The organism is Streptomyces griseicoloratus, assembly GCF_014534645.1.
Taxonomy (GTDB): Bacteria; Actinomycetota; Actinomycetes; order Streptomycetales; family Streptomycetaceae; genus Streptomyces; species Streptomyces griseicoloratus.
The window spans coordinates 57672-115342 of the sequence record NZ_JACVQF010000138.1; the positions used below are offsets into that span (position 1 = coordinate 57672).

Sequence of the window (57671 nt, forward strand, 5' to 3'; positions counted from 1 at the left end):
CGCGAGGTCGTGCACGATCCCGACCGGCATCCCCGCCTCTCGGGCGGTGCGCTGGGCGGCCGTGAGCTGGGTGTCGGTGAGCCAGGCCAGACGGGAGTGGAAGTCGACGCGGTCCGCCAGTTCGGCGCGGGCGCGGGCGGTGTCGGCGGAGCGGGGATCGCGCAGCCCGGCCGGCCACCGGTGCCAGTCGGAGCCGTGGACCTCGGCGAGCGCGCACCAGGTGGCGTGGTCCTCCAGCGCCCGGCCCTGTTCGGCGAGGTAGTCGCAGTAGGCGGCGCGCCGGCCCGGCCCGAGCGGCACCTCGCGCAGCAGTTCCAGCGCCTGGCGCTTGAGCTCCCACACCGCGTCCCGGTCGATCAGGGCGCCCTTCTCCAGCACGGCCTCCCGCAGCCGTCCGGCGCGCTCCAGGAGGGCCGGCAGGCGCGCGTCGCGGTGGGCGGCGTAGGCGAATTCGGGCACGTCCTCGATCCGGAGGTGGACGGGGTCGGGGAAGCGGCGCGAGGAGGGCCGGTACGGGGAGGGGTCGGTGGGGGCGCCGGGCACGGCCGCGTGCAGAGGGTTGACCTGGACGAACCCGGCGCCGAGGGTGCGTCCGGCCCAGGCGGCCAGCTCGCCGAGGTCACCGAGGTCGCCCATGCCCCAGGAGCGGCGGGACAGGAGGGAGTAGAGCTGGACGAGGAGTCCGTGGGTGCGTCCGGCGGGGACGGGCAGCCGGCCGGGGGCGACCACGAGGTGACTGCGGGCGGTGCGTCCGTCGGGGGCGGTGGCGGTGAGCCGGTGGACGCCGGGCGGGAGCCCGTCGGTGCCGGCGCGCGTCTCACCCTGTTCGGTCTCCACGCACAGCCGGGTGCCGTCGGGCAGCGCGGCCAGTGCGGCCGGCGGGCTCTCGCCGCTCCAGTGGACCAGCGTCGGCGGCAGCAGCCGTGCGCGCAGTTCCCGCTCGCGGGCGGTGAGCGCGGCGCGTACGGCGGGCGGGCTGCCGGCGTCGACGCCGAGGGCGGCCAGGGCCAGGGTGACGGCGGTGACCGAGGCCGGGACCGTGCGGTCCGGGGAGGGGCTGTAGGAGGTGGCGACGCCGTGCAGTGCGGCGAGCCGGGACAGGTCCTCGGGCAGGTCCTCGGCGGCGGGTCCGGCCGGCCTGGCTGCTGTCATCTAGGACCTCGTGGGTTCCGGGACGGCGAACGAGGGGGTGCCCTGCTCGGGCACGACGGCCGTGAGTTCGGGGGAGGACTCGCTGGTCAGCGGTACGGCGTCGGCGAACGGCGACTCGCTGGTCAGGGGCTCGGCGTCGGGCAGCGGCGGTTCGCTGGTCAGCGGGGCCTCGACGCAGGCGCCCTCCGCGCCGAAGACGCAGAAGTGGGGGCTGCCGGGTTCGGCGGACGGCTCCGCCACGGGTTTCGACGGGGTCGGAAGGGGATGGTGTGCCGGTGCGGCCACGGGGGTCTCCTTGTCGAGCACGGCATCGGGCGGGTTACCGCAGCCCTACCCAGTGGGCGCGAGGACAGACGCCCGGGGACGGACAACGTGGCCCTGGTCACATTCTTCCTTCGCGAACTCTCCCCAGATCCCAGCAAAAGGGACAGCCGACTCGGCCCTTGATCACACAAACCGGTCACACCGGCCACAGTCGTTGACACGTTCACCGCGCGGGTGGTGGGCTCGATCTTCCGTGACACGAACGTGATGCGGCGCGTGACGCGGAACGGACCCCGGAAACCGCCCGGAACGGGACCCGGACGGGACCGGGACGGGACGCGGAAACGTGACGCGGACACCGAGCGACCAGGAGGGGCGCGTGCAGCCACGGCGCAGGAGGAGGGCGGCCGCCCTCGCGATCGCCGCCCTCGCCGGCGGCCTGGGAACGCTGGGCCCGGCCCCCGCCGTGGCGGCCGAGCCGTCCCCGGGCACGGCGCCGGCCGCCACGCCGGTGCCGGCGTCTCCCGGCCGGTCGGGCGCCGGGTCCCCGGTGTGGCCGCGTCCGCAGTCCCTGCGGGAGAACGGCGACCCGGTCCCGGTCACCGAGGAGGTCGCCCTGGCCGTCGGCGCCGGCGCCGACCCGTACGCCGTGGAGGCCCTGCGCGCGCTGCTGCGGCAGGCGGGGACCCGCCGGATCACGGAACCTGCCGCCGGCGCGCGGCCGCCCGCGGGGGCGCTGGTGGTCCGCGTGGCGACGCAGGCACCCGGCGGCAGCTCCCGGGAGGGCCTGCCCTCCGGCGGCTACCGCCTGACGGTCGGGCGCGGCACCGTCACGCTCTCCGGGGCCGGCGGCGACGGCCTGTTCCACGCCGTGCAGACGCTGCGCCAGCTGCTCCGGCCGGACGGCACGATCCGGGCCGTGGTGGTGCGGGACTGGCCGGGCACCGCCGTGCGCGGTGTCGCGGAGGGCTTCTACGGCACCCCGTGGACGCACCGGGAGCGGCTCGCCCAGCTGGACTTCCTGGGGCGCACCAAGCAGAACCGTTACCTTTACGCCCCGGGCGACGACCTCTACCGGCAGGCCCGCTGGCGCGAACCGTATCCGGCGGCCGAGCGGGCGCAGTTCCGGGAGCTGGCCGAACGGGCCCGCCGCAACCACGTCACGCCGGCCTGGGCGGTGTCGCCGGGCCAGTCGATGTGCTTCTCCTCGGACGCGGACGTGCGGGCGCTGACACGGAAGCTGGACGGGATGCGGGCGCTGGGCTTCCGCGCGTTCCAGCTCCAGTTCCAGGACGTCAGCTACAGCGAGTGGCACTGCGACGCGGACGCGAAGACGTTCGGGTCCGGCCCCGGGGCGGCGGCACGCGCGCAGGCCCGGGTGGCGAACGCGGTGGCCCGGCACCTGGCCGCACGGCAGCCGGGCACCGCCCCGCTGACGGTCATGCCGACCGAGTACTACCAGGACGGGCCGACCGCCTACCGCCGGGCGCTGGCCGGCGCCCTGGACGGGAGCGTGCGGGTGGCGTGGACCGGCGTGGGTGTGGTGCCCCGGACCATCACGGGGCGTGAACTGGCCGAGGCACGGGAGGTGTTCGGGCACCCGCTGGTGACGCTGGACAACTACCCCGTCAACGACTACGCCCCGGGCCGTCTCTTCCTCGGCCCCTACCAGGGCCGCGAACCGGCGGTCGCCACCGGATCGGCCGAGCTGCTCGCCAACGCGATGGAGCAGCCCGAGGCGTCCCGGATCCCGCTGTTCACCGCCGCCGACTACGCCTGGAACCCGCGCGCCTACCGTCCCCAGGAGTCCTGGCGGGCCGCGATCGACGACCTCGCGGGCGGCGACGAGCGCCGGGAGGAGGCGCTGACGGCGCTGGCGGGCAACGCCGCTTCCTCCGTCCTCGACCCCGCGGAGTCGGCGTATCTGCGCCCGCTGATCGAGGCGTTCTGGCGTGAGCGCGCCACCGGCGGCGACCGTGCGGCGGGCCGGCTGCGCGAGGAGTTCGCGCTGCTGCGCGAGGTGCCCCGGCGCCTGGGGCGGGGCGGGCCGGCCGCCGAGGTGGCCCCCTGGTCCGAGCGGCTGGCGGGCTACGGCGAGGCCGGCACCAGGGCGGTCGACATGCTCGGCGCCCAGCGCGCCGGCGACCCGGCGGCGGCCTGGGCGGCGTACCGGGACCTCGGCAGGCTGCGCGGCCGGACGGCACCGTCCCGGGTGACGGTCGGCGAGGGCGTACTCGACCCGTTCCTGCGGCGGGCGCAGAAGGCGTACGAGGCGTGGGCGGGCCTGGACCGCGCGCCGGCCCTGGGCCCCGGGGACGTGGCGGACGGCCGCACGGTCACCTTCCCGGGCGTCCGCTCGCTGGACACGGTGACGGTGCTGGCGGATCCGGGCACCCGCGGGCAGGTCGAGGTCCGGGCGCCCGGCGGGGGCTGGCGGCGCGTCGGGGCGCTGGCGAAGAGCGGCGCGACCGAACTGGCGGTGCGCCGGGACGCCGGCGCCGTCCGGGTCACGGGCCCGGACTCCGCCCGGGTGCGGCACCTGGTCCCGTGGTTCGCCGGCCCGGCCGAGGCGTCGCTGGAGCTGACGCGCACCCGGACGGACGCCGAGACCGGCGGCACCGAGCGGCTGACGGCCCGGCTCGCCTCGCTGCGGCCCGGGGACGTCCGCGGCACGCTCACCGCCCGGGCCCCCGAAGGGGTCGAGGTGCGCCTTCCGAAGGGGCCGCTGACGGTGCCGCGCGGTCAGGAGGTGGACGTCCCGCTGGAGGTGTCCGTGGCACCGGGGACGCCGTCGCGGTCGTACGACATCGAGCTGGCGTTCGGGGGGACGGCGCGGACGCTGACGGTCCGCGCCTTCCCGCGCAGCGCGGGCCCCGATCTGGCCCGCACCGGCCGGGCCGGCTCCTCGGCCGACGAGACACCCGACTTCCCGGCGCCCGCGGCGAACGACGGCGACCCCGGAACGCGCTGGTCGTCCCCGGCCGACGACGGCGCCTGGTGGCAGGTGGAGCTGGAGCGGCCGGTGCGGCTCGGGCGGGTCGCGCTGCACTGGCAGGACGCGTACGCGTCGGCGTACCGCGTCCAGGTCTCGGCGGACGGCCGCCACTGGCGCACGGCGGCGGCGGTGCGGGACGGCCGGGGCGGGCGGGAGACGGTCCGCATGGACGAGCGGGACGTGCGGTACGTGCGCGTGCAGGGCGATGAGCGGGCCACGCGGTTCGGGTACTCGCTGTGGTCGGTGGAGGCGTACGCCGTGGCGGAGTGAGCGCCGGTCCGCGTCGCCGGCGGTCTTCACCTTTTTCGGTGATCGCTATTCACTCAGTACATATCCTGAGTACATAATGAGCTCCATGAGCACCCGTCACATCCTGCTGGGGCTGCTCGCCTCGGGGCCGAGCCATGGCTACGACCTCAAGCGACGCCACGACGAACGCTTCCCCCAGGCCCGTCCGCTGGCCTACGGGCAGGTCTACACGACCCTGCAACGCCTGGTCAGGGACGGACTGGCCGAGGTCGAGGGCACCGAATCCGACGGAGGCCCCGAGCGGACGGCCTACCGCACGACGGAGGAGGGCACGCGCGAACTGACGCGGTGGGCCGCGCAGATCGCGCCGCCCGCGCCCTTCGTGACGAACGAGATCTTCGCCAAGGTCGTCGTCTCGATCCTGTCCGGCGGCGACCCGGCCGCCTACCTGCGCGCCCAGCGCGCCGCCCACATGGCGCGGATGCGGGAGCTCACGGCGGTCAAGACGGCCCCCGGGGCCGACCTGGCGACCGTGCTCTCGGCCGACTACGCCCTCAACCACCTCGACGCCGACCTCCGCTGGATGACCACGACGGCGGCCCGGCTCACCACCCTGACCGCGGAGGTCGACGCAGCATGACGAACGGGGACACGACAGAGCCGCTGCTCGCGGCCCACCAGCTGGTCAAGGCGCACGGCAGGACACCCGCCCTGCGGGGCGCCTCGGTCGAGCTGCGGGCCGGCGAGATCCTCGCCGTCACCGGCGCCAGCGGCAGCGGGAAGTCGACGCTGCTGCACTGCCTGGCCGGGATCGTCCGGCCGGACGGCGGCTCGGTGACCTACGCCGGTCAGCGCCTCGACCGGCTGCCGGAGAAGCGGCTGAGCGAGCTGCGCCGCACCGACTTCGGCGTGGTCTTCCAGTTCGGCCAGCTGATCCCGGAGCTGACGGCCCTGGACAACGTGGCGCTGCCGCTGATGCTGGCCGGCGCCGGCCGGGCCGAGGCGCGGGCGCGGGCCGCCGAGTGGCTGGAGCGGTTCGGGGTGCTCGGCCAGGAGGACCTGCGACCGGGCGAGATGAGCGGGGGCCAGGCGCAGCGGGCGGCACTGGCCCGGGCCCTGGTCACCGGGCCGAAGGCGGTCTTCGCCGACGAACCGACCGGGGCTCTCGACTCACTGGCGGGCGAGCAGGTGATGACGGCGCTGGCCCACACGGCCCGCGAGGCGGGCACGGCGGTGCTGCTGGTCACGCACGACGCCCAGGTGGCGGCGTACGCGGACCGCGAGATCCAGCTCCGCGACGGGGTCGTGGCACCGGCGGAGGTGACCGCGTGAGCACGGTTTCCTCCCCGGCCGCACGGTCCTCGGTGCGGTCCGACGCGCGGCTGGCCCGGGAGCTGCTGCGCGGCTCCGACCGCCGGGAGTGGTGGCGGATCGGTCTCACGGCGGCGGGCGCGGCCCTCGCGACCGGGTTCGCGCTCGCGGCCGTCGTCCTCGCCTCCCTGCGCGGCGGTCACGACTTCTCCGTCGGCCACGGCCTGCTCGACGCGCCGGGCACCCGGGCCGGAGTGGTCTCCGGGCTGCTGCTGTTGCTGGTCCCGGTGCTGGGCTTCCTCGGCCAGTGCGCCCGCATCGGCGCCGTGCACCGCGACCGGCGGCTGGCCGGGCTGCGGCTGGCCGGGGCGACGCCCTGGCAGGTGCGGCGGATCGCGGCGCTGGAGACCGGGCTCGCCTGTCTGCTCGGCTCGGCGGTCACCACCGTCTTCTCGGTCCTGCTCCTGCTGCGTCTGTGGAGCCGGCCGTCGGGGGCGGCCTGGGCGGGCGTCGCGCTGGTCGCCGTCGGCGTGCCGGTGCTGGGCGCGCTCGCGGGCGTGCTGGCGCTGCGCCGGGTGGTGGCGTCTCCGCTGGGCCGGGTGCGCCGGGTGCGGCCGGAGAGCGGACGCGGGCCCCGGCTGCTGTTCCTCGGGGCGCTGCCGGTGGTGGCGGTGACGGGGACGCTCGCGGTGGCCGGCACCGGCACGGGTTCCGGCGGCCGGGACCACTGGCAGGGGCCGCTGGCCGTGTTCGGCCTGGTCATCGCGGTCGGCGCGGGCGCGGTGTGGCTGGCCGGGGCGACGGCCCGGTTCGTCGGCGGGCTGCTCGCCGTACGGGCCCGGTCGGCAGCCACGCTGATCGCGGCGGCACGGCTGTACGACGACCCGTGGGCGCCGGCCCGCACCCATGCCGCGGTGCTGCTGGTGACGGTCACCGGGACGGTGTTCCTGTGCGTGCGGCACGCGCTGCTGACCGAGCTGCGCGCCATGGAGCACCCGGCCGCCGACATGTCGTACTACACCACCGGCCTGGACCTGACCGGCGCCGCGATCCTCGTCGCCCTCGCGATCACCCTGTCCGGCCTCGCCGTGGGCACCGCCGAGTCCCTGGCCACGCGCCGCCGGACGCTGGCCGCCCAGGCCGCGGCGGGCGTGCCGCGCACCGTCCTGAACCGGGCCCTGCTGCTGGAGACCGCCCTGCCCCTCGCCCCGGCCCTGCTGCTGGCCGGCGCCGGGGGCCTGGCGGTCGGCACGTGGTACTCCGCGCTGACCGGCGACGCCTCGCTGCCGTGGGCCGCCCTGCTGGTCGCGCCCGGCGTGTACGCGTCCTGCCTCCTGGCGGCGGCGACGGCCCTGCCCCTGCTGAGCCGCTCGGTACGGCCGGGAGAGCTGCGCTACGCCTAGCGCCCGCCGAGCGGTCCCCGAACACGCCCTCGAAGGCAGCCCTCCGCCGCCTCGCCGTCCCCTGAGCGGGGCCCGCGTGGCAGACGAAGGCCCGGATCGTCGTCAGGCGGAGATGCCGTCGATCCGGGCCAGGGCGTCGTCCGCGCCGTACGGCTGCAGGTAGGGCAGCCAGCGCGGGTCCCTATGGCCGGTGCCGATGATGCGCCAGGCCAGACCGGTGGGCGGGGCCGGTTTGTGACGCAGCCGCCAGCCCAGCTCGACGAGGTGCCGGTCGGCCTTGACGTGGTTGCAGCGGCGGCAGGACGCCACCACGTTGTCCCAGACGTGCTTGCCCCCGCGGCTGCGCGGGATGACGTGGTCGACGCTGGTTGCGACGCCACCGCAGTACATGCACCGGCCCCCGTCGCGCGCGAAGAGCGCCCGCCGGGTCAGTGGAACGGGCCCCCGGTAGGGAACCCGCACGAATCGCTTGAGCCGGACCACGCTGGGTGCGGGGACTGTGACGGTCGCGCTGTGCAGATACGCGCCGGACTCCTCGAGGCACACGGCCTTGTTCTCGAGGACGAGGACGAGCGCGCGGCGGAGCGGTACGACGCCGAGCGGCTCGTACGACGCGTTGAGGACCAGGACATGCGGCACGGGTGCCTCCTTGGGCGTCGGCGGCGCGTGGCTCGCGCCGGGACGATCTGCAGTCAGTCTCCCCTCATGCCTGGTGCGAGCGCCACCATGTCCCGGTAACGGGCTGGGAGTGTTTTCGACCACATCTGATGGATCCCCCGGACCGTGACCAGTTCAAGCACGGGTGAGGACCGTCTCTCCCGCGGACTTCACACGGATCGGCACATCCTGCCCCGTTAGTGTGGTGTTTCCGTCCCTCCGGTGATCCTTCCGTGACCTCGGTCCGGTCCGGGGGGCGGACCGCTGTGCACCTGGAGGTATCCGCCGTGTCCCTGTCCGCCGCCGTCCTGTCGGCCGCCGGTTCGTCACCGTCGCCCTCGCCCTCACCGACGGCTCCGACGGTGCCCACGTTCCAGGACGCCCAGGAGCGCGCGACGAACGCCGCGAGCTGGGTCGAGGAGAACTGGTCGACGTGGCTCGCCATCGGGCTGCGGGTGCTGCTGATCGTGGTCATCGCCGCGGTGCTGAGGGCGGTGGTGCGGCGGGCGATCACCAAGCTGATAGACCGCATGAACCGCACGGTCCAGGCGGTCGACGGCACCGCGCTGGGCGGCCTGCTGGTCAACGCCGAGCGCCGCCGCCAGCGCTCACAGGCCATCGGGTCGGTGCTGCGCTCGGTGGCCAGCTTCGTGATCATGGGTACCGCGGCCCTGATGGTCCTCGCCACGTTCCAGATCAACCTGGCGCCGCTGCTGGCCTCCGCCGGTGTCGCGGGCGTGGCCATCGGTTTCGGCGCCCGCAACCTGGTCACCGACTTCCTCTCCGGCGTCTTCATGATCCTGGAGGACCAGTACGGCGTCGGCGACAGCATCGACGCGGGCGTGGCCTCCGGCGAGGTCATCGAGGTCGGCCTGCGCGTGACCAAGCTGCGCGGCGAGGGCGGCGAGATCTGGTACGTCCGCAACGGCGAGGTCAAGCGGATCGGCAACCTCTCCCAGGGCTGGTCCACGGCCGGCGTGGACGTCACGGTCCGCTCCGCTGAGGACCTGGACAAGGTACGCAAGACCATCGACGCGGTCGGCGACCGGATGAGCAAGGAGGAGCCCTGGAACGAGCTCCTGTGGGGCCCGATCGAGGTGCTCGGCCTGGACTCCGTCCTGCTGGACTCCATGGTGGTGCGCGTCTCGGCGAAGACCATGCCCGGCAAGTCCCTCGGCGTCGAGCGCGAGCTGCGCTGGCGGATCAAGCGCGCCTTCGACGCCGCCGACATCCCGATCGTCGGCCGCCCCGCGCTCCCGGCCGAGGAGGCCGCCGCCGCGGACCCGGCGGCGGGCGTCGCGGCCCCGTCGGCCTACGCGAGCACCACCTCCCCGCAGTCGCTGGCGGCCTCGCCGATCACCCCGCCGAGCACGACGAAGTAACCGGCTCCCTTTCCTTCTCCTTCCGCCCCCGAGGCGCGACACCGTCGCCTCGGGGGCGGTCGCTCTTGACGGCCCCTTCGCGGCGGGCCTACGTTTCCGAGGCGAACAGGAAACTTTCCTAACAGTGGGGGCCGCGGATGGCAGGGACCGCCGGTACGCCGGGCACCCCGCGCGTGCTGCGCGCCATGAACGACCGTGCCGCCCTGGACCTGCTGCTGGAGCACGGGCCCCTGTCGCGCACCCGGATCGGCACGCTGACCGGCCTGTCGAAGCCGACCGCCTCGCAGCTGCTGGCCCGGCTGGAGGCGGCGGGGCTCGTGCTGGCCGGCGGCACCACGGAGGGCCGGCCCGGCCCGGGCGCCCGGCTCTACGAGGTCAACCCGGCCGCCGCCTACGCCGCGGGGCTCGACGTCACCCCGACCCGCATCCTCGCCGCCGTCGCCGACATCACCGGCCGCACGGTCGGCCGCCACGAACTGCCCACCCCCCGCGGGCGCACCGTCGCACCCGTCGTCCAGCAGGTCACCGACGCCCTCGACGGCGCCGTCCGGGCGGCGGGACTGGCCCGCGACGACGTCCACCGCCTCGTCATCGGCACCCCGGGCGCCTTCGACCCGAACTCCGGCCGCCTGCGCTACGCCTCCCACCTGCCCGGCTGGCACTCCCCCGGCCTGCTCGGCGAACTCGCCGCCGCCCTGCCGATGCCGGTCGAGTACGAGAACGACGTCAACCTCGCCGCCGTGGCCGAGCAGCGCCTCGGCGCGGCCCGCGGCCACGAGGACTTCGTCCTGCTGTGGAGCCAGGAGGGCATGGGCGCGGCCCTGGTCCTCGGCGGGCGGCTGCACCGCGGCTGGACCGGCGGCGCCGGCGAGGTCGGCTTCCTGCCGGTGCCGGGCGCGCCCCTGGCCCGCCAGGTCGCCCGGACGGGCAGCGGCGGCTACCAGGAGCTGGCCGGCGCCCAGACCGTGCCGGGGCTGGCCCGCGAGCTGGGCGTCACCCCCGTCCCCTGCGGCCCCTACGCCGAGGCCGCCGCCGCCCTCCTCGCCCGGGCGGCCGGGTCCGGCGACGGTCCCCACCGCCGCCTGCTGCGGACGTACGCCACCCGGCTGGCCACCGGTCTGGCCTCGCTGGTCTCCGTCCTGGACCCCGAGCTGGTCGTCCTCGGCGGCGCCGCGCTCACCGCCGGCGGCGAGGCGCTGCGCGCCCTCGTCCAGGCCGAGCTGGAGGAGCTGGCCGCCTCCCGGCCGCGGCTCGTCACCGCCGGCGTCACCGAACATCCCGTCCTGCGCGGCGCGCTGGAGAGCGCGCTCGCGACCACCCGCGACGAGGTCTTCGACACCTCGCGCTGACACCAGGCCGCCCCCGGCCCGACGGCCGGGGGTCTCCTCGGAGGTAACCGATGAAACTCACCGTGGTCGGCGGCGGCTCGACCTACACGCCCGAACTCGTCGACGGTTTCGCCCGGCTGCGGGACACGCTGCCCGTCGGGGAACTGGTCCTCGCCGATCCGGCCGCGGACCGGCTGGAGCCGGTGGGCGCCCTGGCCCGCCGCATCTTCGCCAAGCAGGGGCATGGCGGCCGGATCGTCACGACCGGCGACCTGGAGGCCGCCGTCGACGGTGCCGACGCGGTCCTCCTCCAGCTCCGCGTCGGCGGCCAGGCGGCCCGCGAGCGGGACGAGACCTGGCCTGTGGAGTGCGGCTGCGTCGGCCAGGAGACGACCGGCGCGGGCGGCCTGGCCAAGGCCCTGCGCACGGTGCCGGTGGTCCTGGACATCGCCGAGCGGATCCGCCGCGCCAACCCGGACGCCTGGATCATCGACTTCACCAACCCGGTCGGCATCGTGACCCGTGCACTGCTCCAGGCCGGCCACCGGGCGGTCGGCCTGTGCAACGTGGCGATCGGGCTGCAGCGCAAGTTCGCCGCGCTGCTCGGGGTGGCGCCCGCCGAGGTCCACCTGGACCACGTCGGCCTGAACCACCTCACCTGGGAGACCGGCGTCCGCCTGGGCGGGCCCGAGGGGGAGAACGTCCTGCCCCGGCTGCTGGCGGACCACGGCGACGCCGTCGCCGCCGACCTCCGCCTGCCCCGCCCGCTGCTGGACCGTCTGGGCGTCGTCCCGTCCTACTACCTGCGCTACTACTACGCGCACGACGAGGTCGTGGCCGAGTCGCGCACCAAGCCGTCGCGGGCCGCGGAAGTGGCGGCGATGGAGCGCGAGTTGCTGGCGATGTACGCCGACCCTGCCCTCGACGAGAAACCGGCGCTGCTGGCCAGGCGGGGCGGCGCCTACTACTCGGAGGCGGCCGTGGACCTCGCGGCGGCCCTGCTCGGCGGCCAGGGCTCCCCCTACCAGGTGGTGAACACCTGGAACCGGGGCACGCTGCCCTTCCTCCCCGACGACGCGGTGATCGAGGTGCCGGCGGCGGTGGGCCGCAAGGGGGCCACCCCGCTGCCCGTACCGGCCGTGGACCCGCTGTACGCGGGCCTGATGGCGAACGTGACCGCGTACGAGGACCTGGCGCTCCGAGCCGCCCTGCACGGCGGGCGGGACCGCGTGTTCCGGGCCCTGCTCGCCCACCCGCTCGTCGGCCAGTACGAATACGCCGACCGGCTCACCGACCTGCTGATCGCGCACAACCGGGAGCATCTGCCGTGGGCCTGACGCCTTGTGTCCTCGCGGTCGACGCGGGCAACAGCAAGACCGACGTGGCGGTCGTGACGGCCGGCGGGGACGTCCTCGCCACGGCCCGCGGCGGCGGCTTCCGACCGCCCGCCGTGGGTGTCGAGCGGGCGGTGGACACCCTCGCCGACGTGGTGACGCGCGCCTTCGCGGCGGCCGGCGTCACCGGCGTCGACCACGTCTCGGCGTGCCTGGCCAACGCCGACCTGCCCGTGGAGGAGGAGCAGCTGGCCGCCGCCCTGCACGCGCGCGCGTGGGGCACGAGCGTCGACGTACGCAACGACACGTTCGCGATCCTGCGGGCGGGAGTCGACGAACCGCGCGGGGTCGCCGTGGTCTGCGGCGCCGGCGTCAACTGCGTCGGCATGCGCCCCGACGGCCGCACCGCCCGCTTCCCGGCCCTCGGCCGCGTCTCCGGGGACTGGGGCGGCGGCTGGGGACTGGCCGAGGAGGCGCTGTGGCACGCGGCCCGGGCGGAGGACGGCCGCGGGGAGCCCACGGAGCTGGCCCGCACGCTGCCGGCCCACTTCGGGCTCGGCTCGATGTACGCGCTCATCGAGGCCCTGCACCTGGGGCACATCGACTCCGGCCGGCGCCACGAGCTGGCCCCCGTGCTGTTCGCCACGGCCGCCGGCGGCGACCGGGTGGCCCGCGCGATCGTCGGCCGGCAGGCCGACGAGGTCGTGACCATGGCCACCGTCGCCCTGACCCGGCTGGACCTGCTGGCCGAGGAGACCCCGGTCCTCCTGGGCGGCAGCGTCCTGGCCGCCCGGCACCGCCTGCTCGACGAGCGGATACGGGAGCTGCTGGCGGAGCGCGCCCCCAGGGCCGTACCGCGGGTGGTGACGGCACCGCCCGTGCTGGGCGCGGTGCTGCTGGGCCTGGACCGGACGGGCGCGGCGCCGGAGGCCCGTGCGCGGGTCCGGGCGCACTTCGACGTCTGAGGCCCGCCCGGGGAACCGAACCGGTTCCTGCGACGTGTTCATGGGCAGGGGTGGTGGGAGTCCCCTGCCCGGCGGAAGGCGAGGGCGGGAGAACACCGGGATCGGATCAAGATCGGGTAAGGCCGGTGCGAATGTCGGTGCCGGCAGCGATACTTGCGGCGACGGATGACCATGGGGGAGGTCAGCAAGTGACTCAACCGCCGAAGAGCAGCGCGGCACCACCGGCGGGCGCCGGCGCGCCCACCCTGCCCGCCGTGCCGCCGCAGCCGGTGCCGCAGCAGCGGGCGGGCGCGGGCGGGCCCGCCGGGTCCCCGCAGCCCCGTCGCACCGCGTTCGCCGAGGGCGTGGACCGGCTGCGCGCGGCGGCCACCACCGAGCCCGGCCGGCTGCGCATCATCGGTGCCCTGCTCGCCCTGCTCGTCGTCGCCTTCGGCGCCGTCACGGCCTGGCAGACGACCGAGCGGGCCGCCGCCGCCGACGACGTGCTGAGGCGCAGCCAGCCGCTGAGCTCCGACGCGGCCGACATCTACCGCTCCCTCGCCGACGCCAACACCGCCGCGTCCAGCGGGTTCCTCGCCGGCGGCCAGGAGACCAAGACCTCCCGCGACCGCTACGAGCGGGGCATCCGCACCGCCGCCGCCAAGCTCGTCACGGCCGCCGCCAGCGCCGACGCCGACTCGCCCGCCACGACCACCATCAGCGAACTCAACCGCCTCCTGCCCGAGTACAAGGGCCTGGTCGAGCGTGCCCGCACCTACAACCGCCAGGGCTTCCCGGTCGGCGGCGCCTACCTGCGCTACGCGAACGAGAAGATGCAGAAGGAGATGCTCCCGGCGGCGGAGAAGCTCTACAGCACGGAGAACCGGCGCCTGAGCGCCGACTACGCCGACGCCAAGCCCTACCCCTGGGCCGCGATCGCCCTCGGTGTCCTCGCCCTCGCGGCCCTGGCCTGGGCGCAGTACCGCACCTACCAGCGCACCAACCGCGTCCTGAACCACGGCATGGTCGCCGCCACCGCCGCCGCCACGGTCGTCCTGCTCTGGCTCGTCGTCGGCCACAGCGTCGCCCGCTCGGACCTCGGCGACTCCTACGACCACGGCGTGCGCTCGCTGAACGTGCTGCACGACGCCCGCATCGCCTCCCTCAAGGCCCGGGGCAACGAGAACCTCACGCTGGTGGCGCGCGGCGCGGAGACCAGGAAGGTCGGCGACAAGACGTACGACGCCTACGACTTCGACTTCCAGAAGAACATGGGCGTCCTCGACAAGGGCCTGGCCGAGGCGCGGCGCCTGGCCGACGACAAGGCGGGCGAGCAGCCGGTGACGGCGGCGGCGGGCAACATGGCCGAGTGGAAGAAGCGCCACGCCCTGGCCCGCGAGCAGGACGAGAACGGCAACTACCAGCAGGCACTGGACATGGTGATCGGCGGCAAGGGTGCCACGGTCGAGTGCTTCGACGGCGTCGACGCCGCGCTCGCCGACGCCCTCGACCACGAGGAGAACGAGTTCCGGCAGGCCGCCCGCGACGGCCGGGACGCGATGACGGGCCTGCCGGCCGGCGCCGCCGTCCTCGCCGTCCTGGGCGCGGCCGGCGCGCTGCTGGGGATCGGCCGCAGGCTGTCGGAGTACCGGTGAAACACTCGGCGTACCGGTGGGAAGGGGTACCGGTGAAAGGGGGCGTGAGGATGCATGCACGACGTCTGCGGGTCAGTCTGAAGGGCTGGGGCGGTGTGGGTGCGATGGCGCTCGTCTGCGCCCTCGCGGTGCTCTTCGCCCTGTTGCTGCCCATGGCCCGGTCGCACGGCGACGGCACGTCCGGCCCGGCCACCGGCGGCCCGGGCGCGACCTGGGGCACCCAGGCCCGAGCCGCCGAGGAGTGCAAGGACCCCGAGAAGCAGACCCTGTCCCCGTCCCCGGACGACGGCCCCACGATCGACGCGATCAAGAACCGCAAGGGCGAGAAGCGCAAGCTGGTCGTCGGCGTCGACCAGAACAGCTACCGCTGGGGCTACCGGGACCCGAACAGCGGCGGCGACGCCGAACTGGAGGGCTTCGACATCGACCTGGCCCGCCGCATCGCGCAGGACATCCTCGGCGACCGCAACGCCGTGCAGTTCAAGGCGATACCCACCGACCAGCGCATCCCCGCGATCGAGGACGGCCGGGTCGACATGGTGGTGCGCACGATGACCATCAACTGCGACCGTGTGGCCGACGTGGCCTTCTCCGCGCCGTACTTCAGGACCGGGCAGCAGCTGCTGGCGCCCAAGTCCTCGCCGATCACCGGGTACAACGACACGCTGGCCGGCAAGAAGATCTGCACGGCGGCGGGTTCGACGGCGTTCAGCACGCTGGAGCAGGACCGCGAGGACGGCAGGCTGGCCCCGGGCGCCGATCTGGGCACCACCGTCCCCAACCAGCTGGACTGCCTGGTGCGGCTGCAGCTCGGCGAGGTCGACGCGGTGGTCACCGACGGCGCGCTCGCCGCGAGCCAGGCCGCGCAGGACCCCACGGTCCAGCTCAAGGGCGACGCCTTCACCACCGAGTACTACGGCGTGGCGATGAAGAAGGACGCCGACGATCTGGTACGCCGGGTCAACCAGATCCTGGTGGAGTGGCGCCGGGACACCGCGAACGGCTGGCAGTGGTCGTACGACCAATGGCTGTCGGAGACACTGGGCGACGACTCGGCGAAGTCGGAGCCCCCGGCACCGCAGTACCTGCGCAAGAGCTGAAGGCCCGTCACCGCAGGAGAGACCGCACACAAGTCCGAGGCAGCGAGAGGTGATCGATGGGCGTCACGGGACCCACCGGGCCGGTGATGGACCGGGACGAGGTGGACCGTGCGCTGGCGCGGCTCGGCGCGGAGCACGAGGCGATCGAGACCTCCCTCCTCGCCCTCCAGGACCACGCGGGCCGCAGACTCCTCGAAGGCGCCGATCTCACGGGCGTCACCGCTGAGCGCTGGTCCGCCACGGAGGCGTCGATCACCCTGCTGTGGAGCTACTTCGACGCCTACTCCGGCGCGTTGCGCACCGCCCGGGAGATCCGCGCCCGCCGCCGCTGGTCCAGCCGCGAGGACCTGGTGGAGCTGACCGAACTGCTGCGCGGCGAGTCGGTGACGGTGGCCGGCAGCGCCGTGGCCACGGCCAACGCGCCCACGCTGCACGGCGGTCCGGGCCGGCTGAGCGAGCGCTACTCGCTGGCCACGCTCGTGGAGCGGATGAACCAGCTGTACGCGACCTCCCTCGACATGGTGGTCGCCGCCGACGCGGTGTGGTCGGCGCTGCCCGCCCGGATCGACCTGCTGTCCGCGGAGCTCCAGCGCACCCGCCGGCTCGCGCACTCGGTCGGCGTCCGCCCCGGCGAGCACCCGGCCGGCGACGACCTGGAGCGGATCACGCGCACGCTGACGAAGCTGCGCGAGCAGGTGGTGTCCGACCCGCTGGCGTTCTGGCTGCCCGCGGAGGGGAGTTCGGCACCGGGCGGCGGCAAACCGGACACCACGGTGTACGACCGTGAGGCCCGCGCCCTGGAGGAGGTGCGCCGCGAGATCGACGCCGTGCTGGCGGTGCGCCAGGACGCCGAGCAGCGGATCGTGCGGCTGCGGGACGTGCTCTCCCGCGCTGACCGCACGCTCGCCGAGGCCCGCACCGCGCGCGGCGAGGTGCTGGCGAAGATCGCCGCGACGGAGGTGCCGGTCGTCAGCGGACCGCCGACCGTGCTGCAGGAGCAGCTGGCGACGGCCGCCGAGTACCGCAGACACGCGCAGTGGCACCGGCTGTCGCCGCTGCTGGAGTCCCTGGAGCAGAAGGCGGAGGACGAACTGCTGCGCGCCCGCGAGTCGCTGACCGCGGTCACCGCGCCGCTCGCGGTCCGCGCCGAGCTGCGCGGGCGCCTGGACGCGTACAAGGCGAAGGTCGCCCGGCTCGGCCTGGCGGAGGACCCGGAGCTGGTGGAGAAGTACGAGAAGGCGCGCCGCATGCTGTGGAGCGCGCCCTGCGACCTGCGCGTCGCCGAGCAGGCCGTGCTGCGCTACCAGCAGGCGGCGGCCGAACTGCTCGGCAGCGCCCCGCGCGTGCCCGGTCAGGGCGGGCCGGTGGACCGGACGGGGCCCGGGGCATGAGCGACGAGGGGGAGGCGACGTCATGAGTGAGGCACAGCGGAACTGTCAGCGTCCCGGCTGCGACGGGACGTACGAGGACGTCGGCGGCGGCGAGCTGTACTGCGACACCTGCGGTCTCGCGCCGGTCGTCTCGGCCGGCGGCATGGTGGGCTCGGCACCGACCGGCATCACCGGCGGCGGCCAGGGGTCGCGGGGTTCGGCCGGCAGCGGCAGCTCGCGCTCCAGCAGCCGCAGTTCCCGTACGTCGTCGCAGTCGTCGAAGTCCCGGCGCTCGGTGTCGGGGCGGCTCTCGCGGTCCCTGTCCGGCCGGTCCACGAACCGGTCGGTGTCGGTGCGCAGCTCGGGCGCCGCCGCCGGTTCCTCCGGGCGCGGACGGCTGGGGGCGGGACTGGTGGAGGTCCCGGCGATCCCGCGGCCCGACCCGCGCGCGATGGTCCTGGACAACCCCGAGGTGCCGGAGCGCAAGCGGTTCTGCTCCCGCTCGGACTGCGGGGCGCCGGTCGGCCGGGCACGCGGGGAGCGGCCGGGGCGTACGGAGGGCTTCTGCACCAAGTGCGGCCACCCGTACTCGTTCGTGCCGAAGCTGAAGGCCGGTGACGTGGTGCACGGCCAGTACGAGGTGGTGGGCTGCCTCGCGCACGGCGGTCTCGGCTGGATCTACCTCGCGGTCGACCGGGCGGTCTCGGACCGCTGGGTGGTCCTCAAGGGCCTGCTGGACACCGGCGACCAGGACGCGATGGCCGCGGCGATCTCCGAGCGCCGGTTCCTCGCGGAGATCGAGCACGCCAACATCGTGCGGATCTACAACTTCGTCGAGCACCTCGACCAGCGCACCGGCTCCCTCGACGGCTACATCGTCATGGAGTACGTCGGCGGCAAGTCGCTGAAGGAGATAGCCAACGGCCGGCGCACCCCTCAGGGGCGGCGCGATCCGCTGCCGGTGGAGCAGGCGTGCGCGTACGGCATCGAGGCGCTGGAGGCGCTCGGCCATCTGCACAGCCGGAACCTGCTGTACTGCGACTTCAAGGTCGACAACGCGATCCAGACCGAGGACCAGCTCAAGCTGATCGACATGGGCGCGGTGCGCCGGATGGACGACGATGAGTCGGCCATCTACGGCACGGTGGGCTACCAGGCGCCGGAGGTGGCCGACGTCGGCCCGTCGGTGGCGTCCGACCTGTACACGGTCGGGCGCACGCTGGCCGTGCTGACGTTCGACTTCCAGGGCTACACCACCGTCTACGCCGACTCCCTGCCGGACCCCGACACCATCGAGGTCTTCCGGCAGTACGAGTCGTTCTACCGGCTGCTGGTGCGTGCCACCGATCCGGATCCGGCCCGCCGGTTCGCCTCCGCGCAGGAGATGGCGGAGCAGCTGACGGGTGTGCTGCGGGAGGTGGTCTCGCTCCAGACGGGCCGCGCCCGGCCCGCGCTGTCCACACTGTTCGGCCCCGAACTGCGGGTCACGGACACGGAGTTGTTCCCCCGGCTGGACGGGGAGGTGTCCCGGCTGGGCGCCCGGACGCCCCGCACACGACGCCGCACCACGGTCCGGACACCGGCCTCACGGCAGGGCGGCGGGGGCGCGGGCGCCGGGCTGCCGGGCGCCGGTGGCGTGAGCACCGGCCTGCCCGTCGGCGGAGGCGCGCACGCCGCTCTTCCCGGTACCGGAGGCCCGAACTCCGGCCTGCCGGCCGCCGGGAGCACCAACACCGGCCACCCCGGCGGCGGGGGTGCGCACGCCGGGCCGCCGGGCGGCGGAAGTCCCGGCACCGGGCTGCCGGCGGCCGGGGGCGTGAGCACCGGCCTGCCCGGAAGCGGAGGCGCGCACCCGGTCCCGGCCGGCGGCGGTGCCGTTGCCGCTCCGGGCGCCGCCGGAGGCGTGCGCGCCGCGCCCGGCGGCACCGCGGGACTGGTCAAGGCCATGGACGCCCCCGCCGCCGCGCTCGCCCTGCCCGTCCCCCACGTCGACCCCGGCGACCCCAACGCGGGTTTCCTGGCCGGCCTGATGGCGTCCGCGCCGGGCGAGTTGCTGGGTGCGCTGGCCGCGGCCCCGGCGCCCTCCACCGAGACGCGGCTGCGGCAGATCCGGGCCTGGCTGGAGCAGGGGGACGCGCAGGCCGGCCTCGCGGCCCTGGAGACGCTGGAGGCGGAACGGCCCGACGACTGGCGGGTGGTCTGGTACCGGGGCGTGGCCGCGCTGGTCACCGGCGACCACGAGGCCGCCGCGCTGTCCTTCGACGCGGTCTACGACGCCTTCCCGGGCGAGATCGCGCCCAAGCTCGCGCTCGGCCTGTGCGCGGAGGTGCTGGGCCAGCTCGACAACGCCGCCGAGTACTACCGCCTGGTGTGGTCGACCGACCCGAGCCATGTGAGCGCCGCCTTCGGCCTGGCCAGGGTCCAGCTCGCCGGCGGCGACCGGGGCGGTGCCGTACGGACGCTCGAGTCGGTGCCGGAGTCCTCCATCCACTACACGGCCGCACGCGTGGCCGCCGTCCGGGCACGGCTGAGGCAGCGGACGGCGACCGCGGCCGACACGCCGTTCCTGGACGATCTGACCGCGGCCGCGCGGCAGGTCGAGGCGCTGGACGCGTACGGTCTGGACCCGGCGCGGCGCGAGCGGTTGTCGGCCGAAGTCCTCGGCTGTGCCCTGGACTGGGTACTCTCCGGGGGCCAGGGTTCCGCCTCTCCCGCCGCCGGGGGACGGACGCTGCTCGGCAGCGGCCTGGACGAACGCGGCCTGCGCTTCGGCCTGGAGCGTTCGTACCGCACGCTGGCCCGGCTGGCGCGGGGCGGCGAGGAGAGGATCGACCTGGTGGAACGTGCCAACCGTTACCGCCCCCGGACGTGGGTGTAGTTGATGTCGCAGATGCCCCAGCAGGCCGCTGTGTCGAAGTGCCCGAGCTGCGAGGAACCCCTCGAGTCGGGTGACCGTTTCTGCGGTGCGTGCGGATACGACCTGTCCGCCGTGCCCGCACGGCCGCAGGACAGTCCGACGCTCGCCATGAACGGCTCGGTCCCCGCCCCGGGTTCGCCGCCCGACGGCGTGGACTGGCCCGTCGCCCCCGGAGCCGAGAGCTCCGGGCGGCCGGCGCCGGTGCATCTGCCGACGGACCTGCCGGGCACCGACTCGGGTGGCTCCGCGCTGCCGCCCGAGGCCCCGCACGTGCCTCAGCAACCGCCGCTGCCGCCCGAGCCGCCCCTGCCGCCGCAGCCGCCCGCCGCGGACGTGCCCGCGGCCGGCGTGCGGTTCGACCGCCGGCAGGAGCCCGACGAGTACCCGCTCCAGGCCCCCGACCCGCGCCTGGCCGCCGACCCGGCGGTGCCGGCGCCACCGGCCCCGGCCGCGGCCGCGGACGGCAAGGTGTGCGTGGCCTGCCGCGCGGGCCGGGTCGACGACGACGGCTACTGCGAGAACTGCGGTCACGCCCAGCCCCGCGAACGCGACCACATGGAGCAGGAGTCCGGCCCCGTGGCGGCGGTCAGCGACCGCGGCCTGCGCCACCACCGCAACGAGGACGCGTTCTCCGTCGGCCACACCGCCCTGCCCGACGGCACCCGGGCGGCCGTGGCGATCGTCTGCGACGGCGTGTCCTCGGCGACCCGCCCGGACGACGCCTCCCTGGCCGCGTCCCGGGCGGCCGGCGAGTGCCTGCTCGCGGCCCTGCCCCGCGGCACGCATCCGCAGCAGGCCATGCACGACGCGATCGTCGCCGCCTCACAGGCCGTCAACGCGCTGGCGGAGGAGCCCGCCACGGCCCGCGAGCACGCCCCGCACCAGAACGCCCCGGCCTGCACCCTGGTCGGCGCCGTGGTGACCGCCGGCCTGCTGGTCGTCGGCTGGGTCGGCGACAGCCGCGTCTACTGGGTTCCCGTGGACCGCAGCGCTCCTCCGGCCCGGCTCACCGAGGACGACTCCTGGGCCGCGCAGATGGTCGCCGCGGGCCTGATGAGCGAGGCGGAGGCGTACGCCGACGAGCGCGCCCACGCCATCACCGGCTGGCTCGGCGCGGATGCCTACGAACTGGAGCCGCACACCGCCTCGTTCAAGCCCGACCGGCCGGGCGTGGTCGTGGTCTGCACGGACGGCCTGTGGAACTACGCGGAGTCGGCCGAGGAGATGGCCGAGGCCGTCCCCCACGACGCCGCCGCGCGCCCGCTGCACAGCGCCCGCGTACTGGTCGGTCACGCCCTGGACGGCGGGGGCCACGACAACGTAACAGTGGCCGTTCTGCCGTTCCCGGCCCCGCCGCAGGGGGCAGGATCGGCCTGAGGCCCCCGCCACGGGTCCGGGTACGGGGCGGCCTCGCGGACCGCAGGGGGCGGTCCGCGCCATCAGCCATCACCCCACCCAGTGTGGGGACGTAGAGGGGGATGCGATCCGGCATGGCCAATTTCTCGAAGTCGAACGTGCCGCAGTTCTCGGTGGACGTCTACCAGAACGAGTACCTGCCCGAGGGCGGAGCCGAGGTCAACGCGATCGTGACCGTCACCGCGACCGGCGGCGGCACGATCGGCAGCGCGGTCGCCGCGCCCCACCTGTACTCGCCGGGGCAGGGCCCGTCCGCGGCCGTGGCGCTCATGGTCGACTGCTCGGGCTCGATGGACTACCCGCCGACCAAGATGCGTAATGCCCGGGACGCCACGGCCGCCGCGATCGACACCCTGCGCGACGGGGTGCACTTCGCGGTGATCGGCGGCACCCACGTGGCCAAGGAGGTCTACCCGGGCGGCGGCCGGCTGGCGGTTGCCGGGGCCGCGACCCGGGACCAGGCCAAGCAGGCCCTGCGCAAGCTGAGCGCGGGCGGCGGCACGGCCATCGGCACCTGGCTCCGGCTGGCCGACCGGCTGCTGTCGTCGGCGGACGTCGCCATCCGGCACGGCATCCTGCTCACCGACGGCCGCAACGAGCACGAGTCGCCGGAGGACCTGAAGGCGGCGCTCGACGCCTGCGCCGGCCGCTTCACGTGCGACGCCCGCGGCGTGGGCACCGACTGGGAAGTGAGGGAAGTCACAGGGATCGCCTCGGCCCTGCTCGGCAGCGCCGACATCGTCGCGGACCCGGCGGGCCTCGCCGCCGACTTCACGCAGATGATGGAGACGGCCATGGGCAAGGAGGTCGCGGACGTCGCCCTGCGCCTGTGGACCCCGGTCGGCACCACGGTGAAGTTCGTCAAGCAGGTCGCGCCCACGGTCGAGGAGCTGACCGACCGGCGCACCGAGGCCGGCCCGCGCGCCGGGGACTACCCCACCGGGTCCTGGGGTGACGAGTCCCGCGACTACCACGTCTGCGTCGAGGTGCCGCCCGCGGGCATCGGCCAGGAGATGCTGGCCGCCCGTGTCTCCCTGGTCATCCCGGAGCCCGGGGGCAGCGTGCAGAACCTGGGCGCCCAGGGGCTCGTACGGGCCGTGTGGACCGACGACATGGCCGCCTCCACGTCGATCAACCCCCAGGTCGCCCACTACACCGGGCAGGCCGAACTGGCACAAGTCATCCAGCAGGGGCTGGATCTGCGCAAAGCGGGAGACATCGACGGAGCAACGGCCAAACTGGGCCGTGCGGTTCAGCTCGCCGGCGCCTCCGGAAACGCGGATACTGCGAAACTGCTTGCGAAGGTGGTGGACGTGGTCGACGCGGCGACAGGTACTGTGCGACTGAAGGCGAAGGTCGAGGAGGCCGACGAGATGACTCTCGAGACTCGGTCGACGAAGACTGTTCGTGTAAAGAAGTGATGTAGCAAACGCACGCGACAAGCTCCGCAAGAGGGGGAAGCGCCCACATGCCGACCTGCCCGAACGGACACCAGTCGGGTTCCGACGACTGGTGCGAGGTCTGCGGTCACCGCATGGCCGGTGCCGTCCCTCCGCCTCCCCCGCCACCGCCTCCGGGCGGCGGCTACGGCTTCCCGCCGCCCGGCGGTCCCGGTGGCCCCGGCGGTCCCGGTGGCCCCGGCGGCCAGGCTGCGGAGCCGCAGCTGTGCCCGCAGTGCCGTACGCCCCGGGAGGGCGGTGCGCCGTTCTGCGAGGAGTGCCGGTGGAACTTCCTCACCAACACCGCCACCTCGTACACGCCGGCCGCCCCGCGCCCGCCGGCGCCCGGCCCCGGCCCCGGCGCGCGCTTCCAGCCGCCGCAGCCGCCCGGACCGTCGTTCGGCGGCGGTGACTCGTACGAGTACCAGGGTTCGCGCCCGTCGCAGGTGAACCGGCCCGCGGAGCCGATCCCGCCGGGTCCGCCCTTCGGCGGCGACCCCTCGGGTCCCGGCGGCCCCGGCCGCCCCGGTTCCGCGGGCGGTCCCTCCGGTCCGCCGGCCCCGCCCGGCTTCGGCGCCGACCCGTCGCGGCCGGTTCCGCCGCCGCCCGGGCCCACCCCGCCCCCGCCGGGCCCCGGCGGTCCGGGGGGTCCGCCGCCGGCCTTCCAGCAGTCCGGCCCGCCGGCCCCGCCTGCCTTCCCGCAGGAGACCGGCCGGCCGCAGCCCGGCGGTCCGTCCTTCGGCGGCGGTGACGACGACTGGCTGCTCTCCCCGCCGTCGTCCACCGGACCGGGCGGCGGTCCCGGCGGTCCTGGTGGCCCCGGCGGCCCTGGTGGCCCCGGCGGTCCGAACGGTCCCGGCCCCGCGCAGGGCGGCGGCTACGGCTACCCGCAGCCCGGCGCGACCCAGGCCCCGCCGCCCCCGCCCGGCAACGGCTTCCCGCAGCAGCCTCAGGCGCCGCAGCGGCCCGCGACCTGGACGGCGACGATCGGCCCGGACCGCGAGTACTTCATGGCGATGATGCAGCGCTCCGGCCCCGAGGCCGCGGGCCTGAACCTGCCCGCGTACTCGCCCGAGCAGCAGCGCACGCTCACCGGCAACCAGATCACCATCGGCCGCCGCCGGCACTCCACCGGTGACACCCCGGACATCGACCTGTCGGTACCGCCGGAGGACCCGGGCGTCTCCCACCAGCACGCGGTGCTGGTGCAGCAGCCCGACGGCAGCTGGGCGGTCGTCGACCAGAACTCGACGAACGGCACCACGGTCAACGGCTCCGAGGAGCCGATCCAGCCGTTCGTGCCGGTACCGCTGCAGGACGGCGACCGGGTGCACGTGGGCGCCTGGACGACGATCACGATCCGCCGGGGCTGATATCCCGCCGGAACCCGCCGGTCCGTACCGTCTCAGCCGGCCAGGGGCCAGGCGTACGGGCCGTCCGGGTCGTCCAGCCAGGCCCAGGCCCGTTCGCCGCTGACGGTGATGCCGTAGCGCTCGCGCGGCGGGGCGTCCTCGCGCTCCCACAGGGCGTACGCCTCCTGCGGATCGAGGCTGCCCCGGGTCAGCTTCAGCAGGAACCGGAACAGGTCGTCGTCCCGGGCCCGGCGCGGCACCGCGCCCAGGCCCGGTGTCTCCAGCGCGGCGCCGCCCGTGCCGCGCAGGGGCACGAAATAGGCGGGCGTGTGCAGGAAGCGCCCCTCGGCGTACTGCCCGTCGTGCACGGTCAGCACGACCAGGCCGGTGGCCAGCGGGGCCAGGACGCGGCCGCCGGGTCGGCACTGGGCGAGCCAGGCGCGCGGCACCGAGGACAGCGTGCAGGTGGCGATGATCCGGTCGAAGGGGGCGCGTCCGGGCACACCCCGGGCGCCGTCGCCGGTGACGACGGCCGGGTGGTACCCGGCGGCCGCCAGGTGCCGGCGGGCCGACTCGGTGATCTCCGGGTCCAGGTCGACGGTGGTGACCAGGTCGTCGTCGCCGAGCCGGTGGGCCAGCAGGGCCGCGTTGTAGCCGGTGCCGGCGCCGATCTCCAGGACCCGGTCGCCGTCCTCCACCTCCAGCGCGGTCAGCATCGTCGCCATCAGCGAGGGCTGGCTGCTGGAGGACAGCAGCTCGCCGTCGCGCAGCCGGGTGGCCAGGGGGGTGTCGGCGTACGCGCCGCGCACCCAGCGCTCGCGGGCGGCGGGGTCGGGGTGCTCGCCCCAGCGGCGCTCGTAGCCGCCGACGACTCCGACGTAGTAGTACGGCACGAACAGGTGGCGCGGGACCGCCGCGAACGCCTCGCGCCAGACGGGGTCGGCGGCCCAGGCCCCGGTCAGTTCGATCTCGCGCACCAGCGCCGCCCGTGCCGCCGCCGCGAGGTCCGCGAGGGCGGCCCGGTCGTCGTCGTGCCTGTCAGGATCGTGCCCGCCCATGCCTCCACTGTCCTGCGATTCCCGCGGCGAGGCGAGCACCGCCCCGGTCGTCGGCGGGTCCTAGGCCCGGAGTCCTGGTCCCCCGCGTCTGAGACCATGGGGAACGTGAATGAGATTCGGCGCGGCACGCTTCAGGAGCAGACCTTCTACGAGCAGGTCGGCGGGGAGGAGACCTTCCGCCGGCTCGTCCACCGTTTCTACCAGGGGGTCGCCGAGGACCCGCTGCTGCGGCCCATGTACCCCGAGGAGGACCTCGGTCCGGCCGAGGAGCGGCTCGTGCTGTTCCTGATGCAGTACTGGGGCGGCCCGACGACGTACAGCGAGAACCGCGGCCACCCCCGGCTGCGGATGCGGCACGCCCCCTTCACCGTCGACCGCGCGGCGCACGACGCCTGGCTGAAGCACATGCGGGTCGCCGTCGACGAACTCGGCCTGTCCGAGGAGCACGAGCAGACGCTGTGGAAGTACCTGACGTACGCGGCGGCCTCGATGGTGAACACACCGGACTGACGCCCCCGGGGTGATGCGCGGATTCCGGTCGCCCGGCGCCGGAATCCGGTCACGATCCGGTCAAGTCCACTTCTCAAGCGGTTACCCCCGCCCCGTCCCCTCTGACAGCATCGCCCGGAGGTCTGGACAACAGCGCCGGGGGGCGGGGTGACGGGGTTCGGGGGACTCGCGGGGTTCGTGCTGCTGCGCGCGCGGGCGCACCGCCTGCTGCTCGCCGCCGCCCTGCTCACCGTCCTGCTGACCACCACGGTCCTGGCGGCCCTGACCGCGTACTCGGGCGCCGTCGGCGACGCGGCCCTGCGCCACGCCCTGCGGGACCCGCGCAACGCCGCCGGCACCGCGCTGGTCGTCAAGGCCGACGTCCCGGCCGGCAAGCGCGCGGCCGCCGACGCCACCGTGCGCAAGGGGGCCCGGGCGACCTTCGGCGGGCTGCCGGTCACGGTGCGGACCCTGCTGCGGTCGGGCCCGTACGCCCTGCCGGCGGCCCTGCGCCCGCGCGAGGAGCAGTCGGGCGAACCGGACCTGACGTTCTTCGCGGCGCTGGACCCGACCCAGGTGCGGATCACCGAGGGGCGCGGTCCCCGGGAGGGCGGCGGCCGGATCGAGGCGGCGCTGCCGACGGCCGCCGCCGAGCGTCTGAAGGTGCGCCCCGGCGCCCGGCTCACCCTCGCCGACCGGCTCGACGGCCCCGCGGTCACCGTGGAGATCACCGGGCTCTACCGGCCGGCCGAGGCGACGGCACCGTACTGGGCGCTGGACGAGCTGGCCGGGCGCGGGGTCAAGAAGGGCGGCTTCACGACGTACGGGCCGCTGCTCGCGGCCCCCGGCGTCCTGTCGGACGGTGAGGTGAGCACCGGGCCGTCCGGGTGGCTGGCGACGGCCGACTTCGGCACGCTGACCGCCGGGCGGACGGACGCGCTGGCCGAGTCGGCCCGCGAGGGGACGGCGTGGCTGCGCGGGCGGCCGGTCCTCAGCGGCACCACCGCCGCGACGACGTCCCTGCCCGAGGTGCTCGACCGGCTCGACCGGTCGCTGCTCGTCTCCCGCTCCACGCTTCTCGTGGTCGCGCTGCAGCTCGCCCTGCTCGCGGGCTGTGCGCTGCTGCTGGTGGCCCGGCTGCTGAGCGCCGAACGCGCCGGGGAGCTGCGGCTGCTGCGGGCGCGCGGCGCCTCCCGGGCCCGGCTCGCGGGCCTGGCCGCGCTGGAGGCGCTGCTGCTGGCCGTGCCCGCCGTGCTCTGCGCGCCGCTGCTCGCGGGTCCGCTGACCCGGCTGCTGGCCGGGCAGGGGGCACTGGCCCGGATCGGGCTTCGGCCGGCGGTGCCGGCCGGTGGCGGCGGCACGGTGTGGCTGGTGGCGGCGGTCGCGGCCCTGGGGTGCGCGCTGGCCGTGACGCTGCCCGCGCTGACCTCGCCCCTGGCGGCCGGTGGCCGGGCCCGGGCGCTGCCCGCGCCGCTGCGCGCGGGCGCGGACGTCGGACTGCTGGCGGTGGCCGGTGTCGCCTACTGGCAGCTGTCCCGGCAGACCTCCGGCGCGGTGAGCGGCGACGACGCGGGCACCCTCGGCATCGACCCGCTGCTCGTGGCGGCGCCCGCGCTGGCACTGCTGGCCGGGACGGTGCTGACGCTGCGGCTGCTGCCGCCGGTGGCGCGGCTCGCCGAGCGCCGGGCGGCCGGCGGGCGCGGACTGACCGCGGCGCTGGCGGGCTGGCAGCTCAGCCGGCGCCCGACGCGCGGGGCCGGGCCGGTGCTGCTGCTGGTCCTGGCCACGGCACTGGGCATGCTGGCGATCGGGCAGGGCGCCTCCTGGGACCGCTCGCAGGACGACCAGGCGGACTTCCGCGCGGGGGCGCCGGTGCGGGTGCTCGCCGCCGGGACGGCCGGCCTCGGCCGCACCGAGGCGTACGCGGCCGTCGAGGGCGTACGGGAGGCGGCGCCCGCGGTCCGCACCACGCTGCCGCTGTCCGGCGACCGGACGGCGACGGTGCTGGCCCTGGACACCGCGCACGCGGCGGACGCGATGCTGATGCGCCCCGACCTGGCCGGCGAGCCGGTGCGGTCGCTGCTGTCACCGCTCGGCCCGAAGGGGGCCGCGGCGGGCCCGGAGGTCCCCGGGGACACCGTCCGGCTGGGCCTGACGGCGACCCTGCGCAGCTCCGGCACGGGAACGACGGCGGACGTCACGGTGACGGTGCAGGACGCCTACGGCACCCCGTACCGGCTGCCGGCCGGCGAGCTGGCCGCCGACGGCCGCAGCCACACCCTCGGCCTCGCCGTCGACGCCGGTGCGCTGACCGTGACGGGCGTGGAACTGGTCGTGCCCCAGCCGACCGGCCGCGCGGAGCGGCACCGGCTCACGCTGGAGGAGCTGACCGCCACGGCCGCCGACGGGACCGTGCGTCGGCTTCCCCTGCCCGGGCCCTGGACGGCCTCCGCGCGCGGCGACGGGCTGGTGTCGTCGCCGGACGCGCGCACCAGCCCGACCCGGCCGCGGCTGCTGGGCTCCGGGCCGCCGACGGTGGAGTACGGCACCGGGTACATCCCGGTCGAGGACACGTGGGTGGTGTCGTCGGTGACGGTGCGGCTGGGGGTCGCGCAGCCCGCGCCGCCGCCGGTCATGGCCGTCGCGACGGACCGCTTCCTCGACTCGGCCGGTGCCCGCACCGGTCAGCGGGTGGACGTCACGCTCGGCGGGGAGAGCCTGCCGGTGCGGATCACGGGCTCGGTCCGGGAGCTGCCCACCACCGCCGCGTCGGACGCCCCGGAGAAGGACGGCGGGGCCCTGCTGGTCGACCTGCGGGCCGTGAACCGGGTGCTGCAGGCCGAGAACGGCCAGAGTGTCACGCCCACCGAGTGGTGGCTGCGGACGGCGCCGGGCGGGACGGCTGCCGTCGCCGAAGCCCTGCGGGCCTTCCCGGACGTGGATCCCGCGCAGGTCGTGGTGCGGGACGAGGTGGCCGGGCAGTTGCGCGACGACCCGTTCGGGGCGGGTCCCGAGGCGGCGTTCGCCGCGGCCGCCGGGGTGGCGGCGGCGCTCGCGGCGGTCGGGTTCGCGGTGAGCGCCGCCGGGTCGCTGCGGGAGCGGGGCGCCGAGTTCGCCGTGCTGCGCGCCCTGGGCGCCCCGCGGGGCCGGCTGGCCCGCACGGTCGCCGTCGAGCAGGGGGTCCTGGTGGGACTGGCGCTGGGGGTGGGCGCGGTGCTGGGGGCCGTCCTGACCCGGGCGGTGGTCCCGCTGATCGTGCTGACCCCGCAGGCCACCCGCCCGGTGCCCGCCGTGCTCGTCGAACTGCCCGCCGCCCGGATCGCCGTGCTCCTGGCCGCCGTGGCCCTCACCCCGCTCCTGGTCACGGCGGCCCTGGCGCTGCGCCGGGCGGACCCCGCCCAAGCGCTGAGGGAACAGGGCGGTGAAGGCCGGTGACCGGAGGACTTCCCACGCCCACGGCAACGGTCCCGCCCCTCGGGGAGCGGGGGGACGCCCGCCCAGAGCCCACTCCGGCTCCGGCACCGGCAGCAGGAGCGGGAGGGGCAGCGGCACCGGCAGTGGGAGCGGTGACGGCAGCGGCAGCAGGAGCGGGAGCGGCTCAGGCAGCAGGAGTGGGAGGGGCAGCGGCGGAACGACGTAGAGGAACAGGCGCGGCCAGGTGCCCGGAGACCTCCCGGTCCCACGCCCCGGCGACGGCCGGCCCCGGACGGCAGGAAGACGTACGCCCGGCTCCCGCACACCACCGCCCCGTGCCCGCCCCGGCCCCCGGGCCCGCGGGACGGCTCAGGAGTCCGGCGGCCCCGGACCGCACCCGGACCGGACCGGCTGCGGCAAGGCGGTACGGAGGAGCACGCCCACGGCCCCACGGCCCCGTGACCGCACGCGCGGCGGCGGTGGGCCGGAGACGGGGAGGTGAGGAGCGGTGAACCCCGTGGCCGCCCCCTGGGTGCGTACCCGGCTGCGCGCCGCGCCCGGCGCCGCGTGCGCGCTGGCACTGCTGGTGGCGCTGACGGCGTGCCTGGCCGCCGCGTTCCCGAGGGCCATGGACCGGTACGCGGACGCGGGCCTGCACCGGGCGCTGGAGCAGGCCCGGCCGGACCGGACAGGCATCCTGCTGACCGCCCCGCAGCCCGATCTCCTCCTCACGCCGCAGCAGCGGCAGGAGGCCCTGCGCCCCGGTCCGCTGCGCGAGCGGTACGACAAGGCCCTGGCCGCCGTCGACCGTCCGCTCGTCGTCGACCGGGCCGCGTCGACGTACGGCGTGCGCACCACCCAGAGCCTGAAGGTGCCGGACCCCTGGCTGCCCCGGCCGAGCGGGCTGCCGCCGCAGCTGGTCCTCGCCACCCCGCACGGCCTCGGCGACCACGCCCGGCTGCACTCCGGCCGCCTGCCGCGCGTGACCGGCGCCCCCGTGACCGCCGCGACCTCCGCCGTGGAGGCGGCGGTCACCACGGAGACCGCCAGGAGCCTGCGCATCGAGGTCGGTTCGGTCCTCCACGTGCCCGGCGTGGAACGCCCCCCGCTCACCGTCCGCGTCACCGGCATCCTCGCCCCGCGCGCCCCCGAGGGCGCCTACTGGGCCACCCAGCCGCTGCTGCGCACCCCCGCCCTGGTGACCGTACCGGGGTCGACGGGCCCGGACCCCGACCAGTACTGGCTCGGCGCCCTGCTCCTCGCCCCCGAGGCGGCGCCCGCGCTGCTGGGCACGGCCGGGAACCCGGTCCGCTACTGGCAGCTGGCATCCGAGTACGACGCCCTGCACGCCCACGACCTGGACCGGCTGAAGACCGCCGTCGCCGCCCTGGAGTCCGGGCCGGGACTGCGGGCGGTGCGCTCGGCGGTCGACCCGGCGACCGACGTCGGCACCGACCTCGACGAGGTGTTCGCCTCCTTCGACCGGCTGCGGTCGGACATCGGCCCGCTGATCGCGGTCGCCGCCGTCGGCACCGCCACGGTCGCCGGCGTCGTCCTGCTGATGGCGGGCGGCCTGGCCGCCGACCGCCGGCGCGCCGAACTCGCCCTGCTGCGCGCCCGCGGGGCGTCCCTGCGCGGTGTCGCCGGACGGCTGCTGGCCGAGACGGCGGTCGTGGCGCTGCCCGCGGGTGCGCTCGGTCTCGTCGGCGCCCTGCTCGCGTTCCCCGGCGGCCGTGTCCGGCCCGCGCTCTGGGCCGCCGCCGCGGTCACCGCCGTCGCCTGCGCCGCGCTGCCCCTGCGGGCGGCCGTCGCGCACCGGGCCGTACGCCTGCACGACGGCCGGCGGGACGTGGTGTCGGTACGGCCGTCCCGGCGCCGCACGGTCGCCGAACTCACGCTGGTGGTCCTGGCGCTCGCCGCGGTCGAGACGCTGCGCCGGCGCGGTGCGACGGGCGCCGCCGGGGACCTGGTGTCGCTCGCGCCGGTGCTCGTCGGCGTGATCGCGGCGCTCGTGCTGGTGCGTCTGCATCCGCTGCCGCTGCGACGGCTGGCCCGCACGGCCGGCCGGCTGCGGGGCGCGGTGGCCCATCTGGCGCTGGCCCGCGCGGGCCGTACGTCCGTCTCCCCGGTGCTGCCCCTGCTGGCCCTGCTGACCGCGCTCACCACGGCGGCCTTCGGCGGCTCGGTCCTGAGCGGTGTGGACGACGCCCGGGACCGAGCGGCGCTGCTGACCGTCGGTGCCGACGCCCGCGTCGAGGGGACCGGGCCGCTGCCGCCCGGCCTGCCCGACCGCCTGCGGGGCGCGCCCGGCGTGGCCGGTGTCGCCGAGGTCGGCCTCGCCTACCAGGCCAAGGCGGAGGACGGCCGGCTGTCGGTGCCGGTGGCGGGGGTGGACCCCGGGGACTACGCCGCGCTCGCGGCGCGGACCGGGCTGGGCGCCTTCGACGGGCGCGAGCTGCGGCGGGAGGCAGGGGCGGGGACCCTGCCCGCGCTGGCCTCCCCCGCGGTCGCCGAACGGTACGGCACCCGGCCGTTCCCGGTGCGCCTGGAGGACGGCAGTACCGTCACGGTCCGCATCGGCCTCGTCCGGGACCGCACTCCGGCCGTCGACGGCGAGGAGTTCCTGGTCGTCGACCGGTCCGGGCTGTCCGCCGACGCCGCCCGCCCCACCGTGCTGCTGCTGACCGGCGACCGCCTGGACGGGGGCGCGCTGCGCCGGGCGGCGGACGGCGCCGGTTCGGTGCGGCTGCGGTCCGAGGGGCGCGCCCGGTACGTGGACTCGCCGCTGCAGTCCGGTGCCGAACGCGTCTACACCGCGGCCGTCGGGGCCGGTGCCGGGTACGCCGTCCTCGCCCTGCTGCTGTCCCTGCTGCGGGTGGCCCCCGAGCGTGCCGCCCTGCTCGCCCGCCTGCGCACCATGGGCCTCACCCGGGCCCAGGGACGCCGGCTGCTCGTCCTGGAGTCCCTGCCGCCGGCCCTGATGGCCGCGGCGGGCGGCACGCTGACCGGGTGGGCGGCCGTCCGTCTGCTCTCCCCCGGGATCGACCTGACGACGATCGCCCTGGCGACGACGTCGTCCCCCGCGGGCCGGGCGGAGCTGCGCACGGACCCGTGGTCACTGGCCGTGCCGGCGCTCGCGGTGCTCGTGGTGGCGGTGGGCGTGGCGGCGGTGCAGGCGTGGTGGTCGGGCCGGCGCGGTTCGGTGGTCGAGCTGAGGGCGGGTGACTGACGAATGCCCCCGCAGCGTCCCGCCGCCCGCTCCCGGCCGTCCGCGCCCGCGGGACCCGGCCGGGAGACCCCGGCCGACTGCGGGAACGGGACACCGGCCGGACGCCGCAGGGACACCGCGGGCGTCCGCCGGAGAGTCACCCTGGCCGCCTGCCGTGGAGAAACCGGAGCAACCGCCCTGGGGACACCACGGCCGGCCGCAGAGGAGACACGCCGGGCATCCGCGGAGAAGTCCCGTCGGCCACCCGCCGAAGAAGCACTTCAGCGCCCCGCCGAAGAGACCCGCCGGCCACCCGCCGAAAAGACCCGCCGGGCACCCGCCGAAGCGACCCGTCGGCCACCCGCCGAAGAGACCCGCCGGCCACCCGGAGTGAGACACCCGGCCACCGCCGAGGAGATACCCCCGGCACCCGCCGAAGCGACAGCCCGGCCACCCGCCGAAGCGACAGCCCGGCCACCCGCCGAAGAGGCCCCCAGGCATCTGGATCCGCCGAGGAGACCCCGATGACGACGAACCCCACCCTCGCCGAGCTGGCCGACCGCGCCACCGCCTCCCGCGGACGGCCCGCCTACGGCCACGACGCCCTGATCACCTGCGACCGCCTGGTCCGCATCTTCAGCACGGACGGCGTGGAGGTCCAGGCCCTGCAGGGGCTCGACCTCCTGGTCCGCGAGGGCGAGTTGATGGCGCTGGTGGGCGCCTCCGGCAGCGGCAAGTCCACGCTGATGAACATCCTCGCCGGTCTCGACACGCCCACGGCCGGCGCGGCCCGGGTCGCCGGCCGGGACCTGCTCGCGATGACCTCCAAGGACCGTCTCGCCTACCGCCGCGAGGTGGTCGGCTTCGTCTGGCAGCAGACCTCGCGCAACCTGCTCCCCTATCTGACGGCGGCCCAGAACGTCGCCCTGCCCATGCAGTTGTCCGGCACCGGCCGCCGCACCGGCACCCGCACCGGCACCCGCACCGGCCGCCGTGCCCGCGCGGAGCGTGCGCTGGAACTGCTGGAGCTGCTGGAGGTCGCCGACTGCCGCGACCGCCGCCCGCACCAGATGTCCGGCGGCCAGCAGCAACGCGTCGCCATCGCCGTGGCCCTCGCGGGCGACCCGGCGGTCCTGCTCGCCGACGAACCCACCGGCGAACTCGACTCCCACACGGCGGAACAGATCTTCGCCGCCTTCCGCACGGCCAACGAGGCGCTGGGCACCACCATCGTCATCGTCACGCACGACCAGGCGGTGGCGGGCGAGGTCCGCCGCACGGTCGCCATCCGCGACGGCCGCACCTCGACGGAGGTCCTGCGGCGCAGCGAGGTCGACGCCGCGACCGGCCACGAGAGGGTGGTCGCCCGCGAGTACGCCATGCTGGACCGCGCGGGCCGGCTCCAGCTCCCCGCCGAGTACACCGAGGCCCTGGGCATGCGCGACCGGGTGGCCCTGGAACTGGAGCCCGATCACATCGCGGTCCGCCCGGACGACAGCGAACGGGACTGAGCGGCCTCGGGGGCCGCGGTTTCAGCGGACGCTGATGCCGAGTGCCCCGAGACCCGCCCGGCGGACGGCGACGGACCCGTAGGACGTGCGCAGCCGCAGCCACGGGCCCGAGGAGACCAGCGTGGGCGGCTCCTCGTCCGAGGCGCCGGCCTGCCGCAGGAAACCCAGCGACTGCGCCGCGTGCACGGCCCGCACCGGCAGCCGGGTGTCCCCGACCGTCCGGGACCATATCTCCCGCCCGATCCGGTCCAGCTCGGCCCGGGTACGCCGCTCGGGCGTCAGCTCCTGCGTACGGGACCGGAACTCCGCCACCGCGGCGGCGACCAGTCCGCGCAGCACGTCGGGGGCGGGCAGGCCCGGCTCGGGGCGCCAGCCGCCGCGCGGGGGCAGTACGCCGGCCCACGGCGGCCCTGTGACCGCGGCGGGAACGGCGGCGGTGGCGGCCTGTTCGTCCACCGACTCCAGCAGCTCACCGGCGGACACGGTCACGTCCAGCGTGACGTCGAGCCCGTTCTCGTACGGCTTGGCCAGCCGCACCGCGCGGATGGCCAGCACCTCGAAGGACGGCGGCCGGCCGAAGACGGCGAGTGCCGTGCCGGCCGCCTGCAGCCGCACCGCGGCCGACCGGTCGTAGTGCAGCAGCCGGGAGAGGAAGGCCGCGAGATCCGCCGCCTCCCCCTCGTCGGCGAGGTGGAGCACCGTCATGCGGCGACGGCCTCCTCCTCGTTCTCCATGTACTCCCGGAGGAACTCCCGCTCCTCCTCGGTGATCCGGCGGGGCCGCTGCGCCTCGAAGTCGAACGGCACGATCACCGTGGAGGCGCGGACGTAGATCTGATCGCCGTCCTTGACCTCGTAGGTCAGCGTGAACGACGCCGCCCTGATCTCCGTGACCCACAGCTCGATGTCGACCGGGTGGTGCCGGTGGACGAGCTGCCGCTTGTAGTCGATCTCGTGGCGCGCCACCACCGACCCCTGCCGGAAGTCCTTGTCCGGGCGGAACAGGAAGTCGATACGGGCCTCCTCCAGGTAGCGGAGGAAGACCACGTTGTTGACGTGGCCGTACGCGTCCATGTCCGCCCAGCGCAGCGGGCAGCGGTAGATGTGCCGCAAGATCAGCCCCGGGTCAGCTTCTTGTAGGTGGCGCGGTGCGGACGCGCGGCGTCCGGGCCGAGCCGCTCGATCTTGTTCTTCTCGTACGACTCGAAGTTGCCCTCGAACCAGAACCACTTGGAGTCGCCCTCGTAGGCGAGGATGTGCGTGGCGACGCGGTCCAGGAACCACCGGTCGTGGGAGACGACCACGGCGCAGCCGGGGAACTCCAGCAGGGCGTTCTCCAGGCTGCTGAGGGTCTCGACGTCGAGGTCGTTGGTCGGCTCGTCGAGGAGCAGCAGGTTGCCGCCCTGCTTGAGGGTGAGCGCGAGGTTGAGGCGGTTGCGCTCACCGCCGGACAGCACGCCCGCGGGCTTCTGCTGGTCCGGCCCCTTGAACCCGAACGCGGAGACGTAGGCACGCGAGGGCATCTCGACCTGGCCGACGTTGATGTAGTCCAGCTCGTCGGAGACGACGGCCCACAGCGTCTTCTTGGGGTCGATGTTCTCGCGGCTCTGGTCGACGTAGGAGATCTTGACGGTGTCGCCGACCTTGATGGAACCGGAGTCCGGCTGCTCCAGCCCCTGGATCATCTTGAAGAGGGTGGTCTTGCCGGCGCCGTTCGGGCCGATGACGCCGACGATGCCGTTGCGCGGCAGCGTGAACGACAGATCGTCGATCAGGACCTTCTCGCCGAAGGCCTTGTTGAGGTTGTTGACCTCGACGACGACGTTGCCCAGGCGCGGGCCCGGCGGGATCTGGATCTCCTCGAAGTCCAGCTTCCGCATCTTCTCGGCCTCGGCGGCCATCTCCTCGTAGCGGGCCAGACGCGCCTTGGACTTGGCCTGCCGCCCCTTGGCGTTGGAGCGCACCCACTCCAGTTCTTCCTTGAGCCGCTTCTGCCGCTTGGCGTCCTTCTGGCCCTCGACCTTGAGGCGGGCGGCCTTGGTCTCCAGGTACTTGGAGTAGTTGCCCTCGTAGCCGTGCAGGCGGCCGCGGTCCACCTCGCAGATCCACCCGGCGACGTTGTCCAGGAAGTACCGGTCGTGGGTGACGGCGACGACGGTGCCCTCGTACTTGGCGAGGTGCTGCTCCAGCCAGTTCACCGACTCGGCGTCGAGGTGGTTGGTGGGCTCGTCGAGAAGCAGCAGGTCAGGCGCTTCGAGCAGCAGCTTGCACAGCGCGACGCGACGCTTCTCACCACCGGAGAGGTTGGTGACGGGCCAGTCGCCGGGCGGGCAGCCGAGCGCGTCCATGGCCTGCTCCAGCTGGGCGTCGAGGTCCCAGGCGTTGGCGTGGTCGAGCTCCTCCTGGAGCTTGCCCATCTCCTCCAGCAGCGCGTCGGAGTAGTCGGTCGCCATCTGCTCGGCGATCTCGTTGAACCGGTCGAGCTTGCCCTTGATCTCGGCGACGCCCTCCTGGACGTTCTCCAGGACCGTCTTGTCCTCGCTCAGCGGCGGCTCCTGCAGCAGGATGCCGACGCTGTAACCGGGCGTGAGGAAGGCGTCACCGTTCGACGGCTGCTCCAGACCGGCCATGATCTTCAGAACGGTCGACTTGCCGGCCCCGTTCGGACCGACGACACCGATCTTCGCGCCGGGCAGGAAGTTCAGGGTGACGTCATCGAGGATCACCTTGTCGCCGTGCGCCTTGCGCGCCTTGCGCATGGTGTAAATGAACTCAGCCAAGAGAAACCGTCCGGCAGCTTGAAATCAGGCAGTGGGCAGATACACCCCATCTTGCCGCACCGCCACCCCTGGGAGGAAACGCGTTACCCTCGGACCCCCTGACCTGGGGTTTCTCAGCCGGCACCCGACCCTCGCCTGTCACTGCCGCCCGCCGTCAGCCGGCCTCGGACACCCTCGCGCGGCCGACAGACGGCCCAGGCCGAGGGCGCCGCTCCGCCACCGCGCGAGCTACCGTGGCGCCGTGACCGCCCCAGCGGAGCGCCCTCTCCTCTTCCTCGACATCGACGGCCCACTGATCCCGTTCGGGTCGCCGACCGGTCACCCGCAGGCCACCGATGCCGCCGCCGCGACGCCTGCGGATCAAGGGAACCCACTGCTGACCCGGCTCGACCCGGGGATCGGGGCACGCCTCATGGCTCTGGGCTGCGATCTCGTCTGGGCGACGACCTGGATGGACGAAGCGAACGAGGCCGTCGCCCCACGCATCGGCCTGCCGAGGCTGCCCGTGGTGGAGTGGCCGGACGCCGGCGCCGAGGAAGGCCCGCGGGGCCTGCACTGGAAGACCCGCCCCCTTGTCGAGTGGGCCGACGGCCGGCCCTTCATCTGGGTCGACGACGAGATCAGCGCCGTAGACCGCCTCTGGGTCGCCGCCGGCCACCCCGGACCGTCACTGCTTCATCACGTCGACCCGGCCAAGGGCCTCGAAGACGCCGACTTCTCGGCGCTCGCCGGTTGGCTCGAAGCGGTCGCCGCTCGGCCCCGTTGATGTCAACCGCTGACATCAGGAGTCAGCACTGACCTGGCAGTTCTCGTGTCGGCACGCGTCGTCCCGCTGGTGCAGCCGTCGGAGGTTGTCCAGGGCTGCACTGGGGAATGAGTGCTGTCCCCACTTCTCCAGGTAGCCGGCTTCGCCGTGCGTCCGCAGCACCGCCTCGGCGGCCTCCGTCACCACGTGGCCCAGCGTGCTGCGCGGCTGTGTGGAGTGCCAGCAACGGGTGCCCTCGTCATCGGGGGCGTTCCAGCTCGTGAACGTGTCCGGGAACTGGTAGATGATGATCTCCACGTCCGTCCCCCGACGTCGGAGCCGCCACCTCACCTCGGCGGGTTCGAGGTCGAAGGAGACCCGCTGAGAGTCGGCTGCCCCATAGAGCCCCGCCACCGCGTGCAACAGGTCGGAGAGAGCATCGGTGCAATAGCTGACGATGTCTGTTCTCTCTGCCCTGCCGTCGGCGATTCGACAGGCCGCCCACCCAGAGCCTCTGAGCTCCCAGCTGAACCGCAAACCGCCCGTCATACCCCCACCTCCGAGTCGATCAAGAGACGCTACCGCTCACAGGCGGGACTCACGGACGGACGGGGATCTAGTAGACGATCTCGCACAACGCGACGGGGACGACGACATCCGCGGTTTCCACGGGCCGACCATCGTCGCACGGTGGCGCTGCGCAGGGCCCTCACGGTGCTCCAGGGCGAAGGCATCATCGAAAGGATTCACGGCAAGGGGAACTTCGTCCGCACCGCCTCCGCACCGCACGGCTGGCTCGCGTCTACTTCCCGCGCGGCCTGGCGCCAACCGACGCACTCGCCGACGAATCCGTGTGTCGAGAGGCAGTCACGAGATTCGCCGTCCTCAGCCCGCCGCCGGCCACAGTCCGGGAGACGGTATGCGCCCGCCCGCCAACCCCTGACGAAGCGTCGCTCCCCGCCTCGCGGACGACATCGTCCACCCCCTGACCGTGACCGAACCTCACGACATCTGAAACGCGCGACCGTAAGCCACGCTTGTCAACGACGGCCCTCCACTCAACCCCCAGCGGGGAGCGCAACCCCCGCAACACTGGGCTCGCACCCGTCCGCCAGCCAATTCCGCGTGAAGGGTCGGTCCACCACGCGGTACAACCCGAGGTGTGACCGTCTTCTACTGCACCAAGTGCGGCACCGCGCTGACCGGAGACCTGGTGGCTCTGCCTACCGTCCCCGACATCGGCGACTCGCATGACGGCCGGGACGACAAGACCCGCCGGGCCCGTTCAACGGTGCCGCGCGGGTACTACGTGATTGACCCGGACCCCTGGGGGGCTCCGTTCATCCCAGCCACCGCGTCCAACTCGTCCGCCCGCGCCACGGGCCGCGAGCTGATCAGGCTTGCCGGCCCCACCCCCACTGTCTCCGCCGGCTCGCGCGACAGCGTCGTCGTCCATCCCGACGACGCCCTGCCTCGTCTCACCGCCTTCACGCACGGAGACAACTGGGCAGGGTGCTGCGGACCCACAGGCGCTCACGGTCCCAACCTGGCCTGCACCTGCGGCTCACGCCTTGCAACCTGGGCTGCTGACTGCCTGGGCCCCAATGAACTGCACCTCGACCCCGTCCGCGTCCATGCCTGGCACGGGGATGGGACCACAGAGGATGCTCCTCATGACGAGTAGCGGCCCCGATCCCTATCAGGCGGATGCCCCCGGCCCAACGGTGAACGGTGAAAAGGTGAGGACTGCAGGCGAGCCAGGGGCGGAAAAGCTTGTGATGTTGCCGAACGTGTTGGCCTTCACCTTGCCTTGAGCGTGCAGCCGCCACAGAACGGTGCTTGCTTCCTCAGCTGTGAGGAAACGCGTTAGCTGCGGATCCCCCTGACCTGGGCTTTCTCGGATGTCCCTTGAGCCTCACCTGTCACTGCCGGTCGCCGTCCGTCGGCCTCGGGCGCCCTCACACGGCCTGCGGGCGGCCGGAAGGAGCCCTTCACCTACCTCGCGGGGGTCCGGGCGTCAAGAAGCGACTTTTCGGGACGAGCCCGTCTTCCCGGTGCCCGGCACGCTGGTGGTCGAGGCGGGGCCGGTGGCGCGCTGCGTGGTGGGCGGTCGTCGGAGGGCCTCGCCTCACTCAAGATTTCCGATGTCACGAGGTGAGAAAAAGCCATGTCCGATTCGTTGGCGACACCCCTTTTCTACGTCACGCTCGCTCTTCTGGTCGCGTTTCTCGCGCTCTGGACGGTCATCCACCAGCGGTTGATGACCGAGAGAGGGTGGACGGAGTGGTGCCGGACCGCGGAGGCCTTGCCCTGGCGGGACCGGTGGGAGCTGTGCCGGGCCACCTTGCAGGGGCGCGCGGTCTCGGAACCGCGGCTGGCGGCGCTGGCCGTGCAGCGCGCGGAGCGTTGTCACGCGTGGATGGACGGCTGTATCCGGCCCGGGAGCGCCATGCGGTGGTATCCGCTCTGGTTCGCCTCGCTCTGTCTGCTGGCGCTGTTCCTGGCACTCATCGGCGGAACGGCCGACTGGTTCGGCCATCGAGTCGGAGGCGCGCTCGTCGGGGGCGCCCTGGGTGCATTGCTCACTTATCCCTGGTACGCCCTGCTCAGGAAGCGCATGCAGCGCTGCATCGACGCCAACCGCTGACGCGGCGAGCCTCGGAGAGCTCGGCCGCGCAGCGGAGCCGCAGGTGGCCGGGTCAGGGGTGCTCCGAGGAGTTCTTCCGGCGCGCGATGGTCAGGGTCACGCCGCCGATGGCGAGCAGGGCGAGGGCCAGGCCGGCGATCAGGGGGGTCTCGTCGGAGCCGCCCGTCTCGGCGAGGTTGGTGTCGGTCGCGGTGCCGCCCGTCGTGGCGGGGCGGGTCGGTTCGGCGACCGTCTGGGTGGTGATGTCGCCGGCGGCGCTGCTCTGCGTGCGGCAGTCGAGGACCCCGGCGAAGCGCTGCTCGTGACCGGCCGGGCCCTGGATCACGAAGTCGTAGGGCCGGTCCTCCTGCAGCGGGATCGTCACCGTCCGCGACTCGCCCGCCGCGATGGTGTGGGCGGTGCCCATCAGCTCGAAGGTGAACGGCTCGTCGCCTTTGTTGACCGCCGTGATGTCCAGGCCGCCCTCGGCGCAGTTCTCCGCCGCGGACAGCGCGGGTATCGCCCCCTCGTCCGCCCAGGTCGCGGTGGCCGTCGCCGCGACCGTGGACTCGCTGGAGCCGGCCAGGATCTGGGTCTGGCTGCGGCTCTCGGAGGCGAAGGCCCGGCCGACCGGCACGGTGGTCGACGCCTGGACGGTCAGTTCGGCGGTGTCGGCCGCGGCATCGTCCGGCACGTCGAAGAAGACCTGCGTGCCGTCGGCCACGGACGTGACGGCCCTGCCTTTCCGGTCGACGATCCGCACCCCGCTCATGGCGGCGTCCGTCGGCGGCACGACCGTCGCACTGCCCGCGTTGGTGTGCACGGTCACCGGGCCGAGGCGCTCACCGGGGCGGCCCGAGACCGCGGGCGGGTCCAGGGTGAGCGACGCCGCGGGCTCCGCCAGGTCGCGGGCGTTGTCCTCCAGGTAGTCCGCCAGCCGCTCGGCCTGGGGGTCGACCGCCTCGACGTCCGCGTCGTCCGAGTAGCGCCAGATGGCCACCTGCGTACCGGCCGCCGCGTCCTGCTCGGTGAGCCCGCCGCGGACTCCGGCCTTCTCGGCGAGCGCCGCCAGGTCGTTGACCTGCGGGTAGGAGTTCTGCAGGATCCAGCGGATCCGGCCGGCGTCCTTGTTGGCGCCCAGCGAGGTCCCGCTCCAGGGCGTCTCGTGGTACTTGGCGTCCTTCTGCGTGGGGGTCTGGATGTCGACGCAGTACGTCTGCAGCATGCCGCCGCCCTCGACGGACATCTCGAAGAGTCCGGCCGACACCTCCTGGTCGCTGCCGTCCCCGTGTATGACCGCGGTGCCGTACGTCTTCAGGCCGCCTATGGTGGCCGTCGCCCCGCCCTGGCCCCCCGAGGTGTCCTCGGCGGCGGCCGGGCCGGCGCCCGCCACCACACCGGCGGCGGCGAGCGTGGACACCAGCGTCGCCGCGGCGAGACGCGCCGCTCCTCGACGGGGCACGGACAGCACAGAGAACGAAGAAAGCACCAAATTCCCCTTCGAGCAGGACCCGTTGGTGTGGGGGGCACGGTCCCACCAGCAGAATCAGCAGCCCCACAGGGCATGTTCGGCATCCTAAGGACGTGGCGGACCGGGCTTGCCGATGATGTTCGCCCGAGCGACGATCCGACTCGGAATCGTTATCGCCGACACCGCCCACGAGCAGGGCTTATCGACAAATCGCCCTGGCATGGTCCCGGGCGCATGCGCCGATAAGCCGCACTTCGGTCGGTTACTCCGGGACGGTGGTGTCAGGACACCCCGGCCGGTTCCGGGCGCTGTTCGGCGTCCTGGTCCGCCGACTCCCCAGCCGGGGTCTCCCAGTTGGGCTCCGGTCGCGGTGCAGAGGCGACCGTCTCGGTCCTGTTGACGCGGCGGAAGGCCGACGTTCCCCTCGCGAGATCGTGTCCGATCGCCACCGCGTCGATGTCCGCCGACATCCAGCTCTGCCCCTCACGCAAGTCCGTTCGCACCTTCAAACGGCCCTGCACGATCACCGGGTCACCCACCGTCAGCGACCCCGACACGTTGGTGGCGAGCTGGCGGTTCGCCCAGACGGTGAAGAAGTTGGTGTGGCCGTCCGTCCAGGCGCTCTTGTCGCGGTCCCAGTAGCGGGCGGTGGCCGCGAGCCGGAACCGGACCGACGCACCGTTGGCCAGGTCCCGGAACACCGGCGCCGTCGCCACGTTGCCCACGGCGCAGATCATCGTCTCGTTCATCATGAACCCCTCCCCGGCCCGGACGCCGATGCCGATGCCGACCGGCGCCGGGCGGATACGCGTACGGGCCCGTCCCGTACGGCTGTGTCTGCCGTGACGACCGCCTCCGTCGCGATCGCCGCGAGGCCAGACTGCCTCCGTCCGGTCCGGGCCCGCCGAGCCCTGTGGACCACCCCCGGCCTGTGGACAACTCCCTCACCCGGACGGGTGAGGCTCCCGGTCCGCGTCCCTACCTCGCGGCGACCCCCGCCCCCGTGACCCCCGTGACCCGGCCGTACTGCTCCCGCACCTCCCGGTACCGCAGCAACTCCGCCGCCAGCGGATCCAGCACCCGGGCCCGGCCGCATCCCGCGGCCGCCTCCCGCAATCGGCGTTCCGCCTCGTTGCCGTAGCGCCGGGCCGGTCCCCGGGCCGCCATGCGGCAGCTCCACTCGATGACGGGGCCGCCGATGATGCCGGACAGCATCAGCAGCACGGGCACGCCCAGGTTCGGCGACATGACCCCGAGGATCTGGCCCAGCAGCCACAGGCCGCCCACCACCTGCAGCAAGGTCATGGACGCCTGGGCCAGCACGGCCACCGGCCACCACCCCGGCCGCGGCGGACGCCCCGGCGGCAGCCCCGCGCGCGCGGCCAGCTCGTCGAGGGCCTCGGGCAGCCCCTGGGCACCGCGGGCAGCCGCCTCGCGCACCGCCTGCGCCCACGGTGCCGGCAGCCCGGCCGAGGCCCGGTCCGACACCGTGCGCACCGCATGTTCGACGCGCTGGCGGGCGGTGGCCTCCTCGTCGGCCGGGGCGCGCAGCGGGAGCCGTCCGGTGGTCGACTCCCGCCGGTCGTGGCACCAGCGCCACAGCCGCAGCCAGGGCGTGCCGCAGGCCCGGTTGGCGTTGCGCAGCCAGGCGCGTTCCGCGGCCTCGCCCGCCGCGGTGGCGCCCACCGCGTCGGCGAGCCGGTCCGCGAACTCCTCCCGTGCCCCCTCGCTGAGCCCGGCACGCCGACCGGTGACGTACACGGGCCGCAGGTCCCGCGCGGCGGCGTCCACGTCCGCCGAGATCCGGCGTGCCGCGGCCTGCCGTTCGGCGACGAACTGGCCGAGCGCCTCCCGCAGGTCGTCGATGCCTTCCCCGGTGAGGGCGGACAGCGCGAGCACGGTCGCGCCGGGTTCGTCGTACTCCCCCAGCGCGATCCCGTCCTCGTCGAGCAGTCGCCGCAGGTCGTCGAGGACCAGATCGGCGGCCTCCCCGGGCAGCCGGTCGACCTGGTTGAGGACGATGAAGGTGACCTCGGCGTGGCCCGCCATCGGCCGCAGATAGCGCTCATGGAGGACGGCGTCGGCGTACTTCTCCGGGTCGACGACCCAGATGACGGCATCGACGAGCGCCAGGATGCGGTCCACCTGCTCGCGGTGCTGCACGGCCGCCGAGTCGTGGTCGGGCAGATCCACCAGGACCAGTCCGCGCAGCGGCGATTCGGTGTCCGGGTAGTGGATGGGGCGCCGCCGCAGCCGGCCCGGGATGCCGAGCCGGTCCAGCAGGGTGGCCGCGCCGTCGCTCCAGCTGCACGCGATGGGCGCGGCGGTGGTCGGCCGGCGCACGCCCGTCTCGGAGATCGTCACCCCGGCCAGCGTGTTGAACAGCTGCGACTTGCCGCTGCCGGTGGCGCCCGCGATGGCGACGACGGTGTGCTCGCCGGAGAGCCTGCGCCGGGCGGACGCCTCATGGAGGACCCGGCCGGCCTCGGCGAGGGTCCTGCCGTCCAGCCGGGTGCGGGAGAGACCCACCAGCTCGCGCAGGGCGTCGAGCCGCGACCTGAGCGCTCCGTCGTACGCCAGGGGCATCGGGGCCGCGTTGCCGGAGGGCCTGCGTTCCACGACGGCCGACTGCGGGGCACCGTCGGTCTCGTTCACGCGCCGCGCGATCAGCCCGTCGTCCCAGGCGTCCCCCTCGCCGCGGGGCTCGGGGGTCCTGTCGTGCTGCGGGGATCTTTCGTGGTCCGAGGAGCTTTTGGGTTGTGAGTGCCTGGTGGGTTCGAAGTGTCTTTTGTCGTCGGACGGGCGAGGTCGCTGCTCCGGGGCATCGGAGCGTTGCTTCGACGGACCAGGGGGAACAGGTCCGGAGGAGCCGAGTCGTTGCTCCGAGGACCCGCCGCCCTCCGGCGATCGACCACGCTGCGAGGCCCCGCCCGCTCCCAGCGGCCCACCACGCCCCGAAGTCCCGCCCGGCCGCATCGGCTCGTCGTACCCCGACGACCCGCCCGGCCCGGACGCCCCACCCTGTCCCGACGGCCCGCCCGGCCCGCCCGGCCCCGAGACCCCACCACGCTCGGCAGCCCCGGCATACCCCGACGGCCCGACGTGCCCGGACGTCCCACCCTGTCCCGACGGCCCGACGTGCCCCGACGGCCCGCCGTACCCGGAACGCCCGTCGCCCGCTCGTTCCACGCGGTCCGCGCGCTCCGCGTGACGGCCCGCGACCACCTCGGCGGCCCGTTGCTCCTCCCGTTCGCGCCCGAAGGCCGTCGCCTCCGTGTGGCCGGCGTGCTCGGTGGGGTCCTGGTCAGTGACGGCGGTCACCGCTCACCTCTCCTTCTGCAGTACGGACAGCGCGGCGATGAGTTCGCCCTGGGGTTCGGGATGGACGTCCAGCGCGTCGAGCGGCGCGAGCCGGCGCTCACGCTCCGCGTGCAGGACCCGGTCCACGTGCTCGGTGAGCAGCCGCCAGGCCCGGTCGCGCAGCCGCAGCGCGCCGTGGGCGCCGATCCGCTCGGCAAGGCCCTCGCCGGCGTTCCTGGCCCGGCGCCCGCCCAGCAGTGCGGTGGCGACCAGGGCGGCGACCATCTCGGGGTCCGGCGCCGCGCTCCGGTCGCGCCCGGTCATCTCCTCCTCCGCGTACTCCTCCAGCACCCGCCGCCACCGCCGTACGGCCAGCCCGATGCGGTGCTCGGCGCTATGGGCCGAGGGGTCCGGGCCCGCGAGCCCGGGCGCGTCCGCCGCCGGTTCGCACCGCCACGCCTCGTCGACGCGCTCGTCGGCGGCGGTGACGGCGCACAGCAGCAGTGCACTCAGGCTCTCCACCAGCGAGTCGAGGAGTTCCGCCGGGGAGCAGTCGAGCGGAAAGGCCCGCCACCGCTTCAGGGCGTCCCCGGCGAGGACGGCCCCGGCCTGCAACCGCCCCCACACGCGCGCGTGCTCGTTGTCGTACGCCTCGTCGACGGCGGCGGTCAGGCGCAGCGCGGCGGCGTACTGCGCGGCGGCGGCGCCGGCCAGCTCGGACATCCGGGGCTTGAGGGAGTTCAGCAGGCCGTACACCGTGCGGGCCATGGCGTGGTGCCGGGCTCCGGGGTCCTGCGCATGGTGCACGAGCCAGGCGCGCAGCGGTGCCACGGCGGTGGCCGGCAGCAGTCCGCCGCCCCAGGCCGACTCGGGCAGCTCGGGCACGGTGAAGCGGGGAACGTCGCCGAGCCCGGCCTTGGTGAGCAGCGCCCCGTACTGCCGGGACACCTCGGCCACCACCTGGTGCGGGACCCGGTCCAGCACGGTGACCAGGGTGGCGTCGTACTCCTTGGCGGTGCGCAGCAGGTGCCAGGGCACGGCGTCGGCGTACCGGGCGGCTGTGGTGACCATCACCCAGATGTCGGCCGCGCAGATCAGTTCGGCGGCCAGGACGCGGTTGTCGGCGACGAGCGAGTCGACGTCCGGCGCGTCCAGGAGGGCGAGGCCGGGCGGCAGGGTGTCGGCGGTCTCGACGCGCAGCACGCGCCCGGGGCTCTCGGGGCTCTCACCGGGCATGAGCAGGTCGTCGCCGTGGTCCTGCCGGGGCGTCCACACGCGCGTGAGGTCGGGCAGCACCCGCATGTCGCTGAACCAGTGGTGGTCGTCCGGATGGCAGACCAGCACCGGTGTCCGGGTCGTGGGACGCAGGACGCCCGCCTCGCTGACCCGGCGTCCCACGAGCGAGTTCACCAGCGTGGACTTCCCGGCGCCGGTGGAGCCTCCCACGACGGCCAGGAGGGGCGCTTCGGGCTGCCTGAGCCGGGGCACCAGGTAGTCGTCGAGCTGTGCGAGGAGTTCGTCCCGGTTGGCACGCGCGCGTGGAGCCCCCGCGAGGGGCAGCGGGAAGCGTGCGGCCGCGACACGGTCGCGCAGGGCGGAGAGTGCGTCGAGCAGCTGAGGCCGTACGTGCAAGGTCACCACATGCGAAGAATGCCCAATTTTAGGGGAATTCTGAAGCATATGAGCATGTCTGCGCGCCGACCGGACACAAGGGGCGGAAGGGACTAGTGGGACACGAGCACAGCCCAGGCATAACGAGTGCACAACACCCGATGCGGAAGACGCCAAAAGCGATGCACGATTCGTACCTGCCTGCGATTATCAGGACCGCTTCACCGAACCTCCACATCGAGCCACGGAGGCGAAGCAACAGGGACAAGGAGCCGGGAGCCCTATCCTTGTCTCCGGCAACGTCACGGATCGGCCCACACCCGGGCACCACGACCGAGGCCACCACACCAGGCCCCCGTAGCTCAGTGGATAGAGCAGGCGCCTTCTAAGCGCTTGGCCGCAGGTTCGAGTCCTGCCGGGGGCGCCCATTCGGCGTTTGCCGCTTTCGGGCGCCGTGCACGCCCTCCGCCTCCCGGACCCTTCGCGTCGCCCGTCGGGCTGCCCGCGACACCTCACGACAGCGCACAGCACCCCCACCTGTAGGGCTCTTCACAGGATCGCCCACAAATGAGTGGTTACGGCCAAAATGTAGGGGTGCCGGTAATCATGTACGGGTTCGCCGTCGTTCCATTCGTCGCGGAGCCGTCCATGCGCACCACCCTTGCCGCCGCCCAGGACTCACCGAACACACAGGGTCACGGGTCCGTTCCTCCTGCACCGCAGCAGGTGGAGGAACGGAGACTCGTTTTCGAGGGTTTCGCGTACACGTGCCGGATCGTCCATCAGGAGGCCCCGACGACGGCGCCGTTGGTACTGCTCGGCGGATCGTCCCAGAACAGGTATTCCTGGCAGGGGCACGAAAAGTGGCTGGCACCGTTGTGCACGGTGGTCACCGTGGACCTCCCCGGTTACGGCACCTCCGACTTCCTGCCGGCCCGTTACGGCATCGACTTCCTCGCCGGCGCGATCAGGCACATGCTGGTGGAGTGCGGGATGCCGCAAGTGAACCTCTTCGGCGGCTGTTTCGGGGAAGTCGTCGGCCTGCGTTTCGCGCAGCTCCATCCCGAATTCGTCAGGCGCATCGTCTTCTGCGGCGCGGCGAAACGTCTTCCCGCGATCTACACCGACGCCGTACCGCGCCTGGCGCACGCGCTCGGACGCGGCGAGATCGAGGAAGCCGCGGACGGACTGGTGCGCTTGTTCATGTCGAACCCGGGCGCCGGCAAGGTCCGCAAGCACGCGGCCGTGGCACGGCTCCTCCAGCAGCAGTTCGTGAACCAGACGCCGGACGAGATCAAGAAGGCCGTTGAGCACAACACGAGGCTGATGACGCACGGGTGTTACGAGCCGCTGCCCGTCCCCGACGTGCCGTCCCTGGTGTTCACCGGAGAGTACGACAGTCTGTGCACCCCCCAGATGGGCCGGGAACTCGCCGCGACGATGCCTTCGGCGCGGTTCACCACCGTCAAGGAGTCGGACCACCTGGTCACCGTCGAGCGCAGGCAGGAGTCCTCGGAACTGATCGGCCGCTTCTGCACCGACCGTCCCATCGACGACCTGCCGTACTGCAACGCCGTCGAATCCCTGGGGGCCGGCGCCGCCCACGCGACGGCTTGCCGATGAGAAAGCCGCCCCTCGGATGACAAACCCGCCCCTCGGGCGAGTCGGCCCAGCCGACGGGGCGGCACCGGAAACGCGGGGATGGCCGGGACCCGGTATCGGGTTCCGGCCATCCCCGCGTCCGGATGGACTTACGCGACGGGTGCCGATGTCGACAAGAGCGCCTCGGCAGGAGGTCAGGATTCCTTCTTCTCGCCGACGTCGATCCGGCTGGTGCAGGTGCCGCTGTCGCATTCGTGCGACTGCTTGTTGACGACGTGGACGGTCCCGTACTTGTCCGTGGTGACGGTGTACTCGGACTCCTGAACGCAGCGGACGTTCTTCTTGCCGTCGTCGTTGCAGGTGTTGACGACTTCCTCGCCAAAGGCGTGACCGCTACCGGCACCGATCAGAGCAAAGCCGCACAGGAGGCCCGCCGCCGCGGCGATCTTCCTCGAATTCATCATCCCTCTTCTCCTTCATGGTCGGTCCCGGGCGACCGGACCAGAGACGTTCCGGACGCTCGGGAGTGGCAAAAGCCAGAGGCAGGCCCCGGCGCCCGGACGTGAATGCGGGCACCGGGGCCTACCCAGATCACCTGAGGCTGATCACTCGCCGCCGAGGGCCAGCTGGTTCGTGCAGGTCGTGTCGTGGCTGAAGTCCTGCGGGGAGGCGACGGGAACTGCCAGGATGTTGAGCTGGACGCGCCCGATGTTGAGGATGCCGTCCTGGCTCTCGTTGCCGCACGAGTTGGACTGAGTGTTCGTCAGCTGCGCGGAGGGGTCGTCCGCGTGGCTCACGCCGGCGCCGACGAAGCCGACACTGCCGACCATCGCCATGACCACTGCAGCCTTCTGGTACTTGCGCATTATCTCTCCGTTTCTCGTACCGACACGATCCGTGATGGATCGGTCACCGGCAGTGGTTAACCTAGGAGAGACTTGCGGCTTTTGACAGCTGAAACGCCGAGTCGCGCAAATTCCCTGAAAAGTGCTAAAAACGCCCGGTTCCGAAAAGCCGGAGGGCAGGCCCCGGACCTCCGAACACGGGGTTCGGACGCCGGGACCTGCCCAGGTCACTACTCAGTGACTTCTCAGCCACTGAAGCCGTTGACCATTCAGCCGCCGAAGGCGTTGCTGCAGACCGTCGAGTGGCTCAGGTCCTGCGGCGAGGCGACGGGGATGGCGATGACGTTGGCCTGGACGCGGTTGATGTTCAGGATGCCGTCCTGGCTCTCGTTGCCACACACGTTGCTCTGGGTGCTCTTGATGTCGACCGACGGGTCGCCACCCGCGTAGCTGACACCGGTGCCGAGGAAGCCGGCGCTGCCGAGCATGGCCAGGACGACGGCGGCCTTCTGGTACTTGCGCATTACCTCTCCGTTTCTTGAGTCGACACGATCCGAGTTGGACCGGTCACTGACAGTGGTCAACATATGCGACATTCGCTCCCTTTGACAGTCAAAACGCCCGGCTGTGTGACCTTTTCGTAAAGGTGCAGCTCACAGCCCTGCGACGCCTGCGCCGGACGGACGAACGCGGGGGCGTGTCACGCGTACCGGTAGATCCGGCCGACGTCCTCCAGCTCGCCCGGTGTCACGTCCCACGGCGGCAGCCTCTCGTGCCGTGCCACGACCCGGCCGTGCTGGTCGTCGCCGCGGCGCGGCGGGGTCGCCGGGGCGTAGGCCGCCCCGCGGTGCCGGCGCTGCCAGCGGTACCACTGCAGGTCGACGAAGGCGTGGTGGAGCCAGAAGACGGGGTCGTTGACGGCCGCGGCGCCGAGCATGACGCCGCCGACCCAGCGGTGCACCCGGTTGTGGTTGCGCCAGGAGACGCTGCCCCGGCCGGTGCCCCAGCCCTCCAGCTTGTTGCGGAAGCCCCGTGTGACCGTCGAGTCCCAGGGCGCCACGTCGTAGGCGGGGTCCTTCAGCGCCCGGTCCAGGTCGCTCTTCGTGGGCAGGCCGATCGGGTCGCGGTGGCGGCCGAGGTCCCGGGTGAGGAAGCCCTCGTCGGTGACGCCCACTCTGATGGGCCAGTTGCCCTCCCGGTGGGCGAACGGCCCGGTCGTCACCCGGCCGTCGGAGCGGCGCCCGTTGCCGCCCATGAGGTCCGCCGTCCAGGGCGCGGAGGTGGTCGTGCGGTCGCGGGTCCAGTCCCAGTACGGAAGGGTCACCGAGGAGTCCACCCGGCGCAGGGCGCCCTCCAGTTCGAGCAGGAGCCGGCGGTGCCAGGGCAGGAAGGAGGGGGCCATGTGCGCGGTCCGCAGTCCGCGCTCGCCGTCGGCGGAGTTGTACGCGATGTGCAGCCGCACCAACTCGTCGTACTCGCCCCGGCGTTTGACCTCCAGCAGGGCGTTGACGAACCGGCGCTTCTCGGCCCTGGTGAGCGTGGCGGCGTCCTTACGCACGTACGCCATGCCGGCCCTCCTCGTGCGGATGGTGTCCCTCGCCTGCCGCCGGCACTGGTGCGGCGCGCAGCCCCCGTCCGGGGCCCAGGGCGTCGACGGCCGCGCGCGCGGCGTCGAGCGGGGTCGGGTACGAGCAGTAGTGGTCGACCATGCTCAGCCAGGTGCCGTCGGCACGGCGCATCAGATGCAGGGGCCGGCCGTCCACGGTGACGTGCCACCGGACGTCCTCGGCCGCCCCCCGCGCGGGCAGTCGCACCCCTTGGATGCGGCGGCCCCGGTGGGTCACGTCGAAACCGCTGTCGTGCGGGGCGTTCGCGGCCGCCCGGGACGGGGGACGCCGCAGGGCGGTGAGTGCCGGAGCCAGGGCGGCGGCGAGCGCGCAGGCCCGCAGGCCGCGCGCCAGGTCCCTGCGTGTGCTGCCCGCCGGCCCGGTCGGCCGCGCCCCCGGTGTCGCGCTCCCGGCGCCCGCCGGCGCCCCGTCGATACTGACGTTCACGATCACTCCTTGTCCGTGCGGTTGTCGGTAGCCGTAACCGACGGACGCCGCGCGCGGTCACCGCCGCTGCGCGAGGAAGGTGAATGCCGGTGCACATGCGCAAGCCGGCCCTCGGGGTCACCCCGGGGCCGGCTTGCGCATGGCGTGGTCTCAGGCGTGCAGGCCCACGTCGCCGTGCACCGGCTTGGCCTCGTTCACCACGGCCGCCGCGTCCTTCGTCGTGTGCAGCAGCGGCTCCTGGTTCTGGATGCCGAGCGGCGCGCTCGTGTCCTCCTGCTGCGACCACAGCTCGAAGGGGAGCGCCGTACGCAGGCCGGTGTCGAGGCCGGTGGAGGCGAGTTCGGTCTCCTGGGCGTACGCGGGGGCGGCGGCGCCGGCGGCGATCAGGGATCCGGCAATGACGGCGGCAGCCTTCAGGGACTTCATCGTGTTCCTTTCTTCGGCAACGCGGGGTCGCCGGAGGGAAATCTGTCGCCGTGCCCAACGATTCCCGGCCGCGGCGGAAACCGGGGAGCCGAAGATTGGCAAGTCCTCATATGAGATCTCTGAACGACATATGAGGTCTCCGAACGACCGGGCCCTGAAAAACCGGACGGACGGGAGTCGGACCCCAGGGGACTTACGAGGCCGGCAGCAGCACCGACGTCAGAGGAGTCAGGGGAGTCAGAGGGGCGAGAAGGGGCAGCGGCGTGAGCCCGGGGAGGGCGGGGAGCGTGGTGGCGGTCGCCGACGGTGACGCGTCGTCCGTCGCCGGCTCGGCGGGCAGGGGCGACGCCTCCGGGACGGCGCCGGTCAGCGCGTCGACGAGCTCGTCCACCTCGGTCAGCAGTCCGTCGAGCGAGGGCACCTCCTGGTCGGTCGTGTTCTCCCCTTCGGGGAGGAGCGAGTCCAGCAGGTCCTGGAGGGCCTGCCGGAGGGCGTCCAGCAGGTCGTCCGTACCGTCGGCCGCGGTATCGGCCGACACCGACGCCGTCGGCGTCGGCGTCGGCGTCGGCGTGGCCGTCGCCGTGACCGCCGGGGCCTTCCCGGCCGCCTTCTCCACGATCCTCTTCGCGGCGTCCCTCACGATCGCGTCGTCCACGGCTCTCTTCGCGGCCTCGCCCAGTCTTCGGGCCTCGGCCCCGGGCAGTCGGCCCTCGCCGGTGGTGAGGACGGCGTTCAGCAGATCGGCGACCGGAGCGAGGTCACCCCCGCGCGCGTCGAGATGTCTCACCTGCACGAGCAGCGTGTCGGGCGACACCACACGGTTGGGCTCGCGGGCGGAGTCGGACGCCATGGCGGCGGTGCCGGTCGTCCCGGCCAGGAGGGCGGCGCACAGTGCGCTGCAGGCGATGCGCCGTGCGGGAAGAGCACGCATGGAGGGTTCCTTTCGAACGAAGGGTCGGAGCTCGAATCCCACCGTGAAACCGCGTCAGACGCCCCGCAACCGATCTGGAGCCGTTCGCCGTAGCACCTTCACTCCGCTGCCCCGACTTTCCTGACGGGACGTCACCCAGCGCGCGGAACCGGCCTTCACGGTTCCAACACATTTTTTGATATGCCCGACTTTCGTTGGATTCGTCCACCTTGTGGCTAGAGTTGCGAACCGCCTGACCCAACCCGACAGGCATATGCACCGCACGCGTGCCACTGCCACTGCGTGCCTCCACCTGTTCCGAAAGGGCACCGACGGTCATGCGCCATTCCTCGGCCAAGCGGCTTCGCCGTGCGACGGTGGGCGTCCTCGCCCTCGCCACGATGTGGGTATCCGGCGGCTCCCCGGCGGCCGTGACGGCCGCACCGCCCGCGCCCGAAGCGGACAGCATCGCGTTCGCCCCGCGCTACGCCGCGCTCCAGCAGGGCGGCATCGTGCGCGCCGCCAACTCCTCCATCACCTGCCGGACGGACCAGGCACCCGCGTGCCAGGACGTACAGACGGGCAGGACCGCCGGGGTGAACGGCGGCTTCGACATGTTCTACGTCGACGTCGACCGCGACCCCAACACCTACAACTCCTCCCGCACGGAGGTCCGCCTGCCCGCCGGTTCCCGGGTGACGTACGCGCGCCTGTACTGGGGCGGCAACCTGCGCGTCGGCGAGCAGAAGCCGTCGGAGGACAACGGACGGGTGCTGATCGCCGAACCCGGCGGGGAGTACAAGGAAGTTCTCGCGGACACGGTCGTCGGTCACCGCGTGACCGAGAACGCGGACGCCTTCCAGGCCTCGGCGGACGTGACGGCGCTGGTGCGGGACAGCGGGCCCGGGATGTACACCGTGGCGCAGGTCAACGTGGCCAGCGGCAGATCGGCGACCGGCGCCTGGGGCGGCTGGACGCTGGTGGTGGCGTACGAGAACGCGGCGGAACCGCTGCGGCACCTCGCGCTCTGGGACGGCTTCGCGCCACTGCGGTCCCACCCCGCGGAACTCCGGTTGCGGAACGCGGACTTCCCCGCGGGCGCGGGGGGCAGCGTGGGCCTGGTGGCGTACGACGGCGACCGCGGCACCGACGGCGAGTCGCTCACCGTGAGCACCGGCGGGTCCGGCACCACGTCACTGACCGGTCCCGGCAACTCCTCCGACGACGTCCTGAACTCCACCATCAGCGGGCCCGGGGACGACTCCCCGGCGCGGGTGCCGGCGTACGCCAACACCCTCGGCTACGACTCCGACGTGTTCGGTCTCTCCGGACGGCTGCCGCACGCCGGTGACGAGGCGACCTTCCGGCTCTCCTCCACGCGGGACGCGGCGTGGGCCGGCGTGCTCTTCGCCGCGGTCGATGCCCGGCGGTGAACTCGCCGCTTCCGTCCCGAGTGCCTTCCCGAGCGAGGAAAAACCGTGCCCTTGGTCCCGTCACCCTCCGGCCGCAGGCCGCGGGTCCTGCACCTCACCCAACCGGTGGACGGAGGAGTCGCCCGCGTCGTGACGGATCTGGTCCGGGCGCAGTCGGCGGACGGCCTGGACGTCGCCGTCGCCTGCCCCGACGGCGCGCTCGCCGCCCGGCTGCGGGCGCTCGGCGCGCACGTACGGCACTGGCGGGCGACGCGTTCGCCCGGCCCGTCGGCCGTCGGGGAGGTACGGCACCTCGCACGGCTGATCGGCGAGCTGCGCCCCGACCTGGTGCACGCGCACAGCGCGAAGGCCGGGCTCGCCGGCCGGCTCGCGGTGCGCGGGCGCATCCCGACGGTCTTCCAGCCGCACGCCTGGTCGTTCGAGGCGGTCGGCGGGACCGCCGCCGCCCTCGCGCTCCGGTGGGAGCGATGGGGGGCGCGCTGGGCGACGCGGATCGTGTGCGTGAGCGAGGCGGAACGCGCGACCGGCGTGCACGCCGGGATCCACGCCCGGTGGACCGTCGTGCCCAACGGCGTCGACACCGAGCAGTACCGCCCGGCGGTCGCCAAGGCCGTGCGGGGCCGCCTCGCACCGCTCGCCGGTGTCCCCTCACGGGCGCCGCTCGCGGTGTGCGTGGGGCGGCTGTGCCGGCAGAAGGGGCAGGACGTCCTGCTGCGGGCGTGGCGGACCGTCCTGGAGAGGGTTCCCGACGCCCGTCTAGTCCTGGTCGGCGACGGGCCCGACCTTGGCCGGCTGCGCGGTCACGCCCCCGGGTCCGTGCTGTTCGCGGGAGCCGTCACCGACGCCTCGATCTGGTACCAGGCCGCCGACCTCGTCGTCCTGCCCTCCCGCTGGGAGGGCATGGCGCTGGCCCCGCTGGAGGCGATGGCCTGCGGACGGCCGGTGGTCGTCACGGACGTCGACGGAGCCCGCGAGAGCCTGCCGCCCGCCCTCGCCGGCCGGTGCCTGGTCCGGCCGGAGGACCCGGCGGAACTGGCCGCGGCCGTCACCGCGCTGCTGCTCGATGCGCCGCTGCGCGAGTCCCTCGGCGACCTGGGCCGCCGGCACGTGCTGTCCCTGCACGACGTACGGCACACCGCCGAGCAGGTCACGGACGTCTACCGCGACCTGCTCGGCGCACGGCTGCTCCCGCGCGGGGCGCGGCCGTCCCGAGCGGGCACGGGGGTCCCCCCGCTCATGGGGGTCTCCGCGCTCGGGCGAAGCCGGGAGCGGGGGAGGGACCGAGAGCGGGGGAGCACCACGGCCCGCGGCGCCGAGCACGGTCAGCCGCTCGACAGGGGCTGCGGCACCGAGGCGACCGGGACCACACAGCACGTCGAGCCCACCGAGCACAGGGAGTCGTTCCACCAGTGACTGCCGAACGCACCGTGCCCTCCCCCGGCGCTCCGCCACGGGACCACGGATTGTCAGCCGTCTCCGTCATGCCGCCGCCCGGCGCCGCCACCGGTGTCCGGTTCCCCGCCGCGCGGCCCCCCGCACGGCCGGTCTCCCCGATCCCGCTGATCGTCGCGGACGGTGCCGCCGCCCTGCTGGGCACGCTGGCGCTCACCGGGGACCGGCGCCACCCGCTGCTCATCGCCCTGCTGATCACGGCATCGCTGCTGCTGCGCCCGCGCGCCGGCCGGCCGCCGGTGCCGGGGCTGCTGGAGGAACTGCCCGCCGTGTGCGGCCGCATCGCCGTCGCCTGGCTGGCGTCCGCCGCGCTCTGGGCGGCGTACCGGCCGGAGCAGGCGCTGTCCGCCGGCACCGTGCTGACGGGTCTCGCCGTGCAGGCCGCCGCCGGCTGCGTGCTGCGCGCCGCCGTGCACGGGCGGCGGCGCGCCGCACTGCTGCGCCACCCGCACGCCGCGCTCGTCGTCGGCCCGGCGGCGACCGCCCAGCGCGTGGCCGCGGCGGTGCTGCGCCATCCGCGGTGCGGGCTGCGGCCGGTGGGGGTCGTCGCCGAGCAGCCGGACGGCTCCGAGGGCATCCCGGTGCTGCGCACCGGCGAGGAGGTCGAGCGGGCGGTCATCCAGAACGGGGTGCGGGCGGTGCTCGCCGTCCATCCCTCGGTACGCGCCGAACAGGGGCCGCTGCTGCGGACGCTGGCCGAGTCGGGCTGCGTGGTCTGGGAGGTCGACGCCGACTCCCCGTCGTACACCGCCGGCGAACGGCTCGCCGGGTTCTCCTGCCGGCGTCTGGACCTGTCCCCGGTGCGCCCCGGCGGCGTGGGCAAGCGGATGCTCGACATCCTTGTGTCGGGGGCGCTGCTGCTGCTGGTCAGCCCGCTGCTGCTGGTGTGTGCGGCCGCCCTGCGGATCGCCGACGGTCCGGGCGTGATGTTCCGGCAGGAGCGCATCGGCAGGGACGGAAGGCCGTTCACCCTGCTGAAGTTCCGTACCCACCGACCGGTCGACGAGCACGAGTCGGCGACCCGGTGGAGCGTGGCCGACGAGAACGAGATGCGCCGGTTCTGCCGCATGCTGCGGCGTACCTCGCTCGACGAGCTGCTCCAGTTGTGGAACGTGCTCCGCGGGGACATGAGCCTGGTAGGGCCGCGGCCCGAACGCGCCTACTTCGTCCGGCAGTTCAGCCAGACCTATCCCGGTTACGCGGCCCGGCACCGGATGCGGACCGGCATCACCGGCCTCGCCCAGGTCCACGGGTTGCGCGGGGACACCTCGATCGAGGACCGCTGCCGCTTCGACAACGCCTACATCGACGACTGGTCGCTGTGGCAGGACGTCTGCATCCTGCTGCGCACCGCGGCCACGCTGGTACGTCCGACGGGGAGCTGACAGTCGTGAGCCTCGCCCTCGCACCGCTGCCGCGCCGGGCCGCCGCGCTGGTGCCGGTCCTGCCCCTGGTGGCGGTGCCCGCCCTGCTGGCCCTGCCGCTGACGGGGGACGGCGCGGGGCCCGCCGACGTCGCCTCCGCGCTGGTGGTGGGGTACTGCGTGATCCGTCTGCTGCGCGAGCGGCGGCGCCCGCTGTCGGCCACGGCGGCCCTGGTGCTCGGCCTGCCGGTCGCCGGGATCGCGCTCGCCGCGCTGGGGGCGTCCTCGCCCCAGGCGGGGCTCACCGGCATGGGGCGCTATCTGCAGGTCTTCGTGCTCGTCCCGGCGGCCGTGCTGATGCTGGTCCGCGACCGGGCCGGCTTCCGGGTGCTGGCCTGGTCGTTCGTGGGGCTCGCGGGGTGGCAGGGGGCCGTCGGCGTGCACCAGTACGTCACCCGGACCGGCGCGTCCTACCAGGGCGAGGACATCCGGGCGGTCGGCACCTTCGGGGCCGAGGACGTGATGGGCATGGCGACGGCGGTCTCCCTCGGCCTGGTGTGCGCGGTCGGGATCGCGCTGGGCCGGGCGCCCGTGCGGCAGCGGGCGGCGGCCGCCGGGTGCGCCCTGGTGCTGCTGCTGCCGCTGGCGCTCTCCTTCAGCCGGGGCGCCTGGATCGCGACCGCCCTGACGTGCGCCCTGCAGCTGGCGCTGGCCGGACTGCGGCGCGCGCTGAGGGTGGCCGCGGCCGTGGCCGCCGCGGGGGTGGTCCTGGTGGGCGGGTTCGGGGTCGGCACGGCGCAGTTGCAGGAGCGGATGGACAGCATCGCGCAGGTCACCGACGCCCCCGACCAGTCCGTCGTCGACCGGTACGCCCTGTGGGCGTCCGCGGCCGGCATGTGGCGCGAACACCCGCTGACCGGTGTGGGCCTGAAGAACTTCCCGGAGTACCGCGACGGACACGCCACGCTGGCGCTGTCGTCGGGCAGCGACGTCGAGGGCGCCGGGGCGGAGTACCAGCGGCAGGCGCTGCTGTCGCCGCACAGCATGTACCTGCTGGTGCTGAGCGAGCAGGGCCTCATCGGGCTGCTCACGCTCGCCGGGAGCTG

Annotated in this window: 47 protein-coding genes and 1 tRNA gene (2 of these 48 cut by a window edge); 28 read left to right on the forward strand and 20 right to left on the reverse strand. The window is 74.2% G+C overall.

Annotated features, from left to right (window positions below; all coding sequences use genetic code 11):
* Window positions 1-1152, reverse strand: the 5' portion of a protein-coding gene (malQ, locus tag H0H10_RS04070) for a 4-alpha-glucanotransferase (protein ID WP_188179408.1). Its footprint begins 990 nt before the window's first position; only the first 1152 of its 2142 coding nucleotides appear in the window; it begins with the start codon at window positions 1150-1152; its stop codon lies beyond the left edge, outside the window.
* Window positions 1153-1437, reverse strand: a complete 285-nt coding sequence (locus H0H10_RS04075) for a hypothetical protein (RefSeq protein ID WP_188179409.1) — start codon at window positions 1435-1437, stop codon at window positions 1153-1155.
* 358 nt (window positions 1438-1795) lie between these two features.
* Between H0H10_RS04075 and H0H10_RS04080 the strand changes: the two genes are divergently transcribed.
* The 4 genes from H0H10_RS04080 to H0H10_RS04095 all read left to right on the forward strand — a co-directional run bounded on the left by H0H10_RS04080 (window position 1796) and on the right by H0H10_RS04095 (window position 7374).
* The gene (locus H0H10_RS04080; protein WP_188179410.1) at window positions 1796-4681 is read left to right on the forward strand and encodes a glycoside hydrolase family 84 protein; all 2886 of its coding nucleotides are present in this window, start codon (window positions 1796-1798) and stop codon (window positions 4679-4681) included.
* 85 nt (window positions 4682-4766) lie between these two features.
* A complete protein-coding gene (locus H0H10_RS04085) occupies window positions 4767-5300 on the forward strand; it encodes a PadR family transcriptional regulator (protein WP_188179411.1) in 534 nt (177 codons plus the stop codon).
* Entirely contained in the window at window positions 5297-5992 is a 696-nt protein-coding gene (locus tag H0H10_RS04090; RefSeq protein WP_188179412.1) for an ABC transporter ATP-binding protein, read from the forward strand. The genes H0H10_RS04085 and H0H10_RS04090 overlap by 4 nt, the downstream gene beginning before the upstream one ends.
* Window positions 5989-7374 (forward strand): FtsX-like permease family protein, encoded by a 1386-nt coding sequence (locus H0H10_RS04095; protein WP_309141725.1) that lies wholly within the window; start codon window positions 5989-5991, stop codon window positions 7372-7374. The genes H0H10_RS04090 and H0H10_RS04095 overlap by 4 nt, the downstream gene beginning before the upstream one ends.
* Before the next feature lie 102 nt (window positions 7375-7476).
* Here the strand turns inward: H0H10_RS04095 and H0H10_RS04100 are convergent, their stop codons facing one another.
* Complete coding sequence (locus H0H10_RS04100) at window positions 7477-8013, reverse strand: HNH endonuclease (RefSeq protein ID WP_188179413.1); 537 nt, start codon at window positions 8011-8013, stop codon at window positions 7477-7479.
* 305 nt (window positions 8014-8318) lie between these two features.
* Between H0H10_RS04100 and H0H10_RS04105 the strand changes: the two genes are divergently transcribed.
* The 7 genes from H0H10_RS04105 to H0H10_RS04135 all read left to right on the forward strand — a co-directional run bounded on the left by H0H10_RS04105 (window position 8319) and on the right by H0H10_RS04135 (window position 17165).
* Window positions 8319-9413: a mechanosensitive ion channel family protein gene (locus H0H10_RS04105; RefSeq protein ID WP_188179414.1), complete on the forward strand. Its 1095-nt coding sequence runs from the start codon at window positions 8319-8321 to the stop codon at window positions 9411-9413.
* Window positions 9414-9550: 137 nt separating this feature from the next.
* Complete coding sequence (locus H0H10_RS04110) at window positions 9551-10762, forward strand: ROK family transcriptional regulator (protein WP_188179415.1); 1212 nt, start codon at window positions 9551-9553, stop codon at window positions 10760-10762.
* Between the two features lie 50 nt (window positions 10763-10812).
* Window positions 10813-12078: a 6-phospho-beta-glucosidase gene (locus tag H0H10_RS04115; protein ID WP_188179416.1), complete on the forward strand. Its 1266-nt coding sequence runs from the start codon at window positions 10813-10815 to the stop codon at window positions 12076-12078.
* A complete protein-coding gene (locus H0H10_RS04120) occupies window positions 12069-13040 on the forward strand; it encodes an N-acetylglucosamine kinase (protein ID WP_188179417.1) in 972 nt (323 codons plus the stop codon). Before H0H10_RS04115 ends, H0H10_RS04120 begins: the two co-directional genes overlap by 10 nt.
* Before the next feature lie 188 nt (window positions 13041-13228).
* Window positions 13229-14674, forward strand: a complete 1446-nt coding sequence (locus tag H0H10_RS04125) for a GlnX family signal transduction membrane protein (protein WP_188179418.1) — start codon at window positions 13229-13231, stop codon at window positions 14672-14674.
* A gap of 50 nt (window positions 14675-14724) precedes the next feature.
* Window positions 14725-15774 carry a glutamate ABC transporter substrate-binding protein gene (locus tag H0H10_RS04130; protein WP_188179419.1) on the forward strand — a complete coding sequence of 350 codons (1050 nt, stop codon included), beginning with the start codon at window positions 14725-14727 and terminating at the stop codon, window positions 15772-15774.
* Window positions 15775-15830: 56 nt separating this feature from the next.
* On the forward strand, window positions 15831-17165 hold the full coding sequence (locus tag H0H10_RS04135) for a coiled-coil domain-containing protein (protein WP_188179420.1): 1335 nt from the start codon (window positions 15831-15833) through the stop codon (window positions 17163-17165).
* Window positions 17166-17210: 45 nt separating this feature from the next.
* Here the strand turns inward: H0H10_RS04135 and H0H10_RS41610 are convergent, their stop codons facing one another.
* Window positions 17211-17480: a hypothetical protein gene (locus H0H10_RS41610; protein ID WP_507227365.1), complete on the reverse strand. Its 270-nt coding sequence runs from the start codon at window positions 17478-17480 to the stop codon at window positions 17211-17213.
* 10 nt (window positions 17481-17490) lie between these two features.
* Between H0H10_RS41610 and H0H10_RS04140 the strand changes: the two genes are divergently transcribed.
* The 4 genes from H0H10_RS04140 to H0H10_RS04155 all read left to right on the forward strand — a co-directional run bounded on the left by H0H10_RS04140 (window position 17491) and on the right by H0H10_RS04155 (window position 24289).
* A complete protein-coding gene (locus H0H10_RS04140; protein WP_507227366.1) occupies window positions 17491-20022 on the forward strand; it encodes a tetratricopeptide repeat protein in 2532 nt (843 codons plus the stop codon).
* A gap of 3 nt (window positions 20023-20025) precedes the next feature.
* Complete coding sequence (locus H0H10_RS04145; RefSeq protein WP_188179422.1) at window positions 20026-21438, forward strand: PP2C family protein-serine/threonine phosphatase; 1413 nt, start codon at window positions 20026-20028, stop codon at window positions 21436-21438.
* Window positions 21439-21551: 113 nt separating this feature from the next.
* Complete coding sequence (locus H0H10_RS04150; protein WP_188179423.1) at window positions 21552-22898, forward strand: vWA domain-containing protein; 1347 nt, start codon at window positions 21552-21554, stop codon at window positions 22896-22898.
* A 47-nt stretch (window positions 22899-22945) separates the two neighbouring features.
* Window positions 22946-24289 (forward strand): FHA domain-containing protein, encoded by a 1344-nt coding sequence (locus tag H0H10_RS04155; RefSeq protein WP_188179424.1) that lies wholly within the window; start codon window positions 22946-22948, stop codon window positions 24287-24289.
* Window positions 24290-24321: 32 nt separating this feature from the next.
* On the opposite strand, the gene H0H10_RS04160 is transcribed toward H0H10_RS04155, so the two are convergent.
* Window positions 24322-25326, reverse strand: coding sequence for a methyltransferase domain-containing protein (locus H0H10_RS04160; RefSeq protein WP_188179425.1), 1005 nt, complete (start codon window positions 25324-25326; stop codon window positions 24322-24324).
* Between the two features lie 96 nt (window positions 25327-25422).
* Here H0H10_RS04160 and H0H10_RS04165 point away from each other — a divergent pair, with 96 nt between their 5' ends.
* The 4 genes from H0H10_RS04165 (at window position 25423) to H0H10_RS04180 (ending at window position 33948) form a co-directional block, all read left to right on the forward strand.
* Entirely contained in the window at window positions 25423-25836 is a 414-nt protein-coding gene (locus H0H10_RS04165; RefSeq protein WP_188179426.1) for a globin, read from the forward strand.
* A gap of 147 nt (window positions 25837-25983) precedes the next feature.
* On the forward strand, window positions 25984-29250 hold the full coding sequence (locus H0H10_RS04170) for an ABC transporter permease (protein WP_188179427.1): 3267 nt from the start codon (window positions 25984-25986) through the stop codon (window positions 29248-29250).
* A 487-nt stretch (window positions 29251-29737) separates the two neighbouring features.
* On the forward strand, window positions 29738-32458 hold the full coding sequence (locus H0H10_RS04175) for an FtsX-like permease family protein (protein ID WP_188179428.1): 2721 nt from the start codon (window positions 29738-29740) through the stop codon (window positions 32456-32458).
* A 503-nt stretch (window positions 32459-32961) separates the two neighbouring features.
* Window positions 32962-33948 (forward strand): ATP-binding cassette domain-containing protein, encoded by a 987-nt coding sequence (locus H0H10_RS04180; RefSeq protein ID WP_188179429.1) that lies wholly within the window; start codon window positions 32962-32964, stop codon window positions 33946-33948.
* A 21-nt stretch (window positions 33949-33969) separates the two neighbouring features.
* Here the strand turns inward: H0H10_RS04180 and H0H10_RS04185 are convergent, their stop codons facing one another.
* From H0H10_RS04185 to ettA, 3 genes are read right to left on the reverse strand one after another with little or no spacing between them, the layout of a single operon-like run.
* A complete protein-coding gene (locus H0H10_RS04185) occupies window positions 33970-34653 on the reverse strand; it encodes a DUF8185 domain-containing protein (protein WP_188179430.1) in 684 nt (227 codons plus the stop codon).
* Window positions 34650-35060 carry an acyl-CoA thioesterase gene (locus tag H0H10_RS04190; protein ID WP_188179431.1) on the reverse strand — a complete coding sequence of 137 codons (411 nt, stop codon included), beginning with the start codon at window positions 35058-35060 and terminating at the stop codon, window positions 34650-34652. The genes H0H10_RS04185 and H0H10_RS04190 overlap by 4 nt, the downstream gene beginning before the upstream one ends.
* A gap of 2 nt (window positions 35061-35062) precedes the next feature.
* A complete protein-coding gene (gene ettA, locus H0H10_RS04195) occupies window positions 35063-36727 on the reverse strand; it encodes an energy-dependent translational throttle protein EttA (protein WP_188179432.1) in 1665 nt (554 codons plus the stop codon).
* Window positions 36728-36968: 241 nt separating this feature from the next.
* Here ettA and H0H10_RS04200 point away from each other — a divergent pair, with 241 nt between their 5' ends.
* Window positions 36969-37493, forward strand: a complete 525-nt coding sequence (locus H0H10_RS04200; RefSeq protein ID WP_188179433.1) for an HAD domain-containing protein — start codon at window positions 36969-36971, stop codon at window positions 37491-37493.
* A gap of 15 nt (window positions 37494-37508) precedes the next feature.
* On the opposite strand, the gene H0H10_RS04205 is transcribed toward H0H10_RS04200, so the two are convergent.
* Window positions 37509-38021 carry a hypothetical protein gene (locus H0H10_RS04205; RefSeq protein WP_188179434.1) on the reverse strand — a complete coding sequence of 171 codons (513 nt, stop codon included), beginning with the start codon at window positions 38019-38021 and terminating at the stop codon, window positions 37509-37511.
* A gap of 613 nt (window positions 38022-38634) precedes the next feature.
* On the opposite strand from H0H10_RS04205, the gene H0H10_RS04215 reads away from it, so the two are divergent.
* The gene (locus tag H0H10_RS04215; protein ID WP_188179435.1) at window positions 38635-39156 is read left to right on the forward strand and encodes a hypothetical protein; all 522 of its coding nucleotides are present in this window, start codon (window positions 38635-38637) and stop codon (window positions 39154-39156) included.
* A 483-nt stretch (window positions 39157-39639) separates the two neighbouring features.
* Window positions 39640-40119, forward strand: coding sequence for a hypothetical protein (locus tag H0H10_RS04220; protein WP_188179436.1), 480 nt, complete (start codon window positions 39640-39642; stop codon window positions 40117-40119).
* Between the two features lie 52 nt (window positions 40120-40171).
* Here H0H10_RS04220 and H0H10_RS04225 read toward each other — a convergent pair whose 3' ends face one another.
* From H0H10_RS04225 to H0H10_RS04240, 4 genes are all read right to left on the reverse strand, one after another.
* Complete coding sequence (locus H0H10_RS04225; RefSeq protein ID WP_188179437.1) at window positions 40172-41587, reverse strand: Cys-Gln thioester bond-forming surface protein; 1416 nt, start codon at window positions 41585-41587, stop codon at window positions 40172-40174.
* Window positions 41588-41850: 263 nt separating this feature from the next.
* On the reverse strand, window positions 41851-42318 hold the full coding sequence (locus H0H10_RS04230; RefSeq protein ID WP_188179460.1) for a single-stranded DNA-binding protein: 468 nt from the start codon (window positions 42316-42318) through the stop codon (window positions 41851-41853).
* A gap of 229 nt (window positions 42319-42547) precedes the next feature.
* On the reverse strand, window positions 42548-44545 hold the full coding sequence (locus H0H10_RS04235; RefSeq protein ID WP_188179461.1) for a YfjP family GTPase: 1998 nt from the start codon (window positions 44543-44545) through the stop codon (window positions 42548-42550).
* Between the two features lie 348 nt (window positions 44546-44893).
* Window positions 44894-46510, reverse strand: coding sequence for a dynamin family protein (locus H0H10_RS04240; protein ID WP_188179438.1), 1617 nt, complete (start codon window positions 46508-46510; stop codon window positions 44894-44896).
* A gap of 321 nt (window positions 46511-46831) precedes the next feature.
* Between H0H10_RS04240 and H0H10_RS04245 the strand changes: the two genes are divergently transcribed.
* Both H0H10_RS04245 and H0H10_RS04250 read left to right on the forward strand, forming a co-directional pair.
* A tRNA-Arg gene (locus tag H0H10_RS04245) sits at window positions 46832-46904 on the forward strand.
* Window positions 46905-47047: 143 nt separating this feature from the next.
* Entirely contained in the window at window positions 47048-48103 is a 1056-nt protein-coding gene (locus H0H10_RS04250; RefSeq protein WP_223179331.1) for an alpha/beta fold hydrolase, read from the forward strand.
* Window positions 48104-48276: 173 nt separating this feature from the next.
* Here H0H10_RS04250 and H0H10_RS04255 read toward each other — a convergent pair whose 3' ends face one another.
* From H0H10_RS04255 to H0H10_RS04285, 7 genes are all read right to left on the reverse strand, one after another.
* Window positions 48277-48546: a hypothetical protein gene (locus H0H10_RS04255; RefSeq protein WP_188179439.1), complete on the reverse strand. Its 270-nt coding sequence runs from the start codon at window positions 48544-48546 to the stop codon at window positions 48277-48279.
* 141 nt (window positions 48547-48687) lie between these two features.
* On the reverse strand, window positions 48688-48948 hold the full coding sequence (locus tag H0H10_RS04260; protein WP_188179440.1) for a hypothetical protein: 261 nt from the start codon (window positions 48946-48948) through the stop codon (window positions 48688-48690).
* A gap of 248 nt (window positions 48949-49196) precedes the next feature.
* Window positions 49197-49451: a hypothetical protein gene (locus H0H10_RS04265; protein ID WP_188179441.1), complete on the reverse strand. Its 255-nt coding sequence runs from the start codon at window positions 49449-49451 to the stop codon at window positions 49197-49199.
* A 176-nt stretch (window positions 49452-49627) separates the two neighbouring features.
* Window positions 49628-50494: a tyrosinase family protein gene (locus H0H10_RS04270; RefSeq protein WP_188179442.1), complete on the reverse strand. Its 867-nt coding sequence runs from the start codon at window positions 50492-50494 to the stop codon at window positions 49628-49630.
* Window positions 50478-50981, reverse strand: a complete 504-nt coding sequence (locus tag H0H10_RS04275; RefSeq protein WP_188179443.1) for a tyrosinase family oxidase copper chaperone — start codon at window positions 50979-50981, stop codon at window positions 50478-50480. Before H0H10_RS04275 ends, H0H10_RS04270 begins: the two co-directional genes overlap by 17 nt.
* 150 nt (window positions 50982-51131) lie before the next feature.
* Window positions 51132-51407, reverse strand: a complete 276-nt coding sequence (locus tag H0H10_RS04280; protein WP_188179444.1) for a hypothetical protein — start codon at window positions 51405-51407, stop codon at window positions 51132-51134.
* A 193-nt stretch (window positions 51408-51600) separates the two neighbouring features.
* The gene (locus H0H10_RS04285; RefSeq protein ID WP_188179445.1) at window positions 51601-52338 is read right to left on the reverse strand and encodes a hypothetical protein; all 738 of its coding nucleotides are present in this window, start codon (window positions 52336-52338) and stop codon (window positions 51601-51603) included.
* A gap of 317 nt (window positions 52339-52655) precedes the next feature.
* On the opposite strand from H0H10_RS04285, the gene H0H10_RS04290 reads away from it, so the two are divergent.
* The 4 genes in view from H0H10_RS04290 to H0H10_RS04305 are tightly spaced (at most 45 nt apart) and all read left to right on the forward strand, a layout consistent with a single transcriptional unit that may run on beyond the window.
* On the forward strand, window positions 52656-53750 hold the full coding sequence (locus tag H0H10_RS04290; protein ID WP_188179446.1) for a DUF3344 domain-containing protein: 1095 nt from the start codon (window positions 52656-52658) through the stop codon (window positions 53748-53750).
* A 45-nt stretch (window positions 53751-53795) separates the two neighbouring features.
* Window positions 53796-55163 (forward strand): glycosyltransferase, encoded by a 1368-nt coding sequence (locus tag H0H10_RS04295; protein WP_188179447.1) that lies wholly within the window; start codon window positions 53796-53798, stop codon window positions 55161-55163.
* Window positions 55160-56587 (forward strand): exopolysaccharide biosynthesis polyprenyl glycosylphosphotransferase, encoded by a 1428-nt coding sequence (locus H0H10_RS04300; RefSeq protein WP_188179448.1) that lies wholly within the window; start codon window positions 55160-55162, stop codon window positions 56585-56587. The genes H0H10_RS04295 and H0H10_RS04300 overlap by 4 nt, the downstream gene beginning before the upstream one ends.
* A gap of 5 nt (window positions 56588-56592) precedes the next feature.
* Window positions 56593-57671, forward strand: partial view of an O-antigen ligase family protein gene (locus H0H10_RS04305; protein ID WP_188179449.1) — the 5' portion only. Its footprint extends 265 nt past the window's final position; only the first 1079 of its 1344 coding nucleotides appear in the window; the start codon lies at window positions 56593-56595; the stop codon falls past the right edge of the window.

What these genes read in the sequence shown, in the direction of transcription:
- H0H10_RS04085 (WP_188179411.1), top strand. Translation starts at nt 4,767, where the DNA reads ATGAGCACCCGTCACATCCTGCTGGGGCTGCTCGCCTCGGGGCCGAGC.
- H0H10_RS04090 (WP_188179412.1), top strand. Translation starts at nt 5,297, where the DNA reads ATGACGAACGGGGACACGACAGAGCCGCTGCTCGCGGCCCACCAGCTG.
- H0H10_RS04110 (WP_188179415.1), top strand. Translation starts at nt 9,551, where the DNA reads ATGGCAGGGACCGCCGGTACGCCGGGCACCCCGCGCGTGCTGCGCGCC.
- H0H10_RS04115 (WP_188179416.1), top strand. Translation starts at nt 10,813, where the DNA reads ATGAAACTCACCGTGGTCGGCGGCGGCTCGACCTACACGCCCGAACTC.
- H0H10_RS04130 (WP_188179419.1), top strand. Translation starts at nt 14,725, where the DNA reads ATGCATGCACGACGTCTGCGGGTCAGTCTGAAGGGCTGGGGCGGTGTG.
- H0H10_RS04135 (WP_188179420.1), top strand. Translation starts at nt 15,831, where the DNA reads ATGGGCGTCACGGGACCCACCGGGCCGGTGATGGACCGGGACGAGGTG.
- H0H10_RS04145 (WP_188179422.1), top strand. Translation starts at nt 20,026, where the DNA reads ATGTCGCAGATGCCCCAGCAGGCCGCTGTGTCGAAGTGCCCGAGCTGC.
- H0H10_RS04150 (WP_188179423.1), top strand. Translation starts at nt 21,552, where the DNA reads ATGGCCAATTTCTCGAAGTCGAACGTGCCGCAGTTCTCGGTGGACGTC.
- H0H10_RS04155 (WP_188179424.1), top strand. Translation starts at nt 22,946, where the DNA reads ATGCCGACCTGCCCGAACGGACACCAGTCGGGTTCCGACGACTGGTGC.
- H0H10_RS04160 (WP_188179425.1), bottom strand. Translation starts at nt 25,326, where the DNA reads ATGGGCGGGCACGATCCTGACAGGCACGACGACGACCGGGCCGCCCTC.
- H0H10_RS04165 (WP_188179426.1), top strand. Translation starts at nt 25,423, where the DNA reads ATGGGGAACGTGAATGAGATTCGGCGCGGCACGCTTCAGGAGCAGACC.
- H0H10_RS04180 (WP_188179429.1), top strand. Translation starts at nt 32,962, where the DNA reads ATGACGACGAACCCCACCCTCGCCGAGCTGGCCGACCGCGCCACCGCC.
- H0H10_RS04185 (WP_188179430.1), bottom strand. Translation starts at nt 34,653, where the DNA reads ATGACGGTGCTCCACCTCGCCGACGAGGGGGAGGCGGCGGATCTCGCG.
- H0H10_RS04205 (WP_188179434.1), bottom strand. Translation starts at nt 38,021, where the DNA reads ATGACGGGCGGTTTGCGGTTCAGCTGGGAGCTCAGAGGCTCTGGGTGG.
- H0H10_RS04220 (WP_188179436.1), top strand. Translation starts at nt 39,640, where the DNA reads ATGTCCGATTCGTTGGCGACACCCCTTTTCTACGTCACGCTCGCTCTT.
- H0H10_RS04230 (WP_188179460.1), bottom strand. Translation starts at nt 42,318, where the DNA reads ATGAACGAGACGATGATCTGCGCCGTGGGCAACGTGGCGACGGCGCCG.
- H0H10_RS04235 (WP_188179461.1), bottom strand. Translation starts at nt 44,545, where the DNA reads ATGCGGCCGGGCGGGACTTCGGGGCGTGGTGGGCCGCTGGGAGCGGGC.
- H0H10_RS04250 (WP_223179331.1), top strand. Translation starts at nt 47,048, where the DNA reads ATGAGTGGTTACGGCCAAAATGTAGGGGTGCCGGTAATCATGTACGGG.
- H0H10_RS04255 (WP_188179439.1), bottom strand. Translation starts at nt 48,546, where the DNA reads ATGATGAATTCGAGGAAGATCGCCGCGGCGGCGGGCCTCCTGTGCGGC.
- H0H10_RS04260 (WP_188179440.1), bottom strand. Translation starts at nt 48,948, where the DNA reads ATGCGCAAGTACCAGAAGGCTGCAGTGGTCATGGCGATGGTCGGCAGT.
- H0H10_RS04265 (WP_188179441.1), bottom strand. Translation starts at nt 49,451, where the DNA reads ATGCGCAAGTACCAGAAGGCCGCCGTCGTCCTGGCCATGCTCGGCAGC.
- H0H10_RS04270 (WP_188179442.1), bottom strand. Translation starts at nt 50,494, where the DNA reads ATGGCGTACGTGCGTAAGGACGCCGCCACGCTCACCAGGGCCGAGAAG.
- H0H10_RS04280 (WP_188179444.1), bottom strand. Translation starts at nt 51,407, where the DNA reads ATGAAGTCCCTGAAGGCTGCCGCCGTCATTGCCGGATCCCTGATCGCC.
- H0H10_RS04285 (WP_188179445.1), bottom strand. Translation starts at nt 52,338, where the DNA reads ATGCGTGCTCTTCCCGCACGGCGCATCGCCTGCAGCGCACTGTGCGCC.
- H0H10_RS04290 (WP_188179446.1), top strand. Translation starts at nt 52,656, where the DNA reads ATGCGCCATTCCTCGGCCAAGCGGCTTCGCCGTGCGACGGTGGGCGTC.